Origin of the sequence: Streptomyces sp. NPDC021093 (assembly GCF_044333135.1) — a bacterium.
Taxonomy (GTDB): Bacteria; Actinomycetota; Actinomycetes; order Streptomycetales; family Streptomycetaceae; genus Streptomyces.
This window is the reverse complement of sequence record NZ_JBIRQJ010000007.1, coordinates 1-54,552: the sequence shown is the minus strand read 5'-3', so window position 1 is coordinate 54,552 and position 54,552 is coordinate 1. Positions and strand designations below refer to the sequence as shown.

The following is a 54,552-nucleotide window of genomic DNA, read 5'->3' as shown; positions in this document are numbered from 1 at the left end:
CAGACCAGCGATCACGCCATCGCGGTGTTCCGGGTGGTCGTGCCCCAACTGCCCGAGCACGAGGTTGCGTTGAGGCTTGCGTACCGCGTGGAGCGACAGCAGGTGCTCGGCGGGGCCGACCCGGCCGCGTACATCGGCGTCGTACACGAAGCGGCCCTGCGCATGCAGTTCGGCGGACGGAAGGTGGCCCGTGCGCAGCTTGAGCACCTGCTCGTACTGTCGGAGCGGGAGAACATCACGCTGCGGGTGATCCCCTTCGAGGCGGGCGCCTTCCCCGGTGCCGGGCAGACCGTGAACTACGCCGAGGGTCCTGTTCCGCAACTGGACACCGTGCAGATAGACAGCACACACGGGCCCGAATTCCTCTATGGCGACGCGCAACTCGCGAAGTACCGTGCACATCTGGACTGGATGGAGGACATCGCCCTGTCGCCCGAGAAGTCACGGGACTTCATCCATGCCGTTGCCCGCGACCTGTGAGGAGAGAGCCCGTGTCGGACATCGTGTGGGAAGAGCCGTACTGCGGAGAGGGAGCGAGCTGCTTCCGGCTCGGAACGGACGACTCCGACAACGCCTACATCGCCGTCCTCGGCCAGGAATCCACCCCCCTCACCGACACCCGCGACGCCCTCCGCAACCTCATCCGCGACATCAAGGCCGGCAAGGCCGATCACCTGCTCTGAGGGGGAGGGCGACCGGCCGTCCGGCCATCCGGCCGGGGTCAACCCCGCAGCAGCTTCGAGAACTTGTCCCAGCGATCGATCTCGCAACCGTTCACCCGGCTGAAGTCGGCGTCCACCGGCCTGCCCGCCCAGTGTCCGGTGACATGGGCGAGCTGCGGTCCGCCGTGGATCATCGTGCAGGCGGCATCCGGCGGCACGGGTGCGAAGGGGTCCGTGCCCCAGACGGTGGCCTCGTCGAGCTGGTCGCAGACGGCTTGCGGGTCCGCGTACCCCTGGCTGTGGGCCGGGTGGCAGTGGATCCTGTACGTGCCGTTGTCGTCCCCGCTGTCGGTGAGCGTGACGGTGAGGTGATCCCCTCCCGCGGCGTGAGCCGGTACGGCGGGGCCGGTCAGGCCGACGGCCAGCATGGATACGGCCGCGAACAGCCCGAGACGGTGGAAGTGCATGACAGGCACGGGTACCCCTTCGTGAGACCAGAAGCATCACGAAGGGTAGTTGAGTGGCTGCGCAGCGTACTGCATCGCCGGGCGGGGCCGCGTCCGGCGATGCAGTACTGGGGAAGTGGCTCAGCTCGCCACGAGCTCCGGCGGCCGTACGATCATGTAGCCGAGCGTGGGCGCGGCGCGGAACGAGGAGTCGCGCCGGGCGAGCTGTTCCGTGATCGGCGTCAGCATGTGGTAACAGAGCGTCGAGGAGCGGACGTTGAAGATCGTCGGGGCGTCCACGAACAGCGGGGCCTCGGCCTGGAGATAGCTCAGGCCCGCCTCGAAGTGAGCCTGGGTCATGACGTTTCCGCCCTCGGCCCCGTCCGCACCCCCGCTCCGGTGCCCGACGACCTGGCGCACCATCTCCTCGCAGGTGGCGAGGAACTGCGGATCTTCCCGCATGGCCTGATCCGTCCGACGGCGCACCGCCTGGTACTCCGGCAGCTCCATCAGCTGGGACAGCGCACGCACGCGCAGCCGGACGCCGTCCGGGTCCACGGCTTCGACCGCCCGGCGGATCCTGCGGCGCAGGTCCTTGACCGAGGACTTGGACGACTTCGTGGCATAGGCGGGAGGCCGGCCGTCCGCGATGAGCATCGTGTCGATGTGTGTGTCCACATAGACCACGTCTATTTCCGCGAAGCTGTGGCCTGCCCAGGTCAGGAGCTTCGTCAGGCGCTCCTGGTTGAAGTAGCTGTTCCCTGCGCTTATCCCTACGAGAGCGTGGTCGCCGCGTTTCCAGATTCTCCGGCTTTCTTCGCCGAGGACTTCAACGTGCATTCCATGGGATAATTCAGCAAGCTGTTCCTGCTGCATTTAAGATCTCACCTCTTTAATGCGGAAGCCATTTTTCCGCACAAGTCGTCCAGGATCTCGGCGATATTCACGTCGCTCCCCATCGGGGTGAACATGACCTCGTCGAGGCTCTTGCGAATTGCGGTCAGCTCGTCGGTCTGGCCTCCGGCCCGTTCGAGGAGTTCCAGTGCCCGGCGGGCTCCGTCGGTACAGCGGAAAACGCCGTAGTCGGCCGGTTCTTCCACCAGCCCTCGGGCGCTGCTCAGGAGATAGGCGGCAAGCAGCCCGATCTCCTCATTCAGCAGGGCCGGCGACAGGACCTTGTCCCCAGATTTCATGGCTGATCACCTCGTTGCTGTCACGACGGTCGGACGGAGTGGGGGCTTGCGCGGGGTAGCCGATGGGGACGACGAGCAGCGGCTCGATGTGGTCCGGGATGCCCAGCAGTTCGCAGACCTGCTTCTCGCGGAAGCTGCTCACCGGGCAACCGCCGAGACCCAGGGCGTGGGCGGAGAGCAGCAGGTTCTCCACGGCCATGCCGACGCAGAGCTTGCTGGTCTGGTAGATCTTCTGCGAGATGTTTCCGGGCAGCCGGTTGGTGCGGGACCGGTCGATGCACGCCACCACGATCAGCGTGGGAGTGCCGATGATGCCCGGGGAGAACGCCCTCAGCAGCCGGACGTTCTCCGGCTTCTGCACCACGACGAACGACCAGGCCTGCTTGTTCGAAGCAGACGGGGCGGAAATCATGGTTTCCAGCATCTCGTCGACCACGGAACTGTCGATCGGCTCCGGAGAATAGTCCCGCAGCACGCTTCGGGAGCGCATCACTTTCAACGTGTCGGGTAAATTACTTGGTGACATCTAGCCTTTCCCTTTCCGTGCTCTGAGGAATGCGGTGCGAATGCGGTGTCCCGGAACTGATCCGGCTCGGGGACATCAAGCGTTCAAGCGATCAGTATGTTGGCACCCCTGGACCAAGGTCGGCAAGTGTCCTTGAGCATTGCCCGAGTGGGCGATATTTTGCGGCGGTATAAGGGTGGCGTGAGGGCCCGGCGGGGGGCGAATATGAGCCAGGGTGGGCCGAATGAATGTTTCATGCGTGCGGGTGGGTCGAGGTGGGTCGGGGAGGTGTCCCCGGCCAGTGGTGGGGCGCTCAATCGCATGCGCGGGTGCGGCGGTGCCGGTGGCGGCGGCGCATTCGCTGGCGTTGCCCGTAGAGCTATTCGGCCATGTTGTCCGACGCGTTGTCGGCCGCATGTCTATTGAGTCGCGAAGAACTCGTAAACGGCGTCTTGCTGAAAGGTTCCAGTGGGATGTGACGCGCATGACGTTTCGGCCGCGCCATGGGGGTGTGGGGCATGGGTCGCGGGTCATGGGTGACGGTTGTCACGCGATTCTTGACTCTGAGGTCCAGAACGGCCTAGTGTCCCGGTCATGGCAAGGCCCAAGCAGTTCGATCCCGAAGCAGCGGTAGTGCACGCCATGGAGGTGTTCTGGAGGAAGGGGTACGCCGCCACCACGCCCCAGGACCTCGTGGACGCCCTCGGCATCGGCAAGGGCAGCCTCTACAACGCCTTCGGCAGCAAGCACGACCTGTTCCTGCTGGCGCTCCGCCGGTACCGCGACGGTCAGTCCCTCGCCCTGGTGGAGATGCTCGAAGAGGGCGGCCCGGTCAAGGAGCGACTGCGCGGGGCGTTGAAACTGCTCGCCGCGATGGACCTCGGAGACCCGGACCGCCGCGGCTGTATGGCGGTCAACTCCGCCACGGAACTCGCCGGGACCGACCAGGCGGCGGCCGAACTGGTCCGCCGCATGTTCGACCGTACGGAGAGCGCGTTCCAGGCGATGGTCGAGGAGGGGCAGCGCGCGGGGGAGATCGACCCCGGACGCGACGCGGCCGCACTGGGGAGCATGCTGCTCGACATCCTGGTGGGCTCCCGGGTACTGGCCCGCATCGCCGAGGGGCCGGAGCGGCTCGCCCGGGTCATCGACGCGACGATCGACTCCCTGTAGTTCCTGCCGCAGCTCGTAGTTCCTGCCGCAGTTCCTTGCTCAATTCCTTCCGGACGTCCCTCATCCGCAGGTTCGTCCGGGCCTGCTTTTTTCTGCCTTTATTCTGTACCTCAAGTTCAAGAACTGGAGCATCATGGACCTCAACCTCACCTCCAAGACCGCCGTCGTCACCGGAGCCAGCCGTGGCATCGGGCTCGCCACGGTCCGTACCCTCGTCGCCGAAGGCGTCCGTGTGATGGGCGCCGCCCGCACCATCACCCCGGAGCTGAAGGAGACGGGCGCCCTGACCTTCGCGGCCGACCTGGGCACCGCTGAAGGCGTGACCGCGCTCATCGACGGCGCACTCACGGAGCTGGGCGGCCTCGACCTCCTCGTGAACAACGTCGGCGGCGGGGACGACGTCGAGCCCGTCGGTTTCCTCGACGTCGACGACACCCAGTGGGCCCGGATCTTCGACCTCAACCTGCTCAGCGCCGTCCGGGCCACCCGCGCCGCACTGCCCAGCCTGCTGGAGCGGCGCGGCGCGATCGTCAACGTCTCGTCCATCAACTCCCGCCTGCCCGCTGCCGGTCCGGTCGCCTACAGCGCCGCGAAGGCCGCCCTTGCCGCGCTGGGCAAGTCGCTGGCCGAGGAATTCGGCCCGCGGGGCGTGCGTATCAACACCGTTTCCCCGGGTGTCGTGCGCACGGCCATCTGGGAGGACCCGGAGGGCTTCGGCGGCAAGGTCGCCGCGCGGGCCGGGGCCGAGCACGCGGCGTTCCTCCAGCAGATACCGGCGGCCTTCCAGATCACCGGCGGACGCATCACCGAGCCGCAGGAGGTCGCCTCGCTGATCGCCTTCCTCCTCTCGGACGTCGCAGGCAACATCATCGGTGCCGACTACGTCATCGACGGCGGCACCATCAAGACCCTCTGAGCCAGACCTCGTTGGTCAGACGCCCTCGTCCGCGTACATCGTGTGCTCCCAGTCCGTGACGGTGCCGCAGTAGCGGGCCCACTCGTCGCGTTTGAGGGCCGTGAACAGCTCGGTGGTCTCGGGGCCGAGAGCGTCGGTGACCACCGGATCGGCGGTGAACCGGTCCAGTGCCTCGCCCAGCGTGGACGGCAGCGTCTCGGGGCGGGGACCGGTCGCCGGGTACCCGGAGCCCCGCTGCGGCGGGCCGGGCTCGATGTCGTGGGTGAGGCCGTCCTCGATCGCGGCGAGGAGGACGGCATGGGAGAGATAGGGGTTGACCATGGAGTCGGGCAGCTTGAACTCCAGCCGCCCGTTGGCCGAAAGACGCACCGTGCAGGTCTTGTTGTCCATGCCCCAGTCGATGTGCGTCGGCGCGAACTGACCGGCGTGCCAGTAGCGTTTGTACGAGTTGACGGTGGGGCCCATGACGGCCGTGGCGGCCGCCGCGTGCCGCAGGATGCCGCCGACGGCGTGCCGGCCCGCGTCGGTCAGGTGCAGTTCGCGTACGTCAGGGTCGACGAGGACGTTCCGGTCGCCGCGCCACAGGCTGAGGTTGTGGTGGCAGCCGTTGCCCTTCCGGTCGTTGGCGGGCTTGGGCATGAAGCTCGCCGTGACGCCGAGTTCGCGTGCGACCTGGCGGCAGATCTGGCGGTAGACGACGAGGCGGTCCGCGGTCCGGTCGGCGTGGTCGAACATCCAGTTGAGTTCGAGCTGGCCGGGATCCTCGTAGTCCCCCTCGATCATGTCGAGCCCCATCGCCTGCGCGTAACCGATGACCTTCTGGTAGATCGGCCGGTTACGTTCCAGATGGTCGATGTGGTACGCGGGGCTGGTGTGCGGACGGTTCCGGGCCTCCAGACCCGGGCCCGTCCACGACATCTCCGGCTCGCAGCCGCTGCGGAGCTCCAGTCCCGTACGGGCGGTGAAAGCGGCGTGCACCCGGGCCAGGTTGCCGCGGACGTCGAGGGGGAGAGGGCGGCCGGCGACCCCGTCCGGGGCGTGATCGGGTTCGTACAGGCGGCAGAAGAAGCGGGCGACGCGGGTGTCCCAGGGGAGCACCGCCAGGGTGTCGAGTTCGGGCACCGCGGTGAACTCCGACGCCGCGCAGCCGCCGCCCAGCAGGGTGCCGTCCTGGCAGGTCTGCAGGTCGGACAGGCCCGTGCGGTGCAGTTGGACCCCGCTCTGCGCGTTGCGTGCCAAGTGCCCGACCGGTACGGCCTTGCCGATGACGCGGCCGGTGAGGGTCACGGTCTGGTAGTAGAGGAACTCGACCCCGGCCTCGGTGAGTCGGGCGCGCACCGCGTCCAGTGCGGCCTTGTCGGCATTGTGCTCGCGGTGCTGATCCAGCTCCGAACGCGTACCGGTCACGCTCATCGTCATACGGGCCCCAGCGCTCCATCGGACGGTCGCCCGGCCGGTCGGTCAGTCGGCGGGCCGGCCGACCTGCCTTCGGTCGGTTGCGGTGAAGTCACCATGCATACCCACCTGTGCTCGGCCCGGCACCGTCGAGCCAGCCAATTACCGTACGGAGCAAGCCAGTTACTTCATCCGGCGGCGGGCCTGCTTCCACTCGCCGTCGATGGCCCACGCGTCGGCGACCGGTCCGAGGTGGCCGAGCTTGTCGGGGTTGATCACCGAGCGGATGGTCTGGATCTGCGAGTCGAGCACGTCGAGGACCAGGGCGTGGAGGACCTTGCCGTCCCGGTCGCGGAAGATCGCGCCGGGCTGGCCGTTGACCTCGTGCGGCTCGCACGTGACGTCGATCCGGGCCAGCAGCGGGAAGACGGAGGCCAGCAGCCGGGCCACGTTCTCGGCGCCCGAGATCGCCCTGGCCAGCTGTGGGGCCTTGCCGCCGCCGTCCCCGACCATCTGCACATCGGCGGCCAGCAGCTCGCGCAGGCCGTCGACGTCACCCTTGCTGAGGGCGTCGAAGAAGCGCGTGGCCAGCTCCTGTTGCTTCCGGCGGTCCGCGTCGAACCGCGGCCGCCCGTCGTGCATGTGCCGCCGCGCCCGTACCAGCAGCTGACGGCAGGCCTGCTCCGAACGCCCCACCGCCGAGGCGATGTCGTCGAATCCGAAGCCGAACGCCTCCCGCAGTACGAACACCGACCGTTCCAGCGGGCTGAGCCGCTCCAGCAACAGCAGCGCCGCCATCGACACCGAGTCGGCCAGCTCCGCCGAACGCGCCGGATCCTGATAGGGGTCGTCGAGCAGCGGCTCGGGGAGCCACGGGCCCACGTACTTCTCCCGGCGCACCCGCGCGGAGCGCAGTACGTCGATGGAGATCCGCGTCACCGTGGTGGACAGGAACGCCTTGACCGACGTGGGCAGGGTCGACGAGCCGTCGAAGCGCAGCCAGGCCTCCTGCACCGCGTCCTCGGCCTCGGTCACGCTGCCCAGGATCCGGTACGCGATCGAGAACAGCAGCGGCCGCAGCTCCTCGAACTCCTCGACCTTGTTCACGCCGTGTCTCCCTCGCTCGCTCGTCCGTCCGCGCCTGCCGCTCCGTACAGCCTGCACACCCCTGGGACGAGACAGCCCGGCGCCCTGTGACACGCGGGGAGATGTCACGGGCGGGGGCGCTGTCTCGTCCCAGGAACAGCAAGCAGGAAATCCCCGATCAAGGAACTGATGATGAACCTCGCGCTCTGGATCGTCGCCGGACTGTTGGCACTGGTCTGCCTGGCCGGCAGCGGCAAGATGTTCGTGCCCAAGGAGAAGATGGCCGGCATGGGCGGCGCCGCCACCCGCTGGGTCGAGGACTTCAGCCCGCTCTCCCTGAAGGCCATCGGCGCCGTCGAACTCCTGGCCGCGGCGGGCCTGATCCTGCCCGCGGTGCTCGGCATCGCGCCGGTCCTGGTGCCGCTGGCCGCCACCGGTCTGGTGCTGCTCTTCGCCGGTGCGCTGACCATGCGCCTGCGCAGGGGCGAGCGGGCGACGATCGCGGGCGACCTGATCTACCTCGCTCTGGCCCTCTTCCTGGCGTGGGGACGCTTCGGGCCGGAGGCGTTCACCGGCTGACCGTCCCGTCTCGGCTCAGCAGGGTTTGACGGAGCCCACGGCGTCGCCGATCCCCTCGAACCGAATGGGGCCGGTGTACCCGTCGAGGAACCGGGTCAACTCCAACTCGTAGCCGACCCGGTCGTACAGGCACCAGGTCTTGCCCGAGATGTTCTTCACCGAGCGGACGTTGTGGGCGAGCTTGCCGTCGTTGACGGCCCACAGGTCCCACACTCCGCTCTTCATCGAGATGAAGCTGCCGTCCCCGTGGTCCCCGGTGTAGATGCAGAACTCCCACGGGTCGCAGTGCCAGTCCGCTGGCGCTTCCCGAGCCGAAGCGGGAGACACCGCGAAGAGACCCGAGGCGGCGAACAGTGCCGCCACTGCCAGTCGTACGAGTGGTGAACGGGAAGAGCGCATAGCAGTACCCCTTGTCGTTCCGTGCACGGTTGAGGGTCAACACGCTGCCGGACGACGCTCTCGCGATGGTCACTGCCCGGTCACGTGGGGCGGCCGCCGGTTCGGCCGTGGCCTACGCGGCCGGGTGCGACTTCGCGAGGGTGCAGACGCCGTCCGCGCACCGACGCTCCAGACGGCCCCGGGAGACGGTCTGCGCCAGGCCGACCAGCCAGCAGGTGGGGCAGCCGCGAAAGGCGATCAGGGCCAGCGGGGCCGCCAGCAGGGTGGCAGGACCTGCGACGGGCACCAGGGCGATCGAGCCGATGACCAGGCCGAAGCCGATGGCGCCGCGTGCCAGGTGGCGCGGGACGGATCTGCTGGCGAAGTTCGGCCCGGGGGCCGGGGCCGGGGCCTGGGCGGGGGGCCTGGCCTGCGCGTCCTGCATGTCCTTTGCGGGCTGTGCGTCCTTTGCGGGCTGTGCGTCCTGTGCGGGCTGTGCGGGCTGTGCGGCGTTCACGGTGTTCACGAGGGTGAGTCCTCTCCGGCTGTGGGTCGGCCGGTCGTCGCCAGCGTCTGACGCAGCGCCGCACGCGCTCTGTGCAGCCGCGACTTCATCGCGGCACTGCTCAGACCGAGCGCATGGGCGACGGCCTTGCCGGGCAGGCCCTGTACGTCCCGCATGATCAGGACCTGCCGCTGGTCACGGGGCAGGGCGCCGACCGCAGCCGCGATCCGCGCCACCTCCAGCCCGTGCAGCACCGAGTCCTCGGCGGACGGTTCCGTGGAAGCCTCCGGCCCGGCGGCGGACGCCTCGTCGCTGCGCGCGACGTACAGCCGTACCTGCCGGAGGCATTCGTTGCGCACGATCCGGAACATCCAGGAGGCGAGTGCGCCGGTGGCCCGCAAGGTGCCGATCTTCCGGTAGAGGATGATCAGCGCCTCCTGCGCCGCGTCCTCCGCGTCCTGCGGCGAGGCGCACAACGACCTGGCGAACCTGCGCACATGAGGCTGCGACTCCATGACGACGGTGGTGAGCGAAGTGACGTCGCCGTCCTGGGCCGCCTTGATCAGCTGCTCGTCCGGCCAGCGGAAGCGTGCGTTCATGTGCTCCTCAGCCCCGCTCAGCCTCGGCTCTTGTAGCGCCGTATCAAGTGCCAGCCACACGCACCCACCAGCAGTACTCCGACCACTACGAGACCAGTGACCATCATGGGCTCTTCCCTCCCGGTTCCGCCGGCCCGTTCGGCCGGTACGGGGATAGGAGGCGGGGAGGCCCGGAAAGGATTCACCTCAGCCCACGCCCTTCTCAGCCCATACTTTTCTCAGCCCATGCTCTTCGCGCCGTCCAGGGACTCCCGGATGATGTCCGCGTGCCCCGCGTGCTGGGCGGTCTCCGTCATGATGTGCAGCAGCACCTGGCGGGCCGACCAGCGCTTGCCGGGCTCGTTCCACGGGGCGGGCGGGAGCGGGTGGTCGGCGTCCAGGTCGGGGAGGGTGACGACGAGTTCGTCGGTCCGGCTCGCCACCTTGGCGTAGTCGGCCAGTACGCCTTCCAGCGTCTCGTCGGGCAGCAGCCGGAACCCGTCGTTCCGCTTGGCCCAGTCGTCCTCGGTCATGGCGGTGAAGTCCCCCATCGCGGAGGGGCCTTCCAGGATGAAGTCCGCCCAGCCCTGCTCGACCTCGGTGACGTGCTTGATGAGACCGCCCAGACACAGCTCGCTGGCGGTGGTCCGCTGCCGGGCCTGCTCGTCGGTGAGGTCGCGGGTGGTGAAGCGCAGGAAGTGCCGGTGCTTGGCGAGCATTTCCAACAGGTCGGCGCGCTCACGGCTGACGGCCGGGGCGGTGGTCGCGGCGTCGGCGGTCACGTCGGGAGTGGTCACGTCGTGGTTGGCCGGCTCGTTGACAGTCATGGTCCCTGCTCTCTGTCGTTCGTGGTCCCTCGTCCCCTCGGACAAGGAACACACTAGGAGGGATATAGGTCAGATCAGGTCCTAGATACCTTGCCGTGAGGGATTGCGGTCCCGCCGGAACCGGTGCGCTACTGCCCGACGGCCCCCAGCCGCACCTCACTGACGGGTCGGTAGGGTCGGGTGAAATCACTCAATGATTCCGGGGGAATTCATGAGATACCTGGCCAAGTCCTCGTTGCGCCGTGCGGCCGTCGTCACCGTGGCGCTGGCCGCGCTCACCGTGTCCTGCGGCACCACTCCGAAGCCGGACACGTCGGACAAGCCGGCGGGCGCTGCCCCGGCCGCCCCTGCGAGCAAGCCCAGTGTGCCGACGGGGGACACCCCCGCCCCGATCGAGACCGCCGATACGGACAGGCCGTCGGAGCCCTCCGAGCCGTCGGAGCCCTCCGGGCGCTCCGCACTGCTCGTTCGCGACGCTTTCGCCGGACTCCAGGCGACCCTCGGTGAATCGTGCGGCACCCCGGGCAACTGTGCGTACTTCCTCGGGCGGGTCTACGACGAACTCCACGGCCTGGACGGGGCCATGAAGGCCGACCCGAAGGGCCCCGGCCACTTCACCGAGCCGATCGCCTGGATCAAGAAGCTCGACACGAAGCTCGCCGGCGACCGGAGTTTCGAGAACCTCAAGAAGAACCAGAAGCTGCTGATCGGCACCCGAGACAAGATCAACACCTGGATGCAGGGCCACCCGGACGACTACCGCTGACCCGCCCGCCCACGCCTCCTCGCCCACGCCTCCTTGCCCAGGCCTGCTTGCCCATGCCCGCTTGCCAGCGCCCGGCCTCAAGTGCGCTTGCGTCCTTTCCGTGCCAGTGCCCGCAGCGCCGCCACCAGCCCCACCATTCCAGCCACCGCCGCCAGCAGGAACAGCGGCGGCAGGCTCTCGTTGGGCGAGTCCGCGCCCTGGACCCGGGCCACGGACGGATCGGCGGACGCCACTTCCAGTGGTACGGGGGCGCCGACGGACGGGGACGCGGTGAGGCGGGCGAGGCTCAGGGTGCTGGTGTCCGTGCGGTAAGTACGCCCGTGCAGGCGGTAGTTGACGGTGAAGTCCGTGCTCTTCTCGTGGGGGACCGCTGCGGTGATCCGGCCCGTCACCCGGACCGGTGCCGAGTCGATGAGTTCCCCGTCGCCCCATTCCCCTGCCGCCGCCGACAGGCAGCCGACCACCACCAGGAGTGCCACCACGGCGCCGATCAGCGCGGGACTGAATGTGCGCCGCAGTCGGCCGGCCATGCCGGTGACGGTACTCGTCGGGGTGGGGTGCGTCGACGGCGCAGGTTGACGGGGCCGGCTGCAAGGGGGCTGGACAGCGGGCCTCCGGGGGCGCGGGGACTGCGCGGCCAGCCACGACGCACCCGCACGACGACCGCCCGCGCCGCAGGAGTACGGGCCGATCAGCCGTCCGTACGCTCTCTGCACGCTCTCTGCGGGAGACGGCCGGTAACTGAGCCTGAGGCAGGGGTGGTCGGGGTCGGTGCTCCTACTGCGAAGGCCGGTGGTGCTCGGCCAGCGCCTGGGTGATCTGGCGGGTGGTCTGTGCTGCCACGCGCGGGTTCGTCGCCGCATACGCCGTGTACGCGTTGAGGCCGGTGGCCAGCGCCCAGCCCGTGCCGCGTACCCAAGTCGCGTCGTCCGGGTTCAGCGCCGTACGGAAGGCGGTGCGGCCGTCGGCGTCGAGCAGCGTGTAGGCGATCATCAGGTCACAGGCCGGGTCGCCCGTGCCCAGGCCGCCGAAGTCGATGACGGCGGAAAGCCGGCCCGTGGCATCGGTGAGGAGGTTGCCGGTGTGGAAGTCGCCGTGGAACCAGGTGGGCCGGTCGGTGCGGGCGGGTGCGTCCAGGGCCTCCTCCCACACCGCCGTCATCGCGCGCGCGTCGAAGACTCCCGCCGTGGCGGCGATCGCCTTCCGGGTGTCCTCGTCCCGCGCGGCGAGGGGCTCCTCGGCGAGGTCGGGGTGCGAGTGGGGACCGGGGAGGAGGAGGGCTGCTGGGGCGATGCCCTGCAGGGCAGTCAGGAACTCCGCCAAGTGCTGTGCCGTGGAGGGGGATTGGGCCGGAGTGTCGGTCATCGCCACCGAACCGTCGAGCCAGCGGGTCACCGACCACTGCCACGGGTAGCCCTGCTCCGGGGACGGCTCGCCCAAGCCCAGCGGTACGGGGACGGCCAGGGGGAGTCGCGGGGCCAGCAGTGGCAGCCAGCGGTGTTCCTTTGCGGCCTGACCGGCGGCCCAGTCGCCACGGGGAAGCCGTACGGACATCGTGTCGCCGAGCCGGAAGATCACGTGGTCGGAACCGGCGGGATCCAGCAGGGTCAGGGGGAGGTGCGCCCAGTGGGGGAACTGTTCGGCCAACAGCCGTACGGCGAGAGCGGCGTCGATGGTGGGCGGGTTGAGCGGGCTGGGTTGATCAGCGGCGACCGGGCCGGTGACAGTGACCGGGCCGGTGACAGTGACTGGACCGGTGACGGTGACCGGGCCGGAGATCGGGCCAGAGATCGGGGCGGTGTTCCGATCGGCGTTCCGGTCGGTGATCGGCTCGCTGCCGGCGTCCAGCACGTACGTATCCCTTCTGCGCCCGCCGTCGCATCGGGGTAGGGGCGGGCACGGCGCTCATCACAGCACCGCGACCCGCGCCCGTCGACCGCTTTTCGGGCGCCAACCGGCCTTCACACGCGGCTGCTTGTCCCTGAACACACGGCTACTCGCCCCCGAGTGCCTGCTCCAGCCGCTTCGCCTGGTCGCCCGCGAACTTCTCCAGCCCCTTCGCGTCCTTGCTGCGGTACTCCTGCGAGACCGCGACCACCGTCGCGCCGACCCGGAAGTGCACCACGCGCAGTGCGCTGTCGTCGCTCTCGCCCGACTTCACGTGCGTGGAGGTGTTGCCGACCGGTGCCCCGTCCTCCTTGGTCGCGTCCGTGGCGAGTCGGCTCTCCTCGGCGAAGCCCGCTTCGGCCGCCGCCCTGCTGCCGTACGCCTTGATGCTCGTGCCGACCAGGGCGCCCGAGCTGTCGGTGTAGTTGCCGACCCCCTCGAAGGCCAGCCCGTCGCACGGGCCGTCGCAGGACGCGCGCTGGGCCTTGATGCCGCCGTTGTCGCCCTGGGCGTCCTCCTTCCAGCCGGAGGGGAGGTCCTTGGCGCGGAGCAGGGCGCCGTCGAGCGTCTTGGCGTCCTTGAACGGGCCCTCCGAGTCGGAGAGTTGGGCCTGTCCGGAGGCCGACGACTGCCCGGAGCCGTTCTTGCCGCCGTCCGCGCCGTCGGCGGAGCCGCTGTCGCCGCTGCACGCCGAAACCGTCAGCAGCAGAGCGACCGAGGCCGCTCCCACCCAGATCCTCCGGGAGCCCATCACACGTACCTCTTCATCTCTTCACCAAAGACATCCATCGGGCAACTTACACAGGTGGGCACGGGCAAAGTGGCCGGAGGCGGTAGTTCGTATCATCGGGCGCATGACCGCTGAATTCGCTGATGCCGCCGAGTCCGGCGGGGCTCGTGCCACCCGTCGCCCGCTGCGGGCATCCGACGCCGACCGGGAGGCCGTCGTCGAGCAGTTGCGGGAAGCGGCGGCCGAGGGGCGGCTCGACCTCGACGAGCTGGACGAGCGGCTCGGGCTCGCGCTCGGCGCCAAGACGGTCGCCGAACTGGAACCGCTGACCGAGGACTTGGTGGCCGAGCCGATGTTCGGTCCTGCGGCCGGTGCACCGCTGGTCCTCAAGGGCGGAATCCACGGGGTGTCCCGGACCGGCAAGTGGCAGGTGCCCGCGCGGATCGTGGCGAGCGGCGGCATGGGCGGCGTACGTCTCGACTTCACCCGGGCCGAAGTGCGCGTACGGGAGATCGAGGTGGAGGCGTACGGCGAGATGGCGGGCGTCACCCTCGTCGTCCCGGAAGGCTGGGCCGTGAACACCGACGCCGTCGACCCCGGCATCGGCGGCATGCGCAATCGCACCACGGGCGACCGGCTGCCCGGCACCCCGCTCGTCCGGCTCGTCGGCGCGGGCGGCATGGCGGGCGTCGTCGTCCGCCACCCGGGCCGCTGGGAGCGCCGCAAGCTGCGCCGCGCGCTGGAGAGTTGAGCGGGGGAGGGGCGAGGGCGGCGGGGGAAGCGGGGGAAGCGGGGGGGGGGGAGGCTACTTCGCCTTGTCCTCGGTGTCCTCGGCGAGGGTGTGCGCGACCAGTGCGTTGGCATGGCCGTGGCCCATGCCGTGTTCGGACTTGAGCCAGCCGACCAGCTCCATGTGCTTGGTCAGCGGCGAGGAGCGGACCAGCTTCTTCCACTCCGCTATGGAGCGGCCGTACTTCTGCTCGATGGAAGGGAAGTAGCTGGCAGGGCCCTTGACGGCCGCAGTTGCGGCTGAGGTCGCGTCGCTTTTCTCAGTCATGCGAGCAGTGTGGCAGCCGCCACTGACAACGGCCCGGGACGCGGGCCGACCCCCGCCGAGTCCGGCCCGGTACTCAGCTTTCGCGGCCGACCTTCCCGAGCACGGTTGCCAGCACCGCCGCCGTGGCAGCGGTGAAGAGGATCTGACCCCACAGCGGCGTGATCAGGTACTTGCAGCCGAAGGCCAGGACGACGGTGTAGACCACGAGGATCAGGATCTTGATGAGCGCCAGCGGCACGGCGGCAGCCCCTTTCGTCCGAGGAGGGAGGACAGGCAGGCGGCTGCGCCCGCTCCGGCCACGTTCACGGCGAGCTCACGGGCCACGACGCCCGCCCTCACCAGGCAATTCTTAGCAGTCTCCGTCATAGGCCTGCCCTTCAGGGCCTTGCGGTACTTCACCCGTTCCTTGGCCGCATCGCTCCTGCGCCCGGCTCCTCGGAGTCATGGGTCATGGGTCCACGGGCCCATGACCCGGTCCCCGGTCCCGCCTAGGGTGGCCGGGTGCCCGCCCTCCTGATCGTGGCCGCCGCCCTCTGGGGCGCCGGCGCCGGACTGCTCGTGCCCCGTGCCGCCCACCGGCTCTCCGTCGAGCCGGAGGAGCCCTGGCGCGACGCCTGCCCCGCCGGACACCCCTTCACCGGGCCCGCACGCGGCTGGATCGGCACGGGGCGCTGCGCGGACTGTGCGGCGGGAGCGGCGGCGGGGACCCACGTCGCCGTCGGCGCCCTCGTCTGTGCCGTCCTCGCCGCCGCCACCGGTCCCCGCCCCGAGCTCGCGGCCTGGCTGCTGCTCGCCCCCCTCGCGCTGCTCCTCGCGGTCGTCGACCGGCGGGTGCAGCGGCTGCCGGACGTACTGACCCTGCCGCTGGCCGCCGCCGCCGTCGTCCTGCTCGGCGGGGCTGCCCTGCTGCCCGGCAGCGCCGGTTCCTGGACCGGGGCCCTGCTCGGCGGGGCCGGGCTCGGCGGTGCGTACTTCCTGCTCTTCCTCATCAACCCCAACGGCATGGGGTTCGGCGACGTGAAGCTGGCGCTCGCGCTCGGCGTGGTGCTCGGGTGGTACGGGTGGCCGGTGCTGTTCGCCGGCGCGCTGGCCGGATTCGTTCTCGGGTCGCTGTACGGGGTGGGGCTCATGGTGACCCGGCGGGGCGGGCGCAAGACGGCCATCCCGTTCGGCCCTTTCATGATCGCGGGGGCCTGGGCGGGGCTGGTGCTGGGCGCGGCGGCAGTGGCCTGACCCGGTGCGCAGAGGGCTTCCGCGCGGGGGCGGAATGGGCATATTCGTGAGAAATTGCGATGAGGCCTGCAGCGCTGAGTGCCCGCTGAGTGCTCAGTGCTGTGACAGCCACGAAGCCCCCGACACCCGAGTGGAGTGCCCATGAGTGACGAGGACGAGTCGGACCTGCTCGCCGAACTGCGTCGGCCCCGCCCCTACCCGGCGGTCTCCATCACCCTCCCCACCCACCGCCACCGGCCGGAGAACCAGCAGGACCACATCCGGCTCCGCAACCTCCTCTCCGAGACCGAGAAGCGGCTGTTCGCCGATCCGAAGCTGAGCCGGGACCAGGCCGTCGCCGTCGTACGGCAGCTGAACGAGGCCGTCGACGAGCTCGACCCGGAGCACTTCCTGGAGGGGCTCGTGCTGTACGCGGCCGCCGACGAGGCCCGTACGTACCTGGTGAGCGCGGAGGTGCCGGAGCGGATCGTGGTCGGGGACTCGTACCTGACCCGGAACCTGGTGGCCGCCTCCGCCCGGCAGATCCCCTACCTCGCGCTGATCCTCAGCTCCGGTGAGGTGCGGCTGTGGAACGGGATCGGGTACGAACTGCACGAGATCGACGAGGAGGAGACCGGCTTCCCCGTGATCTCCTCCGGCGCGGACCGTGACGGTCCGCCCAACCGGGACGGCGACCACGGCGCCACCCAGGACTTCCGGAACATGCTCACCGAGGCCGACCGCAAGCTCACGCCGCTCCTCCAGGAGGCCGTGCTTCCGGTGGTCGTGGTCGGGCTGCGGCAGCACATCGCGACCTTCCGCGAGATCTCCCGGCACGGGGCGGTGCTTGCGGCGGACCTGGAGGTGGGCGGACTGCTCCACACGACCGCGCCCGAACTGGTCGAGCAGCTCGCTCCCGCGCGGGCCTCGCTCGCCGCGCTCGATGCCGAAGAGGCGATGAAGGCACTGGACGCGGCGCGGAGCGGACGGCGGTACGCGGCCGGGGTCCAGGACTGCTGGCAGTCGGCGCGGGAAGGGCGCGTGGGGCATCTGGTGGTGGAAGAGTCGGTACGGGTCTCGGCGCGGCCGGAGACGGTGGAAGGCGCGGAACGGGCCTCGCTGGCGCTGGTCGAACCGGCCGAGCCCGGTGCGGCACCGGCGGCCGGCGTCGAGGACGACATCGTCGACTCGCTGGTGGAGATGGTGCTGGAGGCGGACGGCGACGTGACGTTCGTGCCGGACGGGGATCTGGGTGAGGCGGGGGGGATGGCGGCGGCGCTTCGGTACTGAGGGGTGGGGCGGGGCGTGCGGTCGTGAGGGGCGTGCCGCAGTGGGGGCCGCCCCCTTGCCCACCCGTCCCGCCCCCGGGGGGCGGCCCCGCTGCCCAAGGAGACGGCGGCATTTAGGGGCGCGGGGAACTGCGCGATCAGCCACGACGCACCCGCACATAGCGCAACGCCAGCTGTAATGTGCCGTTATGCGGACATTTACTGACGAAGCGTCAGTGCGAGTGGTGCCGGTCGCGGTGAAGGAGCCCCCAGGGGCAAAGGCCGTCCCCTGGGCCTGGTGTGCCGCGCTCTTCGTCCTCTACGGGACCCTCTCCGTCCAGCGGCACCGGCTTCTGCGGACCACCGGGTACGACCTCGGGATCTTCGAGCAGGCCGTCAAGGCGTACTCCCGACTCCGGGCCCCGTACGTCCCGTTGAAGGGTGAGGGCGGTGCGGTCAATCTCCTCGGGGACCACTTCCATCCCCTCGTCGCCGTCCTCGGGCCCCTCTACCGCCTCGCCCCGGCCGCCGAGACCCTCCTCCTCGCCCAGGCCGCCCTCCTCGCCCTCGCCGTCGTTCCCCTCGCCCGCTGGGCGCAGCGTTCGCTGGGGCGGGCGGGGGCGCACGTCGTCGCCCTCGGGTACGGGCTGAGCTGGGGCATCGCGTCCGCCGTCACCTTCGACTTCCACGAAATCGCCTTCGCCGTACCGCTGTTGGCGTTCGCGCTCGAAGCGCTCGGGCGCGCGCGTTACGGGCGGGCCGTTGCCCTCGCCGCACCCCTCCTCCTCGTCAAGGAGGACCTCGGGCTGACCCTCGCCGCCCTCGGCGCGTACATCGCCTGGAAGGGCTGGAAGGGGCGGCGGAGGGCGGAGCGGGTGCTCGGCCTCGCCACCGTCGCCGCCGGCGTTCTCGGCACGCTCCTCATCACCCGGGTGCTGCTCCCGGCCCTCAACTCCTCGGGGGCGTACGCCTACGGCGAGTACGTCGCGGAGGGCGGCCGTGGCTCCGTCCTCACGACTCTCGTCGCCGCCCCGCTGGACGCCCTGCGCCCCGAGGTGAAGGCCGTCACCCTCGTCCTCGTCCTCGCGCCCAGCGCGCTGCTCGCGCTCCGCTCACCGCTGGTGCTGCTCGCCGCTCCCACTCTCGGCTGGCGGCTGCTGTCGCAGCACAGCTACCACTGGGACACGGCCTTCCACTACAGCGCCGTCCTGATGCCGATCGTCTTCGCGGCACTGATCGACGCCCTGACTCCGTACGCCCTCACCCCATACGCACGTACCAAGGGAGACGAGCGCGCCGTCCGCCACTTCCGTGCGTCCCTCGCCACCGTCGTCGCCGTCACCCTCGTCCTTCTCCCCTCCTTCCCCTTCGGGCTCGTCCTGCGCAAGGACACCTGGCGCACCACCGACCACGTCCGCGCCGCCCGCGCACTCCTCGACCGCATCCCCGACGGCGCGACCGTCGCCGCCTCCAACCGCCTCGTCCCGCAGCTCGTCGCGCGCACCACCGTCGTCCTCTTCCCCGGCTATCCGATCCCCGGGAAGCTGTACGACACCGACGGCACGCCCCCGCCGCCCACCAGCGAGTGGATCGTCCACGACAGCCGGCCGCACGAGGCCTGGCCGCTCCCGGACGGACACTGGCCGTACCCCCTGGACCGCCAGCAGGACGAGCTGGCGCGGGCCCAGCGGGCGTACGGCTATCGGGTCGTCGCGAAGGACGACGGCATCACCCTGTTGCACAAGGAGACAGGTGGTGCAGAAACGTCAATCCGGTGATGTCGGCGACACCCCCGACCGGGGGAAGTCGCAGAGCCTCTCCGCAGGCCGGAAAAGGGCCCGAATCCCAAGGGGCGCAAGGGATCCGGCACCTTGCACCGCGCACCCTGGCGACTTCGGAGAGTAATTGATTCGCCTCCTGGTGCACAGCATCACTTACGAAGGGTTATGGTGGAAACCCCCCCTCGGGCCGGTCCGTATCCCCCCCACGGACCGGCCCGTTTTTTGTCCTCGCGCAGTTTCCTTACCGCGCGCCGGGCGCGTCAGCCCCGTCCGGCCCAGATGTTCGTGCCGGGGGTGGACACCGCGAAGGAGTCGATCTCCTTCAGTTCCTCCGCGGTCAGCGCCGGAGTCCCCAGCGCCGCCACGTTCTCCTCCAGCTGCTTCACGCTGGACGCCCCGATGAGTGCCGACGTCATCCGCTCGTCCCGCAGCACCCACGACAGCGCGAGCTGGGCGAGGGACTGGCCGCGGGCGGCGGCGATGTCGTTGAGCCCGTTGAGGCGGCGCACGACCTCCTCGCTCAGCAGCTCCGGGTCGAGCGACTTGCCCTGGGTGGCCCTGGACCCCTCCGGGATGCCCTTCAGGTACTTGTTCGTCAGCAGCCCCTGCGCGAGCGGCACGAACGAGATGCAGCCCATGCCCGCCTCCTCCAGGGTGTCGAGCAGGCCGTCGTCCTCCGTCCAGCGGTTGATCATCGAGTACGAGGGCTGGTGGATGAGCGGCCGTACGCCCATCTCCCGCAGCAGCCGCGCGGCTTCGGCCGTCTGCTCGCTGTTGTACGAGGAGATGCCGACGTACAGCGCCTTGCCCTGCTGGACGGCGGACGCCAGCGCGCCCATCGTCTCCTCAAGGGGCGTGTCCGGGTCGAAGCGGTGCGAGTAGAAGATGTCGACGTAGTCGAGGCCCATCCGCTTCAGCGAAGCGTCCAGGGACGACATCAGGTACTTGCGCGAGCCCCACTCGCCGTACGGGCCGGGGTGCATCCCGTAGCCCGCCTTCGTCGAGACGATCAGCTCGTCGCGGTACGGGGCGAAGTCCTGGGCGAAGAGCTTGCCGAAATTGGACTCCGCCGAGCCGGGCGGCGGGCCGTAGTTGTTGGCGAGGTCGAAGTGGGTGACCCCGAGGTCGAAGGCGCGGCGCAGGATCGCGCGCTGCGAGTCGAGGGCACGGTCGTCGCCGAAGTTGTGCCAGAGGCCCAGGGAGACGGCCGGGAGCTTGAGGCCGCTGCGGCCGGAGCGCCGGTACTCCATCGTGTCGTAGCGGTTGTCGGACGCGCGGTGGTGAAGGGGTTCGTCAGTCACGTTCACCTCCTTATCACGGAGGCAGTTGTGACAGACCGGGTTGGGCCGACGGGACCCGTGCGCAGTAATGTGACGCGCTCGGGCCCCCGGAAATACCGCAGATGTCCGGGCGCCCGGGAACACGAGAGGGTGGAACGCTGTGAACCTGCGCGACCTGGTGTATCGGCTCTACGCACGCCGCGTGGAGGGCCGCCTCGACCACTCCCAGGTGCCGGGGCACATCGGCGTCATCCTCGACGGCAACAGACGCTGGGCGAAGGCCTCCGGCGGCACCACCGAGCAGGGACACAAGGCCGGCGCCAGCAAGATCCAGGAGCTGCTCGGCTGGTGCGCGGAGACGGACGTCGAGGTCGTCACGCTGTGGATGCTGTCCACGGAGAACCTGGACCGGCCGGAGGCCGAACTCACCCCGCTGCTCGCCATCATCGAGGGCGCCGTCCAGGCCCTCGCCGCCGACGGCCGCTGGCGGGTCCACCACGTCGGCACGATGGACATCCTCCCCGCCCGTACGCAGGGTGTACTGAAGGAGGCCGAGCAGGCGACGGCGGGCAACAAGGGAATACTGGTCAACGTCGCCGTCGGCTACGGCGGGCGCCAGGAGATCGCCGACGCGGTCCGTTCGCTGCTCCTCGAACACGCCGAGAAGGGCACCTCTTTCGAGGAGCTCGCGGAGATCATCGACGTCGAGCACATCTCGGAACACCTCTACACCCGCGGCCAGCCCGACCCGGATCTCGTCATCCGCACCAGCGGTGAGCAGCGGCTGTCCGGATTCATGCTGTGGCAGAGCGCCCACTCGGAGTACTACTTCTGCGAGGTGTTCTGGCCGGCCTTCCGGAAGGTCGACTTCCTGCGCGCGCTGCGCGACTACGCGGCCAGGCACCGGCGTTACGGATCCTGACCGCACCGCGTACCCCTTCTCCGTACCGCATGCGCGTGAACCGGTGTCATGTGCCGTGGCCATGACCAGGCATGGCAGCGCATGTTCGAGGGAATACCCCTTCCAGGTCGGCGTCCGGACCACGGACGCCGAATCTCAGTGAGCGACTGGATGTCGCTCGCCCGGGAGGCCCTTTGCACCAGGACGTTTTCGCCGTTGCCGGCGCGGACGACGTGGAGGGCCGGAGCTCGGCCCGTGCGCGCGTTGCGTGCATGCAAGTGCCGAGCCCGGTCCCTCCGCCCGCGACGCCGTCGCACCCCGACCTCAGTACGAGGGGGTACGTCCTTCCGTGGTGAACAGCTCTAAGCGCCGACTTCCCGACAGGCGCACCTACGTTCTCGACACCAGCGTCCTGCTGGCCGACCCCGGCTCCATGACCCGCTTCGAGGAGCACGAAGTCGTGCTGCCGATCGTGGTCATCACCGAACTGGAGGCCAAGCGGCACCATCCGGAACTCGGTTACTTCGCCCGGCAGGCCCTGCGCATGCTGGACGACTACCGCATCCGGCACGGCCGTCTCGACGCCCCGATCCCGATCGGGGACCTCGGCGGGTCACTGCGCGTCGAACTCAACCACTCCGATCCCGGCGTCCTTCCCGCCGGCTACCGGTTGGGGGACAACGACTCACGGATCCTGGCAGTCGCACGCAACCTCCAGGCCGAGGGGTACGACGTCACCGTCGTCTCCAAGGACCTGCCGCTGCGCATCAAGGCCTCCTCGGTGGGCCTGCTCGCCGAGGAGTACCGGGCGGAACTGGCCATCACCGATTCCGGCTGGACCGGGATGGCCGAACTGGCGCTGGAGGCCGACCAGGTGGACCTCCTCTTCACCGAGGAGCGGGTGTACGTTCCCGAGGCCGCCGACCTCCCCGTGCACACCGGTCTTGTGCTCCAGTCCGAGCGCGGCAAGGCGCTGGGCCGGGTCACGGCCGACGGCAACGTCCGGCTCGTGCGCGGCGACCGGGGCGCGTTCGGCATCCACGGCCGCAGCGCGGAGCAGCGCATCGCGCTGGACCTGCTGCTCGACCCGGAGGTCGGCATCGTCTCGCTGGGCGGCCGGGCGGGCACCGGCAAGTCCGCGCTCGCGCTGTGCGCGGGCCTGGAGGCCGTACTGGAGCGGCAGGAGCACAAGAAGGTGATGGTCTTCCGGCCGCTGTACGCGGTCGGCGGGCAGGAGCTCGGCTATCTGCCCGGCTCCGAGTCCGAGAAGATGTCGCCGTGGGCGCAGGCCGTCTTCGACACCCTCTCGGCGGTCGCGGGCAAGGAGGTCATCGAGGAGGTGCTCGGGCGCGGGATGCTCGAAGTGCTGCCGCTCACCCACATCAGGGGGCGCTCGCTGCACGACGCGTTCGTCATCGTCGACGAGGCCCAGTCCCTGGAACGGAACGTCCTCCTGACGGTTCTGTCCAGGATCGGGGCGAATTCGCGGGTGGTGCTCACCCATGACGTCGCGCAGCGCGACAACCTCAGGGTCGGGCGGTACGACGGAGTGGTCGCGGTCGTCGAGAAGCTGAAGGGGCATCCGCTGTTCGCGCACGTCACCCTCACCCGCTCCGAGCGTTCGCAGATCGCGGCGCTGGTGACCGAAATGCTGGAGGACGGGCAGATCTGACCCAAGTGGTCTGATGCAGCAGGTAGTTGGCGCCGTCCGGCCGGACCCGCGAGAAGCGGGTGATCCTAGCCGGGCGGCGTCTCGCTGCGCGCGTGGTTCCACAAATCAGCAGCCCCGAAACCGGTGTGACCTTTCACACGTAAGTAAGAATTGATTACCTGCCTGACCTTCCGGCAGAGTCTTGCTTCCGTCAGGCCCCGCATACGGCACACCCGCACCTCCAGAGGTGCAACACCACACAAATCAACAGACTTCGCCGTATGCCGCCCGAGTAACACGGAGCACTCCCGCGGGAGTTGCCCACCGGGTCCGAGCCTCCCGTGACACAGCACGTAGGGAGCGCCAGCGCCAGGGGTGCGATTGCGTCCGCGAGGGTCACCGGTGCGGATGCTGCTGGAAGGAAACCGTGTGAGCCGGATTTCGGTTCGGGGATTCGCAGTGGCCTCCGCCACCGCGGTCACCACTGTCGGCGCCGTCGTGGGCGTCGCATCGGGCGACCCTCAGTCGTCGGGCGACAACAACTTCGAGGCAGCCGCCGCCGACACGACGACTCTCCTCGCGGACATCCCCGCCGGCGGGCAGGCCCAGGTGGCGACCGCTTCCCTGGCGCAGCAGGCCGACGTCCAGGGCGCCGCCGTCGACGAGGCGGCCAAGAAGACCGCCGAGGAATCGGCACGTCTGCGGGCCGCCGACGACGCCAAGGCCAAGAAGGAGGCGGCCGACAAGAAGGTCGCCGACGAGAAGGCCAAGGCCGAGAAGGAGGCCAAGGAGCGCGAGGAGAAGGAAGAGACCGCGAGCCGGTCCGCCACCCGCGACTCCTCGTCCTTCGCGCAGAAGACCTCCTACACGGTGGAAGAGGTCAAGGCGATCGCCCGGCAGATCGTCCCGGCCGGCCAGTTCCAGTGCTTCTCCACGATCGTGAACCACGAGTCGACGTGGAACTACCAGGCACAGAACCCGACCTCGCCCGCCTACGGTCTGGTCCAGTCCAACCCGGGATCCAAGATGGCCTCGGTCGGCGCCGACTGGCGCACCAACCCGGCCACCCAGATCCAGTGGGGCCTGAACTACATGAACGAGCGGTACGGCAGCCCCTGTGGCGCCTGGAGCTTCTGGCAGTCCCACAGCTGGTACTAGGAGCGCCTGACCGGGGTACTCGTTGCCCCGGCTCAACGTTTGGGAGCCCCCCACCGTCCTACGGTGGGGGGCTCCGCCCGTGTACGGTCAGTCCGTTGTCATCGCCGGGGGGCGACGTGGGGGGAAGAGGAAGCATCATGTCGAAGACACCAGGGTGGTTCGGCGGGCTCGGCGCCCGGCTGAGCCACGTGGGAGAGCGCCTGGAGGAGCGCCGGGCGGAAGCCGCGGCCGACCCCGACGCCGTGGCCGTCCCGGAGCACGACGTGCCCGAACACATCCCCCCGCCCCCGGACTACGCGCCCGCCGTGGCCGCCAGGCCCGATCCCGTCGCCGCCCTGCCGTGGGGGATGCGGGTCGCCGCCGAGGCGGGCTGGCGGCTGCTCGTACTGGCGGGCGCCATCTGGGTGCTCGGCCAGATCATCAGCCAGGTGCAGCTGGTCGCGTTCGCCTTCATGGGGTCGCTGCTGGTCACCGCGCTGCTCCAGCCCTCCGTCTCGTGGCTGCGGAAGAAGGGCCTGCCGCGCGGGCTGGCCACCGCGCTCACCGCGGTGCTCGGCTTCGTGATCATGGGGCTGGTCGGCTGGTTCGTGGTCTGGCAGATCATGGACAACGCGGAGGACCTCTCCAAGCAGGTCCAGCAGGGCATCCAGGACCTGCGGCACTGGCTGCTCAACAGCCCCTTCCACGTCACCGAGCAGCAGATCAACGACATCTCGAAGAACCTCAGCGACGCGATCGGCACCAACGTCCAGGAGATCACCACCGCCGGACTCCAGGGCGTCACCGTCATCGTCGAGATGATGACCGGGATGCTCCTCGCGATGTTCTCCACCCTCTTCCTGCTGTACGACGGCAAGCGGGTCTGGGAGTGGACGCTCAAGCTGGTGCCTTCGCAGGCCCGTCCCGGCATGGCGGGCGCGGGACCGCGCGCCTGGCGCACGCTCACCGCCTATGTGCGGGGCACGGTGATAGTGGCCCTGATCGACGCCGTCTTCATCGGACTCGGCCTGTACTTCCTGAACGTGCCGATGGCGGTGCCGCTCGCCGTCCTGATCTTCCTGTTCGCGTTCATCCCGCTGGTCGGTGCGGTGATCTCCGGCGCCCTCGCCGTCGTCGTCGCGATCGTCGTCAAGGGCCCGTTCATCGCCCTGATGGTGCTGATCGTGGTCCTCGCCGTGCAGCAGATCGAGGGCCACATCCTGCAGCCGTTCATTTTGGGCCGTGCGGTACGGGTGCACCCGCTCGCCGTCGTCCTGTCGGTCGCGGCGGGCGGCCTCGTGGCCGGCATCGGCGGTGCGGTCGTCGCGGTGCCGCTGGTCGCGGTCCTCAACACGGCGATCGGCTACCTCCGCGCGTACGCCAAGGAGAACGCGCTGAAGGCCGCGCCGAAACCGCACGGCGCGACAGCGGTCGACGTGGCACCCACCCCGCCCCCGGTGACGGCGTCGAGCGCGGCCCCGTCCGCCACCGCACCCCCGGGTCGGCCGCCGCAGGGGGAAGCGGGCCGGGAGTGATATCCGAGCCGGAGCTGGTTCCAGGACCCGACGAGGGGCCGCCGCCCGAGACACTGGTCTCGGGCGGCGGCCCCTCGCGCGTGGACCGCTGGCGCGAGCGCCTGGGGGAGTGGCGGCGGCTGCCGTGGCTGTGGGCGCTCGGCGGCGCGCTCGCCGCCTCGGCGATCTGGGCGATCTGCCTGTACGCGGCGGGCGACGCGGCACCCGAACAGCACGGCTACCAGCTCACCCGCAAGACCTGCGCGAAGATCCAGCCCCGGGCGATGGCGGCCAGGCTGGGGCGGATGGACGCCACCACCAGCTGGTCGAACCTGTTCGACGACCCGGTGCTGAACCGGGCCGACTGCGGCTTCCGGATCGCCTCGGTGACTGAGGGCGAGCCGCCGTCACGGCAGGGCTACCTCGTGAACTTCTCCGTCGAACAGCACCGGACGACGGACCCGGGCCCGGAGTTCGAAGCCGTGCTCAGGCTCAGCCACGGCGGCCTGGAGGGCAACAGGGGCGACGACTTCAGGGAAAAGCTGAACCGGGTCCCCGGCCTGGGCGACAAGGCGTACTTCTTCACGATCTCCTACGGCGCCGAGACGCTGACCCTCGCGGTGCAGCACGGCGGCGTCGTGCTGAAGCTGGAGGCGGCCGTGAACCGGGCGGACGGCGAGGCGCGCGAGGTGGACACGGCGCTGCTGAAGCCGCTGATGGAGGCGGACATGAGGGCGGCGATGGCGGCGCTCAGAAGCTGAGGAGCCGAGGAGCTGAGCGGTACGGGCGTCCCGGCATGCGGAAGGGGCCCCGCCGGCGTGCTGCCGACGGGGCCCCTTCACGTACGTACGCGAGACGCAGGTGCGCGAACTCGAACTACTCGGCCAGGCTGTGCTCCGCCTCAGGCGCCGGCGAGGCTGGCTTCGGAGTCGAGGGTGACGCCGACCGCCTGGATCACCGCGGCGATCTTGACGGCCTCCTGGATGGTCTCGCGGGAGACCTCCGCCTTGCGGAGGACCTGCTCGTGCGAGTCCAGGCACTGGCCGCAGCCGTTGATCGCGGAGACCGCGAGGGACCACAGCTCGAAGTCGACCTTCTCGACACCCGGGTTGCCGATGACGTTCATCCGCAGACCGGCGCGCAGGTTCCCGTACTCCGGGTCGGAGAGCAGGTGGCGCGTGCGGTAGAAGACGTTGTTCATCGCCATGATCGCGGCGGCGGACTTGGCCGCCGTGAACGCCTCGGCGGAGAGGTTCGCCTTCGCCTCGGGCTCCAGCTCGCGCAGCACCTTCGGCGAGCGCGAGGCGATCGCGCAGGCCAGTACGGTGCCCCACAGCTGCTGCTGCGGGAGGTCGCTGTTGCCGATGACCGAGCCCAGGTTGAGGCGCAGGTCCTTGGCGTAGTCCGGTATGGCGGACTTCAGTTCGTCGAGTGCCATGTCAGATCAGTCCGTTCTGTGGTCCGTACGGTCGGGCTTGCTTCGGGGGGTCTTACTCGCCCGAGAGCAGCGCGACCGGGTCCAGGGTGTTCTCGCCCTTGGTCCAGTTGCACGGGCACAGCTCGTCCGTCTGGAGCGCGTCGAGGACCCGGAGGACCTCCTTCGGGTTACGGCCGACGGAACCGGCGGTCACCATCGTGAACTGGATCTCGTTGTTCGGGTCGACGATGAAGACGGCGCGCTGCGCGAAGCCGTCCTCGCCCTCGATGCCGAGGTCACGCATGAGCTCGTGCTTCGAGTCGGCCAGCATCGGGAAGGGCAGGTCGGTCAGGTCCGGGTGGTCCTTGCGCCAGGCGTGGTGCACGAACTCGGAGTCACCGGAGAAGCCCAGGACCTGCGCGTCGCGGTCGGCGAACTCGTCGTTCAGCTTGCCGAACGCGGCGATCTCGGTCGGGCAGACGAAGGTGAAGTCCTTGGGCCACGCGAAGACGACGCGCCACTTGCCCTCGTAGGACTTGTGGTTGATCTGCTCGAACTCCTTGCCGGCCTCCAGGGAGACACAGGCAGTGAGGTCGTACGTGGGGAACTGGTCACCAACAGTGAGCACGCGCTCTCCTTGCAACATAGGAAATCCCTCTTCAGGGGCTTCCAGTGGGGGTGGACGGATCCCCAGAGTGACACAAGGTGCATTGATAGTGGAAATAGCTAGACTCGGTCGTACCGATTGGAGGTAGTTATCAGTGGCCGTACTAAATAGGGGTAAGCAACCCACCCTGTCCCAGCTGCGCGCCTTCGCCGCCGTCGCCGAGCATCTGCACTTCCGCGACGCCGCGGGCGCGCTCGGGATGAGCCAGCCGGCGCTGTCCGGGGCGGTCTCCGCCCTGGAGGAGATCCTCGGCGTCCAGCTCGTCGAGCGTACGACGCGCAAGGTGCTGCTCTCGGCGGCGGGGGAGCGGCTGGCGGTACGGGCCCGGGTGGTCCTGGAGGCGGTCGGCGAACTCCTTGAGGAGGCGGAGGCGGTACGGGCGCCGTTCACGGGGGTGCTGCGACTGGGCGTGATCCCGACGGTCGCCCCGTACCTCCTGCCGACGGTGCTGCGGCTCGTCCACGACCAGTACCCCGCGCTCGACCTCCAGGTGTACGAGGAGCAGACCTCGTCCCTCGTGGAGGGACTGGCGGCGGGCCGCCTGGACCTGCTGCTGCTCGCGGTGCCGCTGGGGGTGCCGGGGGTGGTCGAACTTCCGCTCTTCGACGAGGACTTCGTGCTGGTGATGCCGGATCAGCACTGGCTCGCCGGGCGCGACGACATCCCGCGCGAGGCGCTTCGGGAGCTGCATCTGCTGCTGCTGGACGAGGGCCACTGCCTGCGCGACCAGGCACTCGACGTCTGCCGGGAGGCGGGCCGGGAGGACGGCGGCCCGGTGACGACCACGGCGGCGGGGCTTTCGACGCTGGTGCAGCTGGTGGCGGGCGGCCTGGGGGTGACGCTGCTGCCGCGCACGGCGGTGCAGGTGGAGACGGGGCGGAACCCGGACCTGGTGACGGGCTACTTCGCCGACCCCGCACCGTCCCGCCGGATCGCACTGGCGATGCGGACGGGGACGGCCCGGGCGGCCGAATTCGGGGAATTCGCGGGGGCGTTGAGGGGGGCGCTGGAGGGGCTGCCGGTGCGGATGCTTCCCAGCCCGTCCGGCGTTTGAGGACGCGCGGCGCAGCCGTGCACCGGGCGCAGCCCGGGACGCCAGCCCCCACCGGCGCCAGCCGTGAACCGTCTTTGCCCCGCAGGGTGGAGGAGCGGCGGCGTGGGTGCGCGGTAGCGGAGAAGGTGCGCTCCGCGTGGGGGGCCGCCCCCTTGCCCACCCGTCCCGCCCCCGGGGGGCGGCCCCGCTGCCCAAGGGGGCTAAGGGGGCGACCCGCTACTCCGTCCGCAGACCGTCCGGCCGCATCAGCCGGACAAGCACCGGCATGCTCAATGCCGTGATCAGCAGGACCACCCCCGCCGCCAGTCCCGACATCACCGCGACGCCGCCCCAGTCGAAGCCGACCGTCCGCATCGTCATGCGCAACAGCACCACCCCCAGCACGGTGCCGACCGCGATCGCGAGGATCAGCCCCAGTGCCACCGGCACGGCCGCCTGCCACAGAACCGACCAGCCCAGCGTGGAGCGCCGCGTGCCGAAAGCGACCAGTGCCGCGAGCAGCTTGCGCCGCTCCCGCAACTGCTCCAGCTGCGAGACCAGCAGGCTCGCCCCGATCAGCAGCAGCACGACGGTCGCGCCCGCGAACACCCCGCGCCGGATCTGGTCGAACCGGCCGCTCTGCTCCTGTTCCACCAGCGGCGAGGCACTGATCTGCGGGTCGGTCGCGTAGGCGACGTTGCGTACGAGCTCCGCGGTGTCCGCCGACGAGCGGTCGAGCTTGAGGTACAGCGTGTGGGAGTACGCCTTCTTGGCCGCGGCGGGCAGCGCCCCGGGGGTGGCGAGGATGCCGGTGGGCGGGGAGCCGCTCGGGTCCTTCTTGGCCCGGACGGTCACCGTCGAGGCGGGCAGGGTCCACGGCAGGCCCAGGCCGGGTTTCAGGCCGAGCGTCGGGTCGACGTAGTACTGGTGGCCGGGCGTGAAGTCCTTGGTGTTGCCCTCGGGGCCCCTGCCGTCGGACCGGAAGACGGCCCCGTCCTGGCAGGACGGAAGAACCGCGATCTCGCGCAGTGACGCGCAGTCGGCCACGGTCAGCTCGGTGGACTTCTCGGGGGACTCGCGGGCGGTGCCGATCCAGGCGGCCGAGTAGACCTTGGTGTCGCGCACGCCCGGGACGGCGGCCAGCCGGCCGGCCAACTCCGTTGCGTTCGCGGCGCCGCGGCTGCCCGCGACGACGAAGAGCCGCATGTCCGCGCGGGAGATGTCCGCCCCGGTGTCCTGGGTGTACCGGTCGGTGATCCCGGCGAACAGCATCTGGAGAGCGATCGCCCCGGCCACCGCGACCGCGATGCCGTTGACCGTGCGGGCGGCGGTACCGCCGTTCAACTGGAGCCTGCGGACCGCGAGTTGCCAGGAGACCGGGCCGCGTCCGAGGCGGGCGACGACCGCTTCCACCAGCCACGGCAGCAGGGCCGTGACGCCGATCAGCAGCAGCGCGGTGCCGCCGAGGACCAGCGGCCGGTTGAAGTCCCCCTGGTCGTCGCCCTGGCCGAGCATCGGCGCCAGCAGGGCGAGTCCCGCGACGGGCAGCAGCAGCCGCCACCAGATCCGGCGGCGCACCGGCTTGGCCGTGCGCACGACGCCCAGCGGTTCGATGACGACGCCGCGCAGCGCGAGCAGCGTCACCGCGACCGCCGACACCGGCACCGCGACACAGACCAGGGCCACCGCCCACGGAGCGGGGGCGAGGTCGGACGGGAAGACGCTGATCCGCTCCAGCGTGATCAGCCCCGCCATGGACCGGGCCAGGAAGAACAGCCCGCCGCCCACGATCAGTCCGGCGAGCGAGCCCGCGAGGGCCTCGCCCGCCGCGATCCGACGGGTCATGCCCCCGTCCGCGCCCACCAGCCGCAGCGCCGCGAGCCTGCGGTCGCGGCGGTCGCCGCCGAAGCGGACGGCGGCGGCGATGAGGACGCCGACCGGGACGAGCAGGACGACGAAGGCGACCAGGACCAGCAGCAGCAGGATCGAGTCCAGGCTCTCCTGCGGAACCCCCTTGAAGGAGGTGAGGCGGTTGGTGAACCCGGGGTCGAAGGTGAGGTCCTTGCTGCCCTGGTAGTAGAGGAGTTCATGGGGTCCCATCAGGCCCGCGTCGCCGATGACGGAGACGACCCGGCCGTTCAGCCGCTCCCGCAGCAGCTTGCCCCCGTCGGACTCCAGGAGCTCCTTCAGGGCGGGGGAGACCGCCAGTTCACCCGGTGCGGGCAGGGCGGTCAGGCCGGGCGGCACCGGGGCCTTCGGGCCTTCGGGCTGCACCAGGCGGCCCTGGATCGCCTGGTCGCGGAAGTCGGAGTACATGCTGGCGAGCAGCAGCGTGCCGGGGCCCGCCTGCTGCTGGGTGACGCCGCCCAGTTCGCCGCGCTGGTAACCGCGCTGGTCGCGAGCGGACAGCGCGTGCGGGATCGCGGTGGTGATCAGGAGCAGGGCCACGCCGAGGCCGACGCCGACCGCGGTGAGGATCGTACGCGTCCAGCCCTCGCGGCCGCCGTTGACGGCGAACTTGACCCCGAGGCGCAGGTCGTCGAGAGCGCTCATCCGGCGAACTCCAGGTTCAGGTCGCGGGACTTGCCGTCGCGTACGACGACCTCGCGGTCGGAGTAGGCGGCCACCCGCGCCTCGTGGGTGACCAGGACGACGGCGGCGTTGGTGGAACGGGCCGCGTCGGTGAGCAGTTCCATCACGCGCTCGCCGTTGAGGGAGTCCAGGGCGCCGGTCGGCTCGTCGGCGAAGAGGACCCGGGGTCCGCAGGCCAGGGCGCGGGCGACCGCGACGCGCTGGCCCTGGCCGCCGGAGACCTCGCCGGGCCGCTTGGGGCCGAGGTCGTCGACCTCCAGGCGCTCCATCCAGGACAGTGCGGTCCGCTCGGCGTCCTTGCGCTTGGCGCCCGCCAGCCGCAGCGGCAGTGCGACGTTCTCGACGCAGGTCAGCTCGGGCACCAGCTGGCCGAACTGGAAGACGAAGCCGAAGTCGGAGCGGCGCAGCGCGCTGCGCTCGCGGTCGGACATGGCGGAGAGTTCGCGGCCGTCGTAAGTGATGGTCCCGGATTCGGGGGTGACGATGCCGGCCAGGCAGTGCAGCAGGGTCGACTTGCCGGAGCCCGAGGGGCCCATGACGGCGACGACCTCGCCGGGGTGGATGGAGAAGTGCGCGCCGTCGAGGGCGGGGGTCGCGCCGTACGCCTTGTGCAGGTCGGTGGCGGTGAGGAGGGAACCTGCGGGGGTCTGGCTCATCGTCGTATCTCCGTAGCGAGCCGGTCCAGGCGGGCGGCGGTCAGTTCGAGCCACCGCAGATCGGCTTCGAGGTGGAACAGGGCGTGGTCGCAGATGAGCTGGTCGGCGAGTTCGCCGCCGCGCTTGCGGTCGGTGAGTATGCGCATCAGCCGCAGGTGCTCGGCGCGCTGCGTGTCCAGCAGACTGTCGGCGCTGCGGCCGGTGAGCAGGGCGAGGACGACCTTCGTATACAGGGTCGACTGGAGGTACGGCTCGGGCTTCTCGGGCTGCGCGAGCCACTGCTCGACGTCGGTGATCCCGGCGTCGGTGATGGCGTACGTCTTGCGCTCGGGGCCGCTGCCGGTCTCGGTGCCGTCGACCTCGACGAGGCCGTTCTTCAGCAGCCGGGACATGGTGGAGTAGACCTGCCCGTAGTGCAGCGGGCGGTCGTGACCGAATTTCTCGTCGAAGGCCCGCTTCAGGTCGTAGCCGTGGCGGGGGCCGGCCTCCAGGAGGCCGAGCAAGGTGTGACCGATGGACATGCGGAGCACTGTACACGGTGTGTATACGTCGAGTGTATAGCTGGGAAAAGGGAAGGTGGGGAGCGGTCGAAACCGCTCCCCACCTGCTGGTTCTCGCTCTACCCCGCTAGTTCTCGTCCTCCTGGGCCTTCGGGGGCCGCCCCCGGCGCGGGATCGGTCCCGTGTGCTTGGGGAGCCGGCCCGCGTCGGTGAGCGACTTCCGGAGCAGGAACTCGATCTGCGCGTTCGCGCTGCGGAGCTCGTCGGACGCCCAGCGCGCCAGGGCGTCGTACACCTTGGGATCGAGCCGCAGCAGCACCTGCTTGCGGGCCTCGCGCCGGGGCCTGGGGGAGGGGGCGGGCTCCCCGTCGGCGCCGTCGGCCCCGTCGGCGCCGTCGGTGGACTCGCCCGCTGACTCGCTCACTGGTAGAGCGAGCCCGTGTTGATGACCGGCTGGGTCGCCCGGTCGCCGCACAGCACGACGAGCAGGTTGCTCACCATGGCCGCCTTGCGCTCCTCGTCCAGTGCGACGATGTCCTGCTCGGTGATGCGGACCAGGGCCTGCTCGACCATGCCGACGGCGCCGTCCACGATCAGCTTCCGGGCGGCCACGACCGCACCGGCCTGCTGCCGCTGGAGCATCGCGGAGGCGATCTCCGGGGCGTACGCGAGGTGGGTGAAGCGGGACTCGATGATGTGGACGCCGGCCGCCTCGACGCGGGCGTGCAGCTCGATCGCCAGCTTCTCGGTGATCTCGTCGGCGTTGCCGCGCAGCGAGAGGCCCTCTTCGTCGTGGGAGTCGTACGGGTACTCGATGGCGATGTGCCGTACGGCGGCCTCGGTCTGGGTGGAGACGAACTCCAGGAAGTTGTCCACCTCGAAGCAGGCCTGGGCGGTGTCCTCGACGCGCCACACGACGACGGCCGCCAGCTCGATCGGGTTGCCGTAGGCGTCATTGACCTTCAGGACGGCGGTCTCGTGGTTGCGGACCCGGGTGGAGATCTTGTTGCGGGAGGTCAGCGGGTTGACCCAGCGCAGACCGTCGGTGCGGATCGTGCCCCGGTAGCGGCCGAAGAGCTGGACGACGCGGGCCTCGCCGGGCGCGACCATGTTCAGCCCGCTCATCGCGAGGATCGCGGCGAAGAAGAGGACGATGCCCAGCACGATCAGGGCGATCTTCAGGCCCATGGCGGCGGCGGACGCACCGACCGCGATCAGCCCGGCGGCGGCGACGATGCCGAGCAGGCCGAGCAGGAGCGCGAGGCCGCCCGCGATGCTGTGCGCGGCGAACTCGGTGACGCGGGGTGCGGGCATCTCCGGGAGGTCGCCGGTGAGATTTCCGTCAGGCCCGGACGATCCGGAGGGGGTGTGGTCGGTGGTCGGCATGGTGATCCCCGTTTCTGTGCGTCGCGGCGCCGGTGAGGAGCGGCGCGTCTAGCAAAGTGATATCACTTTATCGCAGACTTCTGCATCTGCACAGGTTGGTGCTCGCATCCACATAGGCCCGTAATTCGGACGCGTTTCTTCAACTTCGCTCACTCCTGGCAACCTTTGGGCACTCTTGTTCGTCGGTTCCCCTGAGGGGGGTGCTGATTGTCACGTCCATAAAAGGTGTGATTGGCGCCGTTTTGTCCTTTCCGCCGATGTTAGCTTTCTGAGCTGATCCGGCGAGTGTTCGGTGAGTATGGCGAGTGACGACTGAGAAGCGGAGCAACTGACCAATGGGCCGAGCGGATGCGCGCAGGGCCCGGCAGCGCGGGTCGCGCCGGGGCAGAGCTGCCGGGAGGAGCGGAATACGCCGCTTCTTCACCTGGAAGAAGATGCTGGGCACGTTCCTCGGCATCTGTCTGCTCGGGATGGGCGCCTTCCTGGCGCTCTACATGTCGATCGACATCCCGGCCACCGGCAACGCTTCGGCGACCAATCAGAGCAACGTCTACAAGTACAGCGACGGCTCGGTCCTCGCCCGTACCGGCAAGGGCGACGGGTACAACCGGGAGAACGTCGACCTCGACAAGATCCCCAAGGACGTCCGGTGGACGTTCGTCGCCGCCGAGAACATGTCGTTCTACGAGGACGAGGGCATCGACTTCAAGGGCACCGCCCGCGGTCTGCTCAACACGATCACCGGCAAGGGCAAGCAGGGCGGCTCGACGATCACCCAGCAGTACGTGAAGAACTACTACCTCACGCCCGACCAGACGATCAGCCGCAAGCTCAAGGAACTGGTCATCTCGCTCAAGGTCGACGACGAGAAGTCGAAGGACGAGATCCTGCTCGGCTACATCAACACCAGTTACTACGGGCGCGGCGCCGCCGGAATCCAGGCTGCCGCCCAGGCGTACTACGGCAAGGACGTCCAGAAGCTCACGGTCGAGGAGGGCGCCTATCTGGCGGCCCTGCTCCAGGCGCCCAGCAGTTACGACGTCCTCTCGGCGACCCCGAAGAGCAAGGCGCTCGTCATCGAGCGCTGGAACTACGTCCTCGACAACATGGTCAAGATGGGCCAGCTCAAGCAGGCCGACCGGGCCGGCATGAAGTTCCCCCACGTGATCAAGCAGCGGCCCGACCCTGGTCTGAAGGGCCAGACCGGCTATCTCGTCGAAGCGGCGAACCAGCTGCTCAAGGTCCACTACAACATCGACGACAAGCAGCTCGCGGCCGGCGGCTGGAACATCACCCTCAACATCGACAAGAAGCGGCAGAAGGACCTGGAGAAGGCGGTCGAGGCCCGCCTGGAGTCCAAGCTGGACCGCGAGGGCAACAAGGTGGACGCGACCGTCCAGGCGGGCGCCACCTCGATCGACCCGAAGACGGGCGCCGTCGTCGCGCTGTACGGCGGCGAGGAGTTCATCAAGCACCAGATCAGCAACGCCACCCGCACCGACTACCAGCCCGCCTCCACCTTCAAGCCGTTCATCTTCGCGTCGGCCCTGGAGCACGACTCCGAGACGCAGGACGGCGAGGAGATCACCGCCAACACGCTCTACGACGGCACCAGCGAGCGGAAGGTCGTCGGCAGCAAGATCCCGTTCGCGCCCCAGAACGAGGACGACAGGAGCTACGGCGACATCACCGTCCAGAAGGCGACGGCCAAGTCCGTCAACTCCGTCTTCGCGCAGATGATCGTGGACGTCGGTGCCGGGAGGGTGAAGGACACCGCGCTGCGGGCGGGCATGAAGGACCGCGGTGACTTCGGCGAGGCCCCCGCGATGTCGCTCGGCACCATGAGCGCCAACACCATGGACATGGCGGGTGCGTACGCCTCCCTCGCCGCCCACGGCAAGAAGATGACGCCCTCGATCATCAAGGTCGCCACCCACAAGGACCGCGACGACATCAAGCCCCCGGGCATCAGCGACTCCGGCGGCATCGACCGGCAGGCCGCCGACACCACGACCTCCGTCCTCCAGAACGTGATGAAGGAAGGTTCCGGCAAGAAGGCCGACAGCGACGAGTACCAGGCGGCGGGCAAGACCGGTACCTCCGAGGAGAACAAGTCGGCCTGGTTCGCGGGCTACACCCCGGAACTCTCCACCGTCGTCGCGCTCTTCGGCCAGGACCCCAAGTCCGGCAAGCAGGTCAGCCTCACCGGCACTGCCAACGCGGGCCGCGCCAACGGTGGTGGCTTCCCCGCCGAGATCTGGCGCGAGTACACGTTGGGCGCGCTGAACGACAAGCAGAAGGCGGCCGAGTTCGACCTGGAGGTCAAGGAAGGCGCCCAGTACAAGACGCCGCCCCCGCCCGTCGAGACCACCCCGCCCCCCGTCGAGACGGAGAAGCCCGACAAGCCGGACCACACTCCGCCGCCGAAGGACACGCCCCCGGCGCACACCAAGCCGCCGACCCCGCCGGGTAACAACGGCGGCCAGAACGCGGGCCAGGACGGCGGCCAGAACGCAGGTCAGGACGGTGGCCAGAACGGCGGGAACGACGGCGGCCAGGACGGCGGTCAGGACGGTGGCCAGGACGGCGGTCAGGACGGCGGCACCGACCCCGGCACCGATCCCGGTGGCGCCAACGCGGGCACCATCGAGGGCAACGTCAACAGCGGCCAGGACGGCGGCAAACCCGGCGGCAACCAGAACGGCGGCAACAACAACGGCGGGCAGTGGCCGTAGCGCGGCAGCCGTACCGGCACAGAAGTGACAAGCGGCGGCCCCCACCCTCCCGAGGGTGGGGGCCGCCGCTTCCTGTGCCCAGACCGTCCGTCCTAGTGGAACCGCGCCGAGACCCGGTCCCCCAGATCCTTGTCCACGTTCCGCCAGTACGTGAACGCCCGGTCGAGCACCGGCCCGCTCACCCCGTTCGACAGGTGCCCGACGATGTTGTCCACCAGCCGGTCCCTGGCCGCGTCGTCCAGGACCTCGCGCACCAGCGTGCCCGGCTGGCCCCAGTCGTCGTCGTCCCGGCGCAGCGTGTACGCGTGGTGCACCATCTCGCCGGCCGTCCGCCACCCGGCAGGTTCGCCGAAGCCGGCGGTGTCGGCCGTGGGGCCGCCGTACGAGTTCGGCGCGTACACCGCACCGGTCCGCGACGGCTCGTACCGCATGGGGCCGTCCTTCGCGTACGAATTGACGCCGAACCGCGGCCGGTTGGGCGGCAGTTGGGCATAGTTCGGCCCGATCCGGTAGCGGTGGGTGTCCGGGTACGAGAACAGCCGGCCGAGCAGCATCTTGTCCGGCGAAGGGCCGATGCCGGGCACCAGGTTCGACGGCTCGAAGGACGCCTGCTCGATGTGGACGAAGAAGTCCTCGGGGTTCTCGTTGAGGGTCATCCGGCCGACCTCGATCTCGGGGTAGTCCGCGTGCGGCCACACCTTCGTCAGGTCGAACGGATTGAACCGGTAGTCCGGCGCCTCGTCGAACGGCATCACCTGGACGGACAGCTTCCAGCTCGGGTGTTCCCCGCGCTTGATCGCGTCGAAGAGGTCCCGCCGGTGCGCGTCCCCGTCGGTCCCGGCCAGCGTGTCGGCCTCGTCCTGGGTGAGGAACTCGATGCCCTGCTCGGTCTTGAAGTGGTACTTCACCCAGAACTTCTCGCCGCCCGCGTTCACCCACAGGTATGTGTGAGAGCTGAAGCCGTCCATGTTCCGGTACGTCTTCGGGATGCCGCGGTCGCCCATCAGCCAGGTCACCTGGTGTGCGGTTTCCGGCGACAGGGTCCAGAAGTCCCACTGCATGTCGTGGTCGCGCAGCCCGCTGTCGGGGCGGCGCTTCTGCGAGCGGATGAAGTCCTGGAACTTCATCGGGTCACGGACGAAGAAGACCGGGGTGTTGTTGCCCACCAGGTCGTAATTGCCGTGCTGGGTATAGAACTTGAGGGCGAAACCGCGCGGGTCCCGCCAGGTGTCCGGCGAGCCCTGTTCACCGGCGACCGTCGAGAAGCGGGCCAGCATGTCGGTCCGTTTGCCCGGCTGGAAGAGGTCGGCCTTCGTGAACTGGCTGACGTCATTGGTCACTTCGAAGAAGCCGTACGCACCCGAGCCCTTCGCGTGCACCACCCGCTCGGGCACCCGCTCCCGGTTGAACTGGGCCATCTTCTCGATGAGGTAGTGGTCCTGGAGCAGGATCGGCCCGTCGGGCCCGACGGTGAGCGAGTGCTCGTCGCTCTCCACCGGGATCCCGGCGTTGTTGGTGGTGTACGGGGCGGTCTGCGACGCCTTGCGAGTCTCCTCGGTCACGAGCGTCCTCCCGGAGATTGGTGGGAATTGGGTCGCTACGTCCGACTGCCCCAGTCAACCTCTCCGACACTATGTCGGCAACACTTGGACCGAATCCAATCTAGGACTCCCAGCTGGACTACCTTTCGGACTCCTTGCCGGCCCCGGGCAGCGCCAGCTCGAACCAGACGACCTTTCCACTGCTCAGCCGGGTCGCGCCCCACTTCCGCGCCAGCCGGTTCACCAGGAAGAGCCCGCGCCCGCCCTCGTCGGTGTCCCTGGCCCGCCGCTGCCGGGGCAGCTGCGGCGAGTCGTCGCCGACCTCGCACCGCAGTACGTCCGTACGCAGCAGCCGCAGCGTCACCGGCCGCTCCGCGTACCGCACGGCATTGGTGACGACCTCGCTGACCAGCAGTTCCACCGAGTCCGACAGCTCTTCGAGCCCCCACCTCTCCAGCGCCCGTCTGGCGAGGCGCCGTGCGCGCCCCGGCGCCTGCTCCTCGGGCTCCAGGAACCAGTACGCGACGTCGCTCGGCGCGATCCCGTCGAAACGGGCCGCGAGCAGCGCGATGTCGTCGTCCCGGTCGCCGGGCCCGAGCATGTCCAGGACGTCGTCGCAGAGGGCCTCCAGGGGCGGCGGGTGATCGGGACCCGTCAGCTGGGCGGTCGCGGCGAGACGTTCCCGCAGCTGCTCGATGCCGGTCCACACGTCCCGCAGCCGGGACTCGACGAGGCCGTCCGTATAGAGGAGCAGGGTCGCTCCGGCCGGGGCGTCCAGCTCCACGGCCTCGAAGTCGACGCCGCCGACCCCGATGGGCGCCCCGGGCGGCACCCGCAGCACCTCGGCGCGGCCTCCCAGGTGCAGCAGGATGGGCGGCGGGTGCCCGGCGTTGGCGATGGTGATGCGGTGCGAGACGGGGTCGTAGACGGCGTACATGCACGTGGCCATGCGGTCCGTGCCGAGCCGCTGCGCCTGCTCGTCGAGGTGGTGCAGCACCTCCTGCGGCGGCAGGTCGAGCCCGGCCAGGGTCTGGGCCGTGGTCCGGAACTGCCCCATGATCGCGGCCGATGTCATCGAGTGCCCCATGACATCGCCCACGACGAGCGCCACCCGGCTGCCGGGCAGCGGGATCGCGTCGTACCAGTCCCCGCCGACCCGGGCGGTCTCGGCGGCCGGGAGGTAGCGGGAGGCGAGCTTCACGCCGGTCGGCCGGGGCAGCGAGTCCGGCAGCATCGTCCGCTGGAGCTCGTCGGCGATGTAGGCCTCGCGCCCGTACAGCACGGCCTTGTCGATGCCCAGTGCGGTGTGGGTCGCCAACTGGGCGGCCACCAGCAGGTCGTTGGCCTCGAAGGCCGCCCGTTCCGGCCTGCGCAGGAAGACGGCGGCGCCGATCACCCGGCGGCGGCCCCGGAGCGGGGCGAGTATCGCGCGCCGCCCGTCGGGCAGCCCGCAGTCGGCGCCCAGCAGTTCGGGCAGCGCGACGCGCGCGGAGGCCGCGTCGCCGAACACCGGCCGCACCCCGCGCAGCACCTCGGCCAGCGCGCCGCCGCTGAGCACCTCGCACAGCTGCTGTGCGGGCGATCCTTCGCCCACCACGGCGTCCAGCTCCTCGCCCGCCGGGCCCTCACTGCTCAGCCGCAGCCGGTCGGTGCGCCGCAGCCGCAGCATGAACGGCACGGCGGGCCGCTCGTCCCCCACCGGCAGCGGATCCCGCAGATACACCAGGATCGCGTCCGAGAAGGTGGGCACGGTGGCCCGGCACAGCCCCAGCACGATCTCGTCGAGATCGATGCCGCGGGCGATCCGCCGGGTCGCGGCCCCGACGAACCGCAACCGGTCGCCCTCGGACCTGGCCGGGGGCGGCGTGCCCCCCGGACCCGGCACACCGGGACCTGACAATCCGGGCCCCGGCACTCCTGGCCCCGGCCCTCCGGCAGCCGTCGCGGCCATGGCGGACTCTTCCTCCGGCTCCTGCCTCGGCCGGGCGCGCTCGTGCGGCCTGGCAACCAGGGGCTGCCGGCCTTCGTGGGAGGTGGACTGCTGCTCCGTCACGCGTGGGATTCCGTCCGTCCGGGGAGCTTGTGCGATGCAATCGCTTTGTGCGATATACCCGCTCTGCGGGCGGCGTCGACAGAAAGGTGGCCTGTGAACGTTACAGAACCGCACGCATTCTCGTGCAGGTTCACAGAACCACCCCCCTTGTAGTGACATACGGTCAGGTCCTGCTCTACACCCGGTAGTTGCTGCCTATGCCTACTGGGTGTGCAGTCTTCCGGAGGACGATCCTACGTTTGGACCCTGGGGGTGCATCAAGAGTCTCACGTCGTCATGTGCACCGAGGTACGGTCCCAGTCATCCGGCAGTTCCGGCACTCCCCAGTGCGGATCCGGCCGCCAGTTCTCCCACCCGTCGGCGAACGGCGCCCCCCACTCCTCCACGGTCCGCACGGCAGCGCGCCCCGCCTCCCGCACGCTCTCGGCCTGCCGCTCTCCCACCAGCCCCACCCGCCGTGCCTGCGCGAACTCGTCCTCGTCCAGCCACATCCACCGCCGGTCGGGCGCCACGGCAATGTCCAGAAAGTGATCCTGCGAATCGACCCCGCCGGCCCACCGGGCCCGCGGCTCCTCCAGGTTGATGTACCAGTTCTTGAACCGCCATCCAGGCTCCCAGAACAACCACACCGACCAGGGATCCCCCGGCCGCGCCAACTTCAGCACCCCGGTCCCGAACCACCGCGAGGTCGTCGTCGTCCGCGCCTTCGTGTACCGGGTCTCCAGCGGCTCCTGATGCACCGAAGTCCCGTCCACCAGAACGGGCTTCACACACTCCGTCCCCGGCGCCATCCACACGGCGAGCAATTCACTGGTGTCCTGCACGACGGTCACGGGCCGACAGATGTGAATGCGCGGCGAAGCATTGTCCCGGTACCGCCAGAGAATCTGATCCCCCGGCCCCCAACTGCCCCCGCCCGCCCCGACGGCCCCGCCCGTGTGCTCTGTCATGGACAGATTTTAGGAGTACGAGGAGGAGCGCGCAGCGATTTGGATCACGGGCCGGGAAGGAGGGGCCCAGGCGCGAGCCCTCTTCCCGTATCCCCCCTTAGCGGCGCCGGGGCGAGGCCGAATGGCCCACCCGCCCCCGGGCGCGGGCCGGTGGCGGAGAGTGGAGGTGGTCTGGGTGACGCGCGTCCCTCCGCCTTTCGCCCTGGCACGGCGCCCGGAAGGCGCCCTACCGTGGTGCGGCGACGGGGAGCGCCGGCCAGGATGCTGGCCCCCACCCGCCATCGAGCGCCCAGAAGGAGGACCGACGTCGTTCACACTGCCGCCCGGCGCGACAGGGTTCACCTCGCCTGGCGACGAGTCGCTGCCGGTCGCCGACCTGCGCGCGTTCCGCGCGGCCCTGCGTGTTGCCGCGCGGGCAGCCCGGGGTGAGGTGGCCGGGCTGAAGGCACGCTCGCACCCCCTGGCTTTCCACACCGCGTCGGTCCGCACCCGCACGGGGGAGAGCGTCCTCCTGTGCCAAGCGCACCTCCCGTGGACCGCCTTCGTACGGGAGCACCGGTGGGTGTACGAGGAGGAGTTCCTCGCGCCGCCGGAATGGGCCGGGTCCTTCGGCAACGCGGGCTTCGAGGTACTGAGCCGGGAGCGGCTTGTCGTGCCGGTCGGCGAGGTGGACGTTTCGGGGCTCGCGGAGTTCGAGCGGGGGCAGATTCGGTACTACGCGACCGGCACCCTGGTGGTGTGCTCTTCAACTCGTGGAACTGACTTGGCGCCGCCAGCCCGTGCGAACAGGACGGCGGCGCCGTGGAGTTGGCGGAGTCAGAGGCTTCCGTAGAGCCGTCGTCGCCGGTTGTACTCGGCGCTGATGTGCAAGACGCCGTCCGTCCCGTACTCCGCCGTCAGTGCCGCCGCCCGGGCCCGGGCCTCGCGGCTCATCGCCCCGCTCCACGGGCGACGACCGATGCGAGTCGGCGGACGGCGGCCGGTGGTGCGACGCCGAGGTTGACCAGAACGGGGCCGTCCGGGTCGCTGGGGGAGCGGACGCCGAGGGAGCGCAGGCCGAGCGAGGCGATGCAGAGGGCGCGGCGCAGGTTTCGTACGGCGGACTCGGCGTCGGCCGTCGGATTGCCGGGTGGGGCCGGTGCGACCGGCGGCGGTCCGAACGCATCGATCAGGGTGGTTGCCGTGTCGCCGCGTACGGGTTCGATGTCCACGTACGCGCGCCCGCCGATGGGTTCGCCGGCCCGCATGGGCAGGTAAAAGCCGCGTGCGAGGAGGGACAGGTGCAGTTCGTCGGCGAGTTGTGCGCCGATGCGGCGGGCGTCGGCGTCGACTTCTTCCGGGCTGTGGGCCATATTCGCTCCCTTGTGCGGAATTGAGGTGCTTTCTCAATCTGCCTACAGCGTTGCCGAGTTGGCCCTACCGTGAAAGGGGATCGCGGACCAACCTGGGAGTTGAGCCCCCAGGCATATTCGCTATCGCCTGAGCTGGAGGAATCTGGCAGGCGGCGCGCGAAACCAGTCCGCTGGTTGATCCGTGAGGGGAGCGGAAGAGCTGTGAGCGATAGCCCGCAAGACAGGCTGCCCGGGCCAAAGGTCACCTTCGGTGAGGCCCTGCGGGACGCACGTGAGCTGCGCCTGCCTCACAAGTGGACGCAGGGAGACGTGGCGAAGGCCGCGCGCACCTCGAAGTCGACGATCTCGCGGCTGGAGCGGAATGTGCCGCCCATCCCCGTGCACCTTCCCAAGGTCCTCGACGAACTCTTCGGCACGGACGGCCGGTTCCAACGGCTTTACGAGGAGAGCCGGTCCGGCGGATTCCCCGCCCGCTACCAGCGGGCAATGGAATTGGAGGCGCAGGCCGTGGTGATCGACGAATACGCGGGGCACGTGGTGCCGGGGCTGTTCCAGACGCCCGACTACGCGTACGCGCTGATTCGGAAGGGCAAGCCCAGGGCGAGCGAGACGGAGGTGCGGGCCACTGTGACCCTCCGCATGCGCCGACAGGCGATCCTCTCGCTGCCGAGCCCGCCGGACCTGTCCGTGATCCTCGACGAAGCGGTGGTCCGGCGGCCCGTGGGGGGCCTGCTAGTCATGCGGAACCAGTACGCAACCCTGCTTCGGGCTGCGAAGCAGCCCCACATCACAGTGCAGGTACTGGAATTCGCACACGGTGAACATGTGCTGCTGGGTGGGATGTTGACCCTGTTCACGCTGAGAGGCGGATCCCAGATCGCATACGAGGAGGGCAATACCATCGCAGGCCTGGAGGAGGAAATGGGCGCCGTGCGCCGACACCGCCTGGCCTACGATTCACTACGCGGCGACGCGCTGTCTGCGAGGGACTCGCGCGACATGATCAGAACCATGATGGAGGCTCTGCCCAATGAGTGACCACCGGCCGGTGTGGATCAAGTCGTCCTACAGCAACCCCGACGGCGGCAGCTGCGTCGAGTGGTCGCCCAGTACGCCGGGCGCTGTCCCCGTGCGCGACAGCAAGGTCCCGTGCGGCCCGGTGCTCGCCTTTCCGCCCACTGCCTGGGACTTCTTTGTGGCGGCAGTCAAGGCCGACGGTTTCGGCTGCTTCTGAGCGATGGTTCCCTCGCCGCCGGTTCCTGTACGAAAGTGCCGGGCCGCAGTAGCGTCTGGCGAATGCCGTGCAGCGCCGACCAACTGAGGGTAGAAGTAGGACAGTTGGAATCCGCTCTCGATCGTGGAGCCTGGCTGCCCAGCTCTGCTGAGCGGATCTTTGCCGCCAAGATTGTGGAGGAACTGGCCGTGCGGCCTCTGTGCGGAGCGGTCTCCCACGGTTTGGTTGAGACGAGCCGTGAGCTGGTGTCCGAGGAGGAAGCGCGCCTCGTGCCCGTTGCGATCTCCTGCGCCAAATTCTTCGCGGAATCTGGAAGGGCGGCCGTCTCGGAAGCAGGGCGGCAGCTGCGCGAGGCGTTCGTGTGCTTGTTGCGGAAGGTCGTCGACGAACCGGAATCAGGTGCGGGTGTCCGTGTGTCCGGGTGACTGCTGAGCTCGTCCGTTTCCGCCCGCTGTGGCGCCGCGAGGATGGCGCGTCGGAATGATGTCTCACTGAGACGTGTAAGTGAGACATTATTCCGACGCCCACCCTGCCGCTACGGCCGCGTCATGCTCAACACGTCCAGTGCCGCGTCCAGTTGGGCCTCCGTGAGGTCGCCGCGTTCGACGTAGCCGCCCTCGATGACGACCTCGCGGATCGTCTTGCGCTCGGCGACCGACTTCTTGGCGACCTTGGCCGCCTCCTCGTAGCCGATGTACTTGTTGAGCGGGGTGACGACCGAGGGGGAGGACTCCGCGTACTCCAGGGCGCGTTCGCGGTTGGCGGTGATGCCGTCGATGGTGCGGTCGGCCAGCAGGCGGGTGGAGTTGGCGAGCAGGCGGACCGACTCCAGCAGGTTCTTGGCGATGACGGGGAGCATGACGTTCAGCTCGAAGTTGCCTGCCGCGCCCGCGACGGCGACCGTCGTGTCGTTGCCGGTGACTTGTGCCGCGACCATCAATACCGCTTCCGGGACCACCGGGTTGACCTTGCCCGGCATGATCGACGAGCCCGGCTGGAGGTCGGGGAGGTTGATTTCGGCCAGACCGGTGCGCGGGCCGCTGGCCATCCAGCGGAGGTCGTTGGCGATCTTGGTGAGGGAGACGGCGATCGTACGGAGCTGGCCGGAGGTCTCCACCAGGCCGTCCCGGGCGCCCTGGGCCTCGAAGTGGTCGCGGGCTTCCGTGAGGGGGAGGCCGGTGGCGCGGGCGACCTCGGCGATGACGGCGGCGGAGAAGCCGGGCGGGGTGTTGATGCCGGTACCGACCGCCGTGCCGCCCAGGGGGAGTTCGGCGAGGCGGGGGAGGGAGGAGCGGAGGCGCTCGATCCCGTACCTGACCTGCGCCGCGTAGCCGCCGAACTCCTGACCGAGGGTGACCGGGGTCGCGTCCATGAGATGGGTGCGGCCGGACTTCACGACGTCCGAGAATTCGGTGGATTTGCGTTCCAGGGCGGCTGCCAGGTGGTCGAGGGCCGGGATCAGGTCGGTCGTCACCGCCGCCGTCGCCGCGATGTGGATCGAGGACGGGAACACGTCGTTGGAGGACTGGGAGGCGTTGACGTGGTCGTTGGGGTGGACCGATCCGCCCGAGTCCCCAGAGCCTCCAGAGCCCTCCGCGCCCGCGAGCCGCTCCGTCGCCAGGGTCGCGACGACCTCGTTCATGTTCATGTTGGAGGACGTGCCCGAGCCGGTCTGGAAGACGTCCACCGGGAAGTGCTCGTCCCAGTCGCCGCGGGCGACCTCCTCGGCCGCGTCGGCGATCGCCCTCGCGACGTCCTTGTCCAGGACGCCCAGTTCGGCGTTGACCTTCGCCGCTGCCGCCTTGATGCGTGCCAGTGCCTCGATGTGGGCCCGCTCCAGGCGCTGGCCGGAGATCGGGAAGTTCTCCACGGCCCGCTGCGTCTGCGCACGCCACTTGGCGTGGGCGGGAACCCGTACCTCGCCCATGGAGTCGTGCTCGATCCGGTATTCGTCAGTCGTCATCGTTGCCATACCTCCTGTGGAAGTTGAGCGGTTGTCTTGTTCTGGGTATTCCCATCTCGGCTACCGGCCAGTAAATACCTCGGGTAACAACCAACCGGGGAGGCGCAATGGCGCGCACCAGGCACAGATTCCGCAGCACCCTCGCCGTGACCGCCGCACTCGCGGCAGCCGTCGGCTCCATGACGGCCACGGCCACCGGCGCAGCCACCGCCGCGGCGGCCCCGAACGACGCGCGGGCCGCCGCGTCCACCCCCCTGCCGCCCGAGCTGGAAGCGATCCGGGCGGCCGAGGCCACCAAGCTGTACGGGTCGCCGGCCGAGCGGCCGATGGGCGAGCGCAAGACCGGGCTCATCTCGCTCGGCGACAGTGAGATCTCGGGGGAGGGCACGGGGACGTACGAGGCGCCGACCAACGGGCCGACCAACTGGTGCCACCGTTCGCCCGACGCCGCCATCCACAAGACCTCGGTCCCCGCCGACGTGACGTACAACGTCTCCTGCTCGGGCGGCTACACCGGAAACATCAAGATCGGCGGCAGCAAGCAGTACGCCGACGAGCTCGTGCAGAGCGACAGCCTCGCCATCAAGGCGCGCAACACGAAGATCAAGATGGTGGTGCTGGTCGCCGGTGCCAACGACGACCTTCAGTTCGGTCCTGTCATGACCGACTGCGTGACCCGGTACCTGACGCTGCAGGGGCCGTGCGAGTCCAAGTACGCGGGCGGCTGGCAGGCCCGGGTGGACGGTCTCGTGCCCAAGGTCGAGCAGGCGATCCGCGACCTGCGGACGACCATGACGGGGGCCGGGTACGCCGACTCCGACTACAAGCTCGTCGTCATGGGCTACCCGAGTCCGATCGGGCCCGACTTCAAGGACAACCCCGACTTCCCCGGCAAGCTCGCCTGCGGCGGCCTCGGCTACGACTCCGACACCGCCTGGGGCCGCAACGTCGCCGTCCCCGCCTTCGAGCGCGGCATGCGCAGGGCGGCGGCCTCGACCGGCGCCACGTACCTCGACAACTCCCGTCTCTTCCACGGCCACGAGGTCTGCTCGGAGAGCACCTGGGCGCGCGGGCTGTACATCGACCTCTCCAAGCCGGGCCCCCCGGACGAGAACTCGGTCCGGCAGTCCTTCCACCCCAACATCAGCGGCCACGCCGCCTTCGCGTCCTGCCTGTCGCAGATCTACAACTCCGGTCTGCGTGAGGCGAGTTGTGCCGACCCGGCGTCCACGGGCAGGCCGGTGCTGACCCCGGGCGCCTGGGACGACGCGTACAAGCCGCTCAAGAACGCCTCCACCGGTACGTGCGTCGACGCGCCCGGCTCCGTCACCCGCAACGGGACCGCCGTCGGCGGCTGGGACTGCCACGGCGGCCGCAACCAGGGCTGGTGGTACGACGGCGCGACCAAGTCGCTGCGTACCGAACTGAGCCACGACCGGTGCCTGGACGTGCCCGGCGCCAAGTACGAGCCGGGGGCCGGCCTGGTGCTGTGGAACTGCTCGGGCGCCGCCAACCAGCAGTTCGTACGGCAGGGGGCCACGCTGCGTCCGGCCGCCTCGACCGGGCTGTGCGTCACTCTGTCGGCGGCCAAGGACCCGCTGAAACTGCGGGCGTGCGACGGCTCGGCGAGCCAGCAGTTCGCGTAACCCTTACGTTCGGAGCATGATCCCAGCACTCTCCGTGACCGTCGCGGCACTGGCCGCGACACTCGTTCCGACGGCGCAGACTCCGACGGCGCAGACTCCGGCTCCGGCGTCCTCCCCGGCCCCCATCGGGGAGGACGCCGAGTCGGTACGTGCGTACTGGACCGCCGACCGGATGCGGGAGGCGGTCGCCGCCACCGGCGCCCGGGACCGGGCGGTCCGGGGCCAGGAGGTCCGGGGCCAGGACGGGGTGGTCCCGAGCGACGAACCTCCCGGCGGCGTCCCCTGGGACGGCGACCCCGGCGACGTCGCGCACGTCGGACGCCTCTTCATGGTGCTGCCCGGCGGTCAGAAGGCCACCTGCACGGCGGCCGTCGTCACCGCCGCCAACCGCGACGTCGTCTCCACCGCGGGCCACTGCGTACACCTGAAGGCGGTGGGAGGGGCGATGAAGTCCCTCCTCTTCGTGCCCGGCTACGACGACGGCAGGACCCCCTACGGCAGCTACCCGTCCCGCTCCGTGGGCGTCTCGCCCGCGTGGACCGAACGCGAGGACCACGCCGCCGACTTCGCCTTCGTCACCCTCGGTACGGACGACCGGGGGCGGCACGTCCAGGACGTGGTCGGCTCCCTCCGCGCCGCCTTCCACGCGAAACCGAGCGGTGTGCGCACCGCGCTCGGCTACCCGTTCCTGTCCCCGTACGACGGCAAGGCGCTGCAGTACTGCGCGGGCAACGCCACCCCGGTCAAGGACGACCGCCTCGCCGGCGGCTCCCAGCTCAGGCCGTGCCGCATGACGAACGGGGCGAGCGGCGGGCCCTGGTACGCGCCGACCCTCCGCGGCGGGGCCGTCCAGGTCGCCGTCACCAGCGCCCGCCCGAAGGAGGCGGGCTTCAAGGACGCGGCATGGGGTGCGATGTTCAACGGGACCGCCGAGGCGCTGTTCAAGGCCCAGGAGGCGCTTACCTCGAAGTAATCACCCACTAATTGGTGGGTACTTGATCGCCTTCCTCGCCGGGTGGAGGCTGGAGCCCTACCCACTTCCCAGGGGTTCCGCCCCGGGAGCCCTACCCGGCGAGAGAGGAGGGCGAGTCGTCCAGCTCCTTCAACATCTGCAACCGCTTCCTGCCCCACTCTCCCAAAGGCCCCAGCGCCCTGTTGAGTTCCTGGCCGAACTCCGTCAGTGAGTACTCGACGCGCGGTATCGCCGTGTCCTCGAACACCTCGCGGTGCACCACCAAGTCGGCCTCCAGCTCGCGCAGTTGCTGAGTGAGGACCTTCTCGCTGATCCCGGGCAGCTCCCGCCGGGTCGCGCCGAAGCGGCGCGGCCGCTCGTGCAGCGCCCACAGGATGAGCACCTTCCACTTGCCGTCGACGACGTCTATCGCCGCGTCCAGACCGCATTGATACGGCTGATTCTTCAACTCCGCACACCCGTCTCTCGTTTCCGCATGCCCTCACACACACCAACGCATGGAGTCCCTCATGAGTGCCCCCACCGCCCACGCGCCCGTTTCCGTCAAGCGGCCCGTCACCGTCCTCGGACTCGGCCCGATGGGCCAGGCCCTCGCCGGGGCGTTCCTCGCGGCGGGTCACCCCACCACCGTGTGGAACCGCACGGCATCCCGTGCTGATTCCCTCGTCGCGGAGGGAGCGGTGCTCGCGGGCACTCCCACCGAGGCCGTGCAAGCCGCCGACCTGGTCGTCGTCTGCGTCCTCAACTACGACGCCGCCCTGGACATCTTCGGGAAGGCGGGCGACGCGCTGAAGGGCCGCACGGTCGTCAACCTGACCGCCGACACCCCGGCCCGCGCCCGCGAGGCCGCCGCCTGGGCGGACGAGCACGGCGTCACGTACCTCGACGGCGCCATCATGACCCCCACCCCCACCATCGGCACCCCGCACGCCGTCTTCCTCTACAGCGGCCCCGAGGACGCCTACGAGGCGCACCGCGACAGCCTCGACTCCCTTGCGGGCACCGCCTCCTACCTCGGCGCGGACCCGTCCCGCGCGGCCTCCCACGACGTCGCCCTCCTCGACCTCTGGTGGACCTCGGTGAGCGGCCTCGTGCACAGCTTCGCGCTGGCCCGCTCCCAGGGCGTCGCCGCCACCGACCTGGCCCCCTTCGCCAAGAACATCGGCAACCTGCTCACCTCGTTCGTCGACGAACTGGCCGTGGAGGCCGACGCGGGCGAGTACCCCGGCACGGTGAGCAACCTTGCCTCGACCGCGACGGCCCTGGCCCACATCGCCCACGCCTCGGAGGAAGCCGGTCTGGACGCCTCCGTGCTCCGTGCCGCCCAGGCCGTCGCGGACCGCGCGGTCGCCGAAGGGCACGGACAGGAGAACGTACTCGGCATGCTCGACACCCTCGCGGGCCGCGGCTGAGACGCACCGCTGTCCCGGCCCCCCGGCCCCCGGCCCCCCGGCCCCCGGCCCCCGTCACCCCTTCAGCCCGTCACCCCGCGAACACCATCACCGTGAAGCCGAAGAACAGCCCCACCAGCACCGGCCAGTACAGCAGCGTCGCCAGCATGTTGTCGCGCCACTCCAGCAGGCGGCGGTCGGTGTCCGTGCCGAGCAGGATGGCGTTCGCGAAGATGCCCATGATGACGATGTACTGGGAGATCGCCAGGTACTCCAGATACGTCAGCGACGTGTCTCCGGCGATCTCCCGGATCTGCTGCTGGTCCACCACCACGACCAGCAGCAGCGTCACCGCGAAGGAGATCGCCGTCCACGTCGAGAAGCCGAACCTGGGGTTCTTGCTGTCGTCCTTCGTGTAGACGAACAGCGCCAGGAACATCACCGCCGAGATGAAGAACGACTGGATCAGCCGCCCCATCATCGGCCCCGCCCACTCCCGCTCCATCCCGACGTTGAAGTACAGCTCGGGCGCCGACTTGAACGGCTTGTCCCAGTCCGTCAGCCCCTGCGTCATCGTGTAGTCGTGCGTCGCGAAGCTCCAGCCCGTGTAGTACGGGCTCCAGCCGGAGGTCACGGTGTCCTGGTCGAGGCCGATCCGGCCGTACTCCCAGGGCGGGTACGAGGCGAAGTCGGGCACCAGGATGTCGTTGGTGAAGGTGGCCCTCGACCACATGCGCAGCCAGACGTTCTGCTTGTCCAGCGGATAGTGCTGGTAGTTGAAGTTCTGCCGCAGCGTCACCTTGAAGTGCCAGCCCTTGAGGCGGCGCCCGTCGGTGCTCCTGGTGTCGTACATCTTCTCCATCTCGTCGTCCCCGCCGGTCGCCTCGGGGAAGACGACGCCCATGCTCGTCCCGGGGACGTCCGCGTCGTACCGCTGCCAGACGAACCCGCTCATCTCCACCTCCTCGGGGGAGGTGAACTTCGAGCTCTGGACGAAGACCCCGGTCGGGATCTTCCGGAGCTCCACCCCGGGCAGCTTCTTGGCGAGGAAGGCTGTGCTGTCCCGCTCCGACATCAGCGGAGTGCCGACGATGGTGTCGGTGACCCGGTCGTGCGAAACGATGTACCAGGTCACGCCGATGCCCGTGAGGAAGATCAGGGTCGCGGTGGCGGCCATCAGCGCGCACCGGCGGACGGTCAGCAGATACGGCTTGACCAGTGCGGCGGTACCGAACAGGCCCACCGCGCAGAGCGAGACCAGCAGCGGAGCCCAGCCGGCCCGCTCGGTGTGGCCGGGGCGGAAGCTTTCGCGGCCGAAGTAGAAGTACAGGCAGACGGCGGCGGCGACGGCGGACAGGGCGAGCAGGGCGTGGGTGGTACGGGCGGCGGTGCGGACCCAGCGGTGGGTGGGGCCGGGCGGGGGCGGCGGCTCGGAGGCGGGATCAATGGGATCCATGGGGCAAGCCTCGGACACGGAGTCACCCTCCGCGTGACGCATCGCGGAGGGTAACCCGAATGCCGTACGGGCGGGGCGGTGGCGAGCGTGTGCGGTCGGGCGGGGGCGTGCCGCAGTGGGGGGGGGCCGCCCCCTTGCCCACCCGTCCCGCCCCCGGGGGGCGGCCCCGCTGCCCAAGGAGGCGGCGGGGGTCGGCGGCGTCAGCCGCCCACGGGGGCAGGCATTTAGGGGCGCGGGGAACTGCGCGACCAGCCACGACGTACCCGCACGACGACCACTCGCCCGGCGGCCAGCCACGACGCACCCGCACGTAGACCACCCGCCCCCCCCGCGTCCCCCTGGAAGGGGGGCTGGACGTCGGGCCTAGACCAGGCCCGGTCCCCGGACCGGGATGTGGGTGAGGAGGGGCGGGGCCGCCGGAGCCGTGAAGAAGTCGTTGCCCTTGTCGTCGACGACGACGAACGCGGGGAAGTCCTCGACCTCGATCTTCCAGACCGCCTCCATGCCGAGCTCCTCGTACTCGACGACCTCGACCTTCTTGATGCAGTCCTGCGCGAGCCGGGCCGCCGGGCCGCCGATCGAGCCCAGGTAGAAGCCGCCGTGCGAGCCGCACGCGTCCGTGACCTGCTTGGAGCGGTTGCCCTTGGCCAGCATGACCTTGGAGCCGCCCGCCGCCTGGAACTGCTCGACGTAGGAGTCCATCCGTCCGGCGGTGGTCGGGCCGAAGGAGCCCGAGGCGTAGCCCTCGGGGGTCTTCGCCGGGCCCGCGTAGTACACCGGGTGGTCCTTCAGGTACTGCGGCATCTCCTCGCCCGCGTCGAGCCGCTCCTTGATCTTCGCGTGCGCGATGTCACGGGCGACGACCAGCGGGCCGGTGAGCGAGAGCCGGGTCTTGACCGGGTACTTGGTGAGCTCGGCGAGGATCTCGTCCATCGGCCGGTTGAGGTCGATGCGTACGACATCCTCGTCCGCGCCGGAGTCCAGGTGCTCGTCCGTCGTGTCCGGCAGGAAGCGTGCCGGGTCCTTCTCCAGCTCCTCCAGGAAGACGCCCTCGGCCGTGATCTTCGCGGTCGCCTGGCGGTCCGCCGAGCAGGACACCGCGATGGCCACCGGCAGCGACGCACCGTGGCGCGGGAGGCGCACCACGCGCACGTCGTGGCAGAAGTACTTGCCGCCGAACTGCGCGCCGATCCCGATCTTCTGCGTCAGCTCGAAGACCTTCTGCTCCAGCTCCTGGTCCCGGAAGCCGTGCCCGGTCGGCGAGCCCTCGGACGGCAGCTCGTCCAGGTAGTGGGCGGAGGCGTACTTCGCGGTCTTCAGCGCGAACTCGGCGCTCGTACCGCCGACCACGATCGCCAGGTGGTACGGCGGGCAGGCCGCCGTACCCAGCGAGCGGATCTTCTCCTCCAGGAACTTCATCATGGAGTCCTCGTTGAGGACCGCCTTGGTCTCCTGGTAGAGGAAGGACTTGTTGGCCGAGCCGCCGCCCTTCGCCATGAAGAGGAACTTGTAGGCGCCGCCGTCGGTCGCGTACAGCTCGATCTGGGCGGGGAGGTTGGAGCCGGTGTTCTTCTCGTCCCACATGGTCAGCGGGGCCATCTGCGAGTACCGCAGGTTGAGCTTGGTGTACGCGTCGAAGATGCCGTGGGACAGGGCTTCCTCGTCCCCGCCCTCCGTCAGTACGTTCTGCCCGCGCTTGCCCATCACGATCGCGGTGCCGGTGTCCTGGCACATGGGGAGCACGCCCGCGGCCGCGATGTTCGCGTTCTTCAGGAGGTCCAGGGCCACGAACTTGTCGTTGCCGGACGCCTCCGGGTCGTCGATGATGCGCCGCAGCTGCGCCAGGTGGGCGGGGCGCAGGTAGTGCGAGATGTCGTGCATCGCCTCGGCGGCGAGCTTGCGCAGCGCCTCGGGCTCGACCTTGAGGAACGTACGCCCGTCGGCCTCGAAGGTGGAGACACCCTCGGCGGTCACCAGCCGGTACGGCGTGGTGTCCTCTCCCAGCGGCAGCAGATCGGAGTACGCAAACTCTGGCATTTCGGCCGTTCCTCACTAGGCGGGCAGACAGCGTCGTCGTACCTCCATTGGCACGGCGCGCCCACCAGCGTAGAACGGTCGCCCGTCCCCGCGTCAGTGAGGTAAGGCTCAGTCGCCGCCGCTGCGACTTCGCATCCGCCCCCTGTCGCGATCTATCGCGTTTCGGTACGGTGGTCGGGTGGACCTCGAAAAGAAGCCTCAGCCGTCCCTTCAGAAGCCGCCGGCCCCGGTGGCGCAGCAGACCTCGCTCCGCGCCTCCGACGCGGACCGCGACCGGGCCGCGGACATTCTGCGGGAGGCCGTGGCCGAGGGCCGGCTGGACGCCGAGGAGCACGGCGAGCGCATCGACGCCGTCTACCGCGCCAAGACCCAGGCCGAGCTGGAGCCCCTGGTGAGCGACCTGCCGGTGCCCGGCGGCAGCGGCCACCGGGCCCCGGGACCCGCGCCGTCGACGGCGTACGACCCGTACGCGAGCGGCCAGGGCGCCCAGGCGGAGGACAGCCTCGTCGCCGTCTTCAGCAGTGCCACCCGCAAGGGGCGTTGGCGCATCGCCCCGCGCACCAAGGCCTTCGCGCTCTTCGGGGCGATCGAGATCGACCTGACGGAGGCCCTCTTCGCGCAGCGGCTCACCACGATCAACGCGACCTCCGTCTTCGGCAGCGTCGAGATCCGCGTCCCGGAGAACATCACCCTGCGCGGCAACGGCAACGGGATCTTCGGCAACTTCGAGGTCAGCACCCTGGAGGCGACCGACCCCGAGGCCCCCGTCGTGGTCGTCAACGGTTTCTCGGTGTTCGGCAGCATCGAGGCGAAGCCCAAGCGCGGCAAGCTCATCGCGGACCTGCACGACCGCCTGCGCAAACACCTCGGACACTGACGCGCCGGGGGGTCGGAATACGGGCCTCCGGAGCACCAACGCGCCCTGTGCGTACTGGACATGGTTCGAAACCCTGTGCATAGGCGTCGGCACAGCGGGTAGGGACTGCGCATCGTCGCTCGCTCGCGAAGCCGTCGTCAGGAGTAGACCGTGCTGCAACCGCCGCATCAGTCCTTGCAGGTCGCCCCCGTGCCCGCGCAGCGTGCGCCGGTACCGGTCCGTGATCAGCGGGACCAGGCCGGCCCATGGCACACGGAGGCGGTGTGCCGCCGGGACGAAGCCGGGCTGTTCTTCGCCCCGTCGAAGGAACCGACCGCCTCCCGGCTCTCCCGCGAGGAGGCCGCGAAGCGGGTCTGCGCCCGCTGTCCCGTGATGATCGCGTGCCGCGAGCACGCCCTGCTGCAGCCCGAGCCGTACGGCGTCTGGGGCGGCCTCACCGCCGCCGAGCGCCGGGTGGTCCTGGCCAGGCGGCGCAGGCGCGAGATGGAACTGAAGGCGGCACCGGGAGCGGGGGACCAGCGCATAGCGGGCTGAGCCCGCACCGCGTGGGTACGACCGAGGGGTGGGGGCCCCGCGCCCGGGGGGGCCCCCCCCCCGGGGCGGGGGGGGGGGGGGGGGGGGGGCGCGGGGGGGGCGGCCGGGGGGGGGGGGGGGGGGGGGGGGGGC

The 54,552-nt window shown here is 69.9% G+C and carries 57 protein-coding genes (1 of these 57 only partly in view); 26 read left to right on the top strand and 31 right to left on the bottom strand.

What is annotated here, in order from left to right:
* On the top strand, positions 1 to 480 hold the 3' portion of the coding sequence (locus tag ACH4SP_RS22245; protein WP_398417278.1) for a helix-turn-helix domain-containing protein. The gene continues 372 nt to the left of window position 1, outside the view; the window shows 480 of its 852 coding nt (coding positions 373-852); the start codon falls outside the window, past its left edge; it ends in the stop codon at positions 478 to 480.
* Positions 481 to 491: 11 nt separating this feature from the next.
* Complete coding sequence (locus tag ACH4SP_RS22240) at positions 492 to 683, top strand: hypothetical protein (RefSeq protein WP_398417277.1); 192 nt, start codon at positions 492 to 494, stop codon at positions 681 to 683.
* Positions 684 to 721: 38 nt separating this feature from the next.
* On the opposite strand, the gene ACH4SP_RS22235 is transcribed toward ACH4SP_RS22240, so the two are convergent.
* The 4 genes from ACH4SP_RS22235 to ACH4SP_RS22220 form a co-directional block, all read right to left on the bottom strand.
* On the bottom strand, positions 722 to 1,129 hold the full coding sequence (locus tag ACH4SP_RS22235) for a hypothetical protein (protein ID WP_398417747.1): 408 nt from the start codon (positions 1,127 to 1,129) through the stop codon (positions 722 to 724).
* A 120-nt stretch (positions 1,130 to 1,249) separates the two neighbouring features.
* Positions 1,250 to 1,948: a tRNA-dependent cyclodipeptide synthase gene (locus ACH4SP_RS22230; RefSeq protein ID WP_398417276.1), complete on the bottom strand. Its 699-nt coding sequence runs from the start codon at positions 1,946 to 1,948 to the stop codon at positions 1,250 to 1,252.
* A gap of 44 nt (positions 1,949 to 1,992) precedes the next feature.
* Complete coding sequence (locus tag ACH4SP_RS22225) at positions 1,993 to 2,301, bottom strand: DUF6092 family protein (RefSeq protein ID WP_398417275.1); 309 nt, start codon at positions 2,299 to 2,301, stop codon at positions 1,993 to 1,995.
* Positions 2,258 to 2,791: a nitroreductase family protein gene (locus tag ACH4SP_RS22220; RefSeq protein ID WP_398417274.1), complete on the bottom strand. Its 534-nt coding sequence runs from the start codon at positions 2,789 to 2,791 to the stop codon at positions 2,258 to 2,260. Before ACH4SP_RS22220 ends, ACH4SP_RS22225 begins: the two co-directional genes overlap by 44 nt.
* Before the next feature lie 609 nt (positions 2,792 to 3,400).
* On the opposite strand from ACH4SP_RS22220, the gene ACH4SP_RS22215 reads away from it, so the two are divergent.
* On the top strand, positions 3,401 to 3,979 hold the full coding sequence (locus ACH4SP_RS22215; RefSeq protein ID WP_398417273.1) for a TetR/AcrR family transcriptional regulator: 579 nt from the start codon (positions 3,401 to 3,403) through the stop codon (positions 3,977 to 3,979).
* A 133-nt stretch (positions 3,980 to 4,112) separates the two neighbouring features.
* Positions 4,113 to 4,895, top strand: coding sequence for an oxidoreductase (locus ACH4SP_RS22210; protein WP_398417272.1), 783 nt, complete (start codon positions 4,113 to 4,115; stop codon positions 4,893 to 4,895).
* 15 nt (positions 4,896 to 4,910) lie between these two features.
* Here ACH4SP_RS22210 and ACH4SP_RS22205 read toward each other — a convergent pair whose 3' ends face one another.
* A complete protein-coding gene (locus ACH4SP_RS22205; protein WP_398417271.1) occupies positions 4,911 to 6,314 on the bottom strand; it encodes a glutamine synthetase family protein in 1,404 nt (467 codons plus the stop codon).
* Between the two features lie 159 nt (positions 6,315 to 6,473).
* Positions 6,474 to 7,397 (bottom strand): RNA polymerase sigma-70 factor, encoded by a 924-nt coding sequence (locus ACH4SP_RS22200; protein ID WP_398417270.1) that lies wholly within the window; start codon positions 7,395 to 7,397, stop codon positions 6,474 to 6,476.
* Positions 7,398 to 7,568: 171 nt separating this feature from the next.
* Here ACH4SP_RS22200 and ACH4SP_RS22195 point away from each other — a divergent pair, with 171 nt between their 5' ends.
* Complete coding sequence (locus tag ACH4SP_RS22195) at positions 7,569 to 7,955, top strand: DoxX family protein (protein ID WP_398417746.1); 387 nt, start codon at positions 7,569 to 7,571, stop codon at positions 7,953 to 7,955.
* A 15-nt stretch (positions 7,956 to 7,970) separates the two neighbouring features.
* Here ACH4SP_RS22195 and ACH4SP_RS22190 read toward each other — a convergent pair whose 3' ends face one another.
* From ACH4SP_RS22190 to ACH4SP_RS22175, 4 genes are all read right to left on the bottom strand, one after another.
* Positions 7,971 to 8,354, bottom strand: coding sequence for a peptidase inhibitor family I36 protein (locus ACH4SP_RS22190; protein ID WP_398417269.1), 384 nt, complete (start codon positions 8,352 to 8,354; stop codon positions 7,971 to 7,973).
* Positions 8,355 to 8,466: 112 nt separating this feature from the next.
* Positions 8,467 to 8,859 carry a hypothetical protein gene (locus tag ACH4SP_RS22185; protein ID WP_398417268.1) on the bottom strand — a complete coding sequence of 131 codons (393 nt, stop codon included), beginning with the start codon at positions 8,857 to 8,859 and terminating at the stop codon, positions 8,467 to 8,469.
* Positions 8,856 to 9,437, bottom strand: a complete 582-nt coding sequence (locus tag ACH4SP_RS22180; protein WP_398417267.1) for an RNA polymerase sigma factor — start codon at positions 9,435 to 9,437, stop codon at positions 8,856 to 8,858. The genes ACH4SP_RS22185 and ACH4SP_RS22180 overlap by 4 nt, the downstream gene beginning before the upstream one ends.
* Before the next feature lie 218 nt (positions 9,438 to 9,655).
* Positions 9,656 to 10,243: a DinB family protein gene (locus ACH4SP_RS22175; protein ID WP_398417266.1), complete on the bottom strand. Its 588-nt coding sequence runs from the start codon at positions 10,241 to 10,243 to the stop codon at positions 9,656 to 9,658.
* Positions 10,244 to 10,454: 211 nt separating this feature from the next.
* Here ACH4SP_RS22175 and ACH4SP_RS22170 point away from each other — a divergent pair, with 211 nt between their 5' ends.
* Complete coding sequence (locus ACH4SP_RS22170) at positions 10,455 to 11,009, top strand: hypothetical protein (protein WP_398417265.1); 555 nt, start codon at positions 10,455 to 10,457, stop codon at positions 11,007 to 11,009.
* Between the two features lie 77 nt (positions 11,010 to 11,086).
* Here the strand turns inward: ACH4SP_RS22170 and ACH4SP_RS22165 are convergent, their stop codons facing one another.
* The 3 genes from ACH4SP_RS22165 to ACH4SP_RS22155 all read right to left on the bottom strand — a co-directional run bounded on the left by ACH4SP_RS22165 (position 11,087) and on the right by ACH4SP_RS22155 (position 13,647).
* Complete coding sequence (locus ACH4SP_RS22165) at positions 11,087 to 11,539, bottom strand: DUF3592 domain-containing protein (RefSeq protein ID WP_398417264.1); 453 nt, start codon at positions 11,537 to 11,539, stop codon at positions 11,087 to 11,089.
* Positions 11,540 to 11,786: 247 nt separating this feature from the next.
* The gene (locus ACH4SP_RS22160) at positions 11,787 to 12,683 is read right to left on the bottom strand and encodes an aminoglycoside phosphotransferase family protein (protein WP_398417745.1); all 897 of its coding nucleotides are present in this window, start codon (positions 12,681 to 12,683) and stop codon (positions 11,787 to 11,789) included.
* 319 nt (positions 12,684 to 13,002) lie between these two features.
* Positions 13,003 to 13,647 carry a hypothetical protein gene (locus ACH4SP_RS22155; protein WP_398417263.1) on the bottom strand — a complete coding sequence of 215 codons (645 nt, stop codon included), beginning with the start codon at positions 13,645 to 13,647 and terminating at the stop codon, positions 13,003 to 13,005.
* Positions 13,648 to 13,750: 103 nt separating this feature from the next.
* Between ACH4SP_RS22155 and ACH4SP_RS22150 the strand changes: the two genes are divergently transcribed.
* Positions 13,751 to 14,377, top strand: a complete 627-nt coding sequence (locus tag ACH4SP_RS22150; protein WP_398417262.1) for a DUF1707 domain-containing protein — start codon at positions 13,751 to 13,753, stop codon at positions 14,375 to 14,377.
* Between the two features lie 54 nt (positions 14,378 to 14,431).
* Here ACH4SP_RS22150 and ACH4SP_RS22145 read toward each other — a convergent pair whose 3' ends face one another.
* Both ACH4SP_RS22145 and ACH4SP_RS22140 read right to left on the bottom strand, forming a co-directional pair.
* On the bottom strand, positions 14,432 to 14,683 hold the full coding sequence (locus tag ACH4SP_RS22145; RefSeq protein ID WP_398417261.1) for a DUF4287 domain-containing protein: 252 nt from the start codon (positions 14,681 to 14,683) through the stop codon (positions 14,432 to 14,434).
* A 73-nt stretch (positions 14,684 to 14,756) separates the two neighbouring features.
* Positions 14,757 to 14,921 carry a hypothetical protein gene (locus ACH4SP_RS22140; protein WP_398417260.1) on the bottom strand — a complete coding sequence of 55 codons (165 nt, stop codon included), beginning with the start codon at positions 14,919 to 14,921 and terminating at the stop codon, positions 14,757 to 14,759.
* A 263-nt stretch (positions 14,922 to 15,184) separates the two neighbouring features.
* Between ACH4SP_RS22140 and ACH4SP_RS22135 the strand changes: the two genes are divergently transcribed.
* The 3 genes from ACH4SP_RS22135 to ACH4SP_RS22125 all read left to right on the top strand — a co-directional run bounded on the left by ACH4SP_RS22135 (position 15,185) and on the right by ACH4SP_RS22125 (position 18,941).
* Complete coding sequence (locus tag ACH4SP_RS22135; RefSeq protein ID WP_398417259.1) at positions 15,185 to 15,916, top strand: prepilin peptidase; 732 nt, start codon at positions 15,185 to 15,187, stop codon at positions 15,914 to 15,916.
* Between the two features lie 141 nt (positions 15,917 to 16,057).
* A complete protein-coding gene (locus tag ACH4SP_RS22130; protein ID WP_398417258.1) occupies positions 16,058 to 17,185 on the top strand; it encodes a chemotaxis protein in 1,128 nt (375 codons plus the stop codon).
* A gap of 187 nt (positions 17,186 to 17,372) precedes the next feature.
* Complete coding sequence (locus ACH4SP_RS22125) at positions 17,373 to 18,941, top strand: DUF2079 domain-containing protein (protein ID WP_398417257.1); 1,569 nt, start codon at positions 17,373 to 17,375, stop codon at positions 18,939 to 18,941.
* A 263-nt stretch (positions 18,942 to 19,204) separates the two neighbouring features.
* Here the strand turns inward: ACH4SP_RS22125 and mgrA are convergent, their stop codons facing one another.
* Entirely contained in the window at positions 19,205 to 20,245 is a 1,041-nt protein-coding gene (gene mgrA, locus ACH4SP_RS22120) for an L-glyceraldehyde 3-phosphate reductase (RefSeq protein ID WP_398417256.1), read from the bottom strand.
* A 139-nt stretch (positions 20,246 to 20,384) separates the two neighbouring features.
* On the opposite strand from mgrA, the gene ACH4SP_RS22115 reads away from it, so the two are divergent.
* From ACH4SP_RS22115 to ACH4SP_RS22095, 5 genes are all read left to right on the top strand, one after another.
* Positions 20,385 to 21,146, top strand: a complete 762-nt coding sequence (locus tag ACH4SP_RS22115; protein ID WP_398417255.1) for an isoprenyl transferase — start codon at positions 20,385 to 20,387, stop codon at positions 21,144 to 21,146.
* Between the two features lie 328 nt (positions 21,147 to 21,474).
* Positions 21,475 to 22,797 (top strand): PhoH family protein, encoded by a 1,323-nt coding sequence (locus ACH4SP_RS22110; RefSeq protein WP_398417254.1) that lies wholly within the window; start codon positions 21,475 to 21,477, stop codon positions 22,795 to 22,797.
* A gap of 390 nt (positions 22,798 to 23,187) precedes the next feature.
* Positions 23,188 to 23,934: a transglycosylase SLT domain-containing protein gene (locus ACH4SP_RS22105; RefSeq protein WP_398417744.1), complete on the top strand. Its 747-nt coding sequence runs from the start codon at positions 23,188 to 23,190 to the stop codon at positions 23,932 to 23,934.
* Between the two features lie 137 nt (positions 23,935 to 24,071).
* Positions 24,072 to 25,448, top strand: coding sequence for an AI-2E family transporter (locus tag ACH4SP_RS22100; protein ID WP_398417253.1), 1,377 nt, complete (start codon positions 24,072 to 24,074; stop codon positions 25,446 to 25,448).
* Positions 25,445 to 26,188 (top strand): hypothetical protein, encoded by a 744-nt coding sequence (locus ACH4SP_RS22095; RefSeq protein WP_398417252.1) that lies wholly within the window; start codon positions 25,445 to 25,447, stop codon positions 26,186 to 26,188. Before ACH4SP_RS22100 ends, ACH4SP_RS22095 begins: the two co-directional genes overlap by 4 nt.
* A 140-nt stretch (positions 26,189 to 26,328) precedes the next feature.
* Here ACH4SP_RS22095 and ACH4SP_RS22090 read toward each other — a convergent pair whose 3' ends face one another.
* Together ACH4SP_RS22090 and ACH4SP_RS22085 are read right to left on the bottom strand one after the other, a co-directional pair.
* On the bottom strand, positions 26,329 to 26,865 hold the full coding sequence (locus tag ACH4SP_RS22090; protein WP_398417251.1) for an alkyl hydroperoxide reductase: 537 nt from the start codon (positions 26,863 to 26,865) through the stop codon (positions 26,329 to 26,331).
* A gap of 52 nt (positions 26,866 to 26,917) precedes the next feature.
* Positions 26,918 to 27,472: a peroxiredoxin gene (locus ACH4SP_RS22085; RefSeq protein WP_093799289.1), complete on the bottom strand. Its 555-nt coding sequence runs from the start codon at positions 27,470 to 27,472 to the stop codon at positions 26,918 to 26,920.
* Between the two features lie 133 nt (positions 27,473 to 27,605).
* Here ACH4SP_RS22085 and ACH4SP_RS22080 point away from each other — a divergent pair, with 133 nt between their 5' ends.
* On the top strand, positions 27,606 to 28,565 hold the full coding sequence (locus ACH4SP_RS22080) for a hydrogen peroxide-inducible genes activator (RefSeq protein ID WP_398417250.1): 960 nt from the start codon (positions 27,606 to 27,608) through the stop codon (positions 28,563 to 28,565).
* Positions 28,566 to 28,781: 216 nt separating this feature from the next.
* On the opposite strand, the gene ACH4SP_RS22075 is transcribed toward ACH4SP_RS22080, so the two are convergent.
* From ACH4SP_RS22075 to ACH4SP_RS22055, 5 genes are all read right to left on the bottom strand, one after another.
* Positions 28,782 to 31,097 (bottom strand): FtsX-like permease family protein, encoded by a 2,316-nt coding sequence (locus ACH4SP_RS22075; RefSeq protein WP_398417249.1) that lies wholly within the window; start codon positions 31,095 to 31,097, stop codon positions 28,782 to 28,784.
* Positions 31,094 to 31,792 (bottom strand): ABC transporter ATP-binding protein, encoded by a 699-nt coding sequence (locus ACH4SP_RS22070; protein WP_398417248.1) that lies wholly within the window; start codon positions 31,790 to 31,792, stop codon positions 31,094 to 31,096. The genes ACH4SP_RS22075 and ACH4SP_RS22070 overlap by 4 nt, the downstream gene beginning before the upstream one ends.
* A complete protein-coding gene (locus ACH4SP_RS22065) occupies positions 31,789 to 32,313 on the bottom strand; it encodes a PadR family transcriptional regulator (protein ID WP_398417247.1) in 525 nt (174 codons plus the stop codon). Before ACH4SP_RS22065 ends, ACH4SP_RS22070 begins: the two co-directional genes overlap by 4 nt.
* A gap of 106 nt (positions 32,314 to 32,419) precedes the next feature.
* Positions 32,420 to 32,716, bottom strand: coding sequence for a hypothetical protein (locus tag ACH4SP_RS22060; RefSeq protein ID WP_398417246.1), 297 nt, complete (start codon positions 32,714 to 32,716; stop codon positions 32,420 to 32,422).
* On the bottom strand, positions 32,713 to 33,678 hold the full coding sequence (locus tag ACH4SP_RS22055) for an SPFH domain-containing protein (protein WP_398417245.1): 966 nt from the start codon (positions 33,676 to 33,678) through the stop codon (positions 32,713 to 32,715). Before ACH4SP_RS22055 ends, ACH4SP_RS22060 begins: the two co-directional genes overlap by 4 nt.
* Positions 33,679 to 34,013: 335 nt before the next feature.
* On the opposite strand from ACH4SP_RS22055, the gene ACH4SP_RS22050 reads away from it, so the two are divergent.
* Positions 34,014 to 36,413: a transglycosylase domain-containing protein gene (locus tag ACH4SP_RS22050; RefSeq protein WP_398417244.1), complete on the top strand. Its 2,400-nt coding sequence runs from the start codon at positions 34,014 to 34,016 to the stop codon at positions 36,411 to 36,413.
* 92 nt (positions 36,414 to 36,505) lie between these two features.
* On the opposite strand, the gene ACH4SP_RS22045 is transcribed toward ACH4SP_RS22050, so the two are convergent.
* The 3 genes from ACH4SP_RS22045 to ACH4SP_RS22035 form a co-directional block, all read right to left on the bottom strand.
* Positions 36,506 to 37,975, bottom strand: coding sequence for a catalase (locus ACH4SP_RS22045; RefSeq protein ID WP_398417243.1), 1,470 nt, complete (start codon positions 37,973 to 37,975; stop codon positions 36,506 to 36,508).
* A gap of 118 nt (positions 37,976 to 38,093) precedes the next feature.
* Positions 38,094 to 40,007, bottom strand: a complete 1,914-nt coding sequence (locus ACH4SP_RS22040; RefSeq protein WP_398417242.1) for a SpoIIE family protein phosphatase — start codon at positions 40,005 to 40,007, stop codon at positions 38,094 to 38,096.
* A gap of 266 nt (positions 40,008 to 40,273) precedes the next feature.
* Complete coding sequence (locus tag ACH4SP_RS22035; protein WP_398417241.1) at positions 40,274 to 40,957, bottom strand: DUF402 domain-containing protein; 684 nt, start codon at positions 40,955 to 40,957, stop codon at positions 40,274 to 40,276.
* A 175-nt stretch (positions 40,958 to 41,132) separates the two neighbouring features.
* Here ACH4SP_RS22035 and ACH4SP_RS22030 point away from each other — a divergent pair, with 175 nt between their 5' ends.
* Positions 41,133 to 41,789, top strand: coding sequence for a hypothetical protein (locus ACH4SP_RS22030; RefSeq protein ID WP_398417240.1), 657 nt, complete (start codon positions 41,133 to 41,135; stop codon positions 41,787 to 41,789).
* Positions 41,790 to 41,886: 97 nt separating this feature from the next.
* Here the strand turns inward: ACH4SP_RS22030 and ACH4SP_RS22025 are convergent, their stop codons facing one another.
* Positions 41,887 to 42,309: a hypothetical protein gene (locus ACH4SP_RS22025; RefSeq protein ID WP_398417239.1), complete on the bottom strand. Its 423-nt coding sequence runs from the start codon at positions 42,307 to 42,309 to the stop codon at positions 41,887 to 41,889.
* A 201-nt stretch (positions 42,310 to 42,510) separates the two neighbouring features.
* Here ACH4SP_RS22025 and ACH4SP_RS22020 point away from each other — a divergent pair, with 201 nt between their 5' ends.
* From ACH4SP_RS22020 to ACH4SP_RS22010, 3 genes are all read left to right on the top strand, one after another.
* The gene (locus ACH4SP_RS22020) at positions 42,511 to 43,347 is read left to right on the top strand and encodes a helix-turn-helix domain-containing protein (RefSeq protein WP_398417238.1); all 837 of its coding nucleotides are present in this window, start codon (positions 42,511 to 42,513) and stop codon (positions 43,345 to 43,347) included.
* Positions 43,340 to 43,543: a DUF397 domain-containing protein gene (locus tag ACH4SP_RS22015; protein WP_398417237.1), complete on the top strand. Its 204-nt coding sequence runs from the start codon at positions 43,340 to 43,342 to the stop codon at positions 43,541 to 43,543. The genes ACH4SP_RS22020 and ACH4SP_RS22015 overlap by 8 nt, the downstream gene beginning before the upstream one ends.
* Positions 43,544 to 43,647: 104 nt before the next feature.
* Positions 43,648 to 43,968 carry a hypothetical protein gene (locus ACH4SP_RS22010; RefSeq protein ID WP_398417236.1) on the top strand — a complete coding sequence of 107 codons (321 nt, stop codon included), beginning with the start codon at positions 43,648 to 43,650 and terminating at the stop codon, positions 43,966 to 43,968.
* 110 nt (positions 43,969 to 44,078) lie between these two features.
* On the opposite strand, the gene ACH4SP_RS22005 is transcribed toward ACH4SP_RS22010, so the two are convergent.
* Positions 44,079 to 45,506 (bottom strand): class II fumarate hydratase, encoded by a 1,428-nt coding sequence (locus ACH4SP_RS22005; protein WP_398417235.1) that lies wholly within the window; start codon positions 45,504 to 45,506, stop codon positions 44,079 to 44,081.
* Between the two features lie 107 nt (positions 45,507 to 45,613).
* On the opposite strand from ACH4SP_RS22005, the gene ACH4SP_RS22000 reads away from it, so the two are divergent.
* Together ACH4SP_RS22000 and ACH4SP_RS21995 are read left to right on the top strand one after the other, a co-directional pair.
* Complete coding sequence (locus ACH4SP_RS22000; RefSeq protein ID WP_398417234.1) at positions 45,614 to 47,152, top strand: ricin-type beta-trefoil lectin domain protein; 1,539 nt, start codon at positions 45,614 to 45,616, stop codon at positions 47,150 to 47,152.
* A 16-nt stretch (positions 47,153 to 47,168) separates the two neighbouring features.
* The gene (locus tag ACH4SP_RS21995) at positions 47,169 to 48,125 is read left to right on the top strand and encodes a trypsin-like serine peptidase (RefSeq protein WP_398417233.1); all 957 of its coding nucleotides are present in this window, start codon (positions 47,169 to 47,171) and stop codon (positions 48,123 to 48,125) included.
* Between the two features lie 91 nt (positions 48,126 to 48,216).
* Here ACH4SP_RS21995 and ACH4SP_RS21990 read toward each other — a convergent pair whose 3' ends face one another.
* A complete protein-coding gene (locus tag ACH4SP_RS21990; RefSeq protein WP_398417232.1) occupies positions 48,217 to 48,573 on the bottom strand; it encodes a winged helix-turn-helix transcriptional regulator in 357 nt (118 codons plus the stop codon).
* A 61-nt stretch (positions 48,574 to 48,634) separates the two neighbouring features.
* On the opposite strand from ACH4SP_RS21990, the gene ACH4SP_RS21985 reads away from it, so the two are divergent.
* The gene (locus ACH4SP_RS21985; RefSeq protein WP_398417231.1) at positions 48,635 to 49,537 is read left to right on the top strand and encodes an NAD(P)-dependent oxidoreductase; all 903 of its coding nucleotides are present in this window, start codon (positions 48,635 to 48,637) and stop codon (positions 49,535 to 49,537) included.
* Between the two features lie 70 nt (positions 49,538 to 49,607).
* Here the strand turns inward: ACH4SP_RS21985 and ACH4SP_RS21980 are convergent, their stop codons facing one another.
* Positions 49,608 to 50,972 carry a hypothetical protein gene (locus ACH4SP_RS21980; RefSeq protein ID WP_398417230.1) on the bottom strand — a complete coding sequence of 455 codons (1,365 nt, stop codon included), beginning with the start codon at positions 50,970 to 50,972 and terminating at the stop codon, positions 49,608 to 49,610.
* Positions 50,973 to 51,335: 363 nt separating this feature from the next.
* Positions 51,336 to 53,009: a fumarate hydratase gene (locus tag ACH4SP_RS21975; protein WP_398417229.1), complete on the bottom strand. Its 1,674-nt coding sequence runs from the start codon at positions 53,007 to 53,009 to the stop codon at positions 51,336 to 51,338.
* A gap of 178 nt (positions 53,010 to 53,187) precedes the next feature.
* On the opposite strand from ACH4SP_RS21975, the gene ACH4SP_RS21970 reads away from it, so the two are divergent.
* Positions 53,188 to 53,886 (top strand): DUF1707 domain-containing protein, encoded by a 699-nt coding sequence (locus tag ACH4SP_RS21970; protein WP_398417228.1) that lies wholly within the window; start codon positions 53,188 to 53,190, stop codon positions 53,884 to 53,886.
* A 150-nt stretch (positions 53,887 to 54,036) separates the two neighbouring features.
* Positions 54,037 to 54,420, top strand: a complete 384-nt coding sequence (locus tag ACH4SP_RS21965; RefSeq protein ID WP_398417227.1) for a WhiB family transcriptional regulator — start codon at positions 54,037 to 54,039, stop codon at positions 54,418 to 54,420.
* Positions 54,421 to 54,552 lie beyond the last annotated feature (132 nt).

Bases quoted from the DNA above. Each gene is read 5' to 3' on its own strand.
- ACH4SP_RS22235 (WP_398417747.1), bottom strand. From the start codon at position 1,129: ATGCACTTCCACCGTCTCGGGCTGTTCGCGGCCGTATCCATGCTGGCC.
- ACH4SP_RS22230 (WP_398417276.1), bottom strand. From the start codon at position 1,948: ATGCACGTTGAAGTCCTCGGCGAAGAAAGCCGGAGAATCTGGAAACGC.
- ACH4SP_RS22225 (WP_398417275.1), bottom strand. From the start codon at position 2,301: ATGAAATCTGGGGACAAGGTCCTGTCGCCGGCCCTGCTGAATGAGGAG.
- ACH4SP_RS22220 (WP_398417274.1), bottom strand. From the start codon at position 2,791: ATGCGCTCCCGAAGCGTGCTGCGGGACTATTCTCCGGAGCCGATCGAC.
- ACH4SP_RS22215 (WP_398417273.1), top strand. From the start codon at position 3,401: ATGGCAAGGCCCAAGCAGTTCGATCCCGAAGCAGCGGTAGTGCACGCC.
- ACH4SP_RS22210 (WP_398417272.1), top strand. From the start codon at position 4,113: ATGGACCTCAACCTCACCTCCAAGACCGCCGTCGTCACCGGAGCCAGC.
- ACH4SP_RS22205 (WP_398417271.1), bottom strand. From the start codon at position 6,314: ATGACGATGAGCGTGACCGGTACGCGTTCGGAGCTGGATCAGCACCGC.
- ACH4SP_RS22195 (WP_398417746.1), top strand. From the start codon at position 7,569: ATGAACCTCGCGCTCTGGATCGTCGCCGGACTGTTGGCACTGGTCTGC.
- ACH4SP_RS22190 (WP_398417269.1), bottom strand. From the start codon at position 8,354: ATGCGCTCTTCCCGTTCACCACTCGTACGACTGGCAGTGGCGGCACTG.
- ACH4SP_RS22180 (WP_398417267.1), bottom strand. From the start codon at position 9,437: ATGAACGCACGCTTCCGCTGGCCGGACGAGCAGCTGATCAAGGCGGCC.
- ACH4SP_RS22175 (WP_398417266.1), bottom strand. From the start codon at position 10,243: ATGACTGTCAACGAGCCGGCCAACCACGACGTGACCACTCCCGACGTG.
- ACH4SP_RS22170 (WP_398417265.1), top strand. From the start codon at position 10,455: ATGAGATACCTGGCCAAGTCCTCGTTGCGCCGTGCGGCCGTCGTCACC.
- ACH4SP_RS22165 (WP_398417264.1), bottom strand. From the start codon at position 11,539: ATGGCCGGCCGACTGCGGCGCACATTCAGTCCCGCGCTGATCGGCGCC.
- ACH4SP_RS22155 (WP_398417263.1), bottom strand. From the start codon at position 13,647: ATGGGCTCCCGGAGGATCTGGGTGGGAGCGGCCTCGGTCGCTCTGCTG.
- ACH4SP_RS22150 (WP_398417262.1), top strand. From the start codon at position 13,751: ATGACCGCTGAATTCGCTGATGCCGCCGAGTCCGGCGGGGCTCGTGCC.
- ACH4SP_RS22145 (WP_398417261.1), bottom strand. From the start codon at position 14,683: ATGACTGAGAAAAGCGACGCGACCTCAGCCGCAACTGCGGCCGTCAAG.
- ACH4SP_RS22130 (WP_398417258.1), top strand. From the start codon at position 16,058: ATGAGTGACGAGGACGAGTCGGACCTGCTCGCCGAACTGCGTCGGCCC.
- ACH4SP_RS22125 (WP_398417257.1), top strand. From the start codon at position 17,373: ATGCGGACATTTACTGACGAAGCGTCAGTGCGAGTGGTGCCGGTCGCG.
- ACH4SP_RS22100 (WP_398417253.1), top strand. From the start codon at position 24,072: ATGTCGAAGACACCAGGGTGGTTCGGCGGGCTCGGCGCCCGGCTGAGC.
- ACH4SP_RS22090 (WP_398417251.1), bottom strand. From the start codon at position 26,865: ATGGCACTCGACGAACTGAAGTCCGCCATACCGGACTACGCCAAGGAC.
- ACH4SP_RS22075 (WP_398417249.1), bottom strand. From the start codon at position 31,097: ATGAGCGCTCTCGACGACCTGCGCCTCGGGGTCAAGTTCGCCGTCAAC.
- ACH4SP_RS22070 (WP_398417248.1), bottom strand. From the start codon at position 31,792: ATGAGCCAGACCCCCGCAGGTTCCCTCCTCACCGCCACCGACCTGCAC.
- ACH4SP_RS22065 (WP_398417247.1), bottom strand. From the start codon at position 32,313: ATGTCCATCGGTCACACCTTGCTCGGCCTCCTGGAGGCCGGCCCCCGC.
- ACH4SP_RS22055 (WP_398417245.1), bottom strand. From the start codon at position 33,678: ATGCCGACCACCGACCACACCCCCTCCGGATCGTCCGGGCCTGACGGA.
- ACH4SP_RS22050 (WP_398417244.1), top strand. From the start codon at position 34,014: ATGGGCCGAGCGGATGCGCGCAGGGCCCGGCAGCGCGGGTCGCGCCGG.
- ACH4SP_RS22035 (WP_398417241.1), bottom strand. From the start codon at position 40,957: ATGACAGAGCACACGGGCGGGGCCGTCGGGGCGGGCGGGGGCAGTTGG.
- ACH4SP_RS22025 (WP_398417239.1), bottom strand. From the start codon at position 42,309: ATGGCCCACAGCCCGGAAGAAGTCGACGCCGACGCCCGCCGCATCGGC.
- ACH4SP_RS22015 (WP_398417237.1), top strand. From the start codon at position 43,340: ATGAGTGACCACCGGCCGGTGTGGATCAAGTCGTCCTACAGCAACCCC.
- ACH4SP_RS22005 (WP_398417235.1), bottom strand. From the start codon at position 45,506: ATGACGACTGACGAATACCGGATCGAGCACGACTCCATGGGCGAGGTA.
- ACH4SP_RS22000 (WP_398417234.1), top strand. From the start codon at position 45,614: ATGGCGCGCACCAGGCACAGATTCCGCAGCACCCTCGCCGTGACCGCC.
- ACH4SP_RS21995 (WP_398417233.1), top strand. From the start codon at position 47,169: ATGATCCCAGCACTCTCCGTGACCGTCGCGGCACTGGCCGCGACACTC.
- ACH4SP_RS21985 (WP_398417231.1), top strand. From the start codon at position 48,635: ATGAGTGCCCCCACCGCCCACGCGCCCGTTTCCGTCAAGCGGCCCGTC.
- ACH4SP_RS21980 (WP_398417230.1), bottom strand. From the start codon at position 50,972: ATGGATCCCATTGATCCCGCCTCCGAGCCGCCGCCCCCGCCCGGCCCC.
- ACH4SP_RS21975 (WP_398417229.1), bottom strand. From the start codon at position 53,009: ATGCCAGAGTTTGCGTACTCCGATCTGCTGCCGCTGGGAGAGGACACC.